This is a genomic window from Rodentibacter sp. Ppn85, from assembly GCF_001999335.1.
Lineage (GTDB): Bacteria > Pseudomonadota > Gammaproteobacteria > Enterobacterales > Pasteurellaceae > Rodentibacter.
The window spans coordinates 1-57103 of sequence record NZ_MLHS01000035.1 but is presented as its reverse complement, the minus strand read 5'-3'; the positions used below and the strand labels follow the sequence as shown (position 1 = coordinate 57103).

Here is a 57103-nt window from a genome sequence, read left to right as displayed (position 1 = left end):
ATTGCTCCGTATCTGTTTTAATCAGTAAACTGTGATTAACTAAATTAGCAATTACTGCCGGTGATACCGATAAAAGCCCTGCCAGTTTGCGTTGAGAAATATGTTTTTCCTCTAATACCTGTTTTAGCTTTAGCATTGTTATGCTCCTTTTTTCTAAGCGGCAATTAATCGTAATGGTGATTTGGTCGGTATAGGCGCAATAAATTCTGCCTTGAAGTCATCGAAGCTAAGATTTAAAAGTCGTTCTGCTTCCTCACTCGGCACACCTTGCGGATATCTACCGTTTACCCATTGATAACACTCTGCCGTCCATAAATCGCCCCATTGTGCTTTACCGGATTTAGCAAATTCCACAACCGACATTGGCAATAACTCTACGCGGCGGGCGTTGATAGTCAGTTCGTGTTCTTGACCTTTTCTTGGTATAAACCAATTTAAATCCGTTTCTTCAATATGTTTGTAAGGGTTGATTTCGCCACTAAATAATGGTGTATTTGCTTTTTTTGCGCGTTTCAGGTCATCTTCATTGGTTACGCCGTAAGCCAGCTGTTCTGCCTGCTCTTTATGGATTTCAAACTCGGTTTTCTTATGAGCCTTGTATTCTTGGCCAATCATTGCAGCATCGACACGGAAACCGTATTCATTGATTTCGACAGGCTCCAGTATCACCCAGTAAGGTTTCAGGCTTTCTTTACCCTCTTTATCAACCTCACGTTCAAAACATTGCACTTGTACGCATTCAGGGCGATAAGGATTTTTGCCTACCGTAATTTTTTCACCGATTTTTACATCAGGCACATCTCGTACATCATAACGACGGCTTTCGAAGTTAATTTCCAATTTGTCGCTAACTACACGCTCAGAAAGTGCGGTAATCATCAACTCTTGGCAAATTTCACGGCTCGGTGGCACAATCAACTGCTCGGGGCGGATAAATTGCCACATTTGATAACGTGTCCGCCCGTGGCGTGAATGCACCATTTTGCCATTGAAATATCGCATCCATTGGTGGGCAAGTTGATTTAACTCGTCCAGCCCAGACACATTCATAAACCGCAATCCACTTTCAAATTGTCGTTCTACAATGTCATTGCCTTTCTCCACTTGCCCCTTGGCTCGGGCGTTGTGCGCTTTTGGCACTTCAATTTTCACATCTAATTGATTCAGTAAGTGCGTGAACATTTGCGAAGTATTGGCACTGCCTCGGTCAAACATCAAGATTTTCGGTACGCCAAAAAATGGCTCCGCAGGGCTCTCTTTTTTCTGAATAGCGTTAATAAAGGTTTCACTAATGTTTTCCGCTGTTTCGCCGCCATAAACATATTCCACATAAATTACACCGCTTGCGTGGTCGGTAATCACATAACGCCACACCCGTTGTGGCTCTACCTTCGCTACATTAGCGGGTTTATTTTTATAGAACTGTTCCGCCTCCATCACACACAGCCCATTGCCTTTGCCTGCTTCCTTAAGGTAGTACAATACACATAAAGACGGGTCTATTTGCCAAACATGGTTAGGATGTTGACTTTGTAGCTGTACGACAGGTGCAGGACGTAGTAGCTGGTCAGGATGTAAACAGGCATTTCTTAACGCTCTATCCACCGAGCTTGTTGAATAGGGTCGAATCTCACCAGTACTTTTATCTACAAATTCCGCCTTAATTTTGTTATTGGTTCTCAACACGGTCAGTACGCGTTCTAATGTCATCATTGATTTGTTATTTTTACGGCGCGTATAAAGCCAGGCAGCACTAATCAATTTCAATTCATCCAACTCCAACTGGTTTACCCCTTTATCACGTCGTACCTTGCGCCCATTCCGGGGGCGAAAAGGTTTTATCTGCCGTAAAAATGTCGATCGCGTTAAACCTGTTTTTTCGCAACCTGCAGCAATCTCTTTCTCTGTTTCGCCAAACTTTGCCGTCTCTACACGGTTTGCCCAGTAGGACAGTACACTCGGTAAAATTGCCATTGCATCGCCTCTCACTCCACAATATCAGCATCGCTTATTTCATCTAAGAGAGCGGTTAGGTTGTTATCAATATCGTTTTTATCTTCATCACCCGTATAACCTTTTCTTGCCCATTCCGGTAAGTCTTCACCGCTCGGTACATCATCAATACCGAAATGCGATTTCAACTCCGATAAAATCAACTGATACTCGGCGAGTATTCCGCTCATAAATTGCTTGTGATCAATACCCGTCTCTTCTGTATGCGCCTGCAGGGTTTCAAAGGCTTTAAATACCTGTCCGCGCAAAATGGCTTCCGCACTGTAACTGATTGCCGTAGTTTCCTGCCGTAACAACGCGCCTTTACTGTCCGGCGTTTGGGTTTCAATCGCTTTGGTTTTCTTCGCTAATTCCGTATCTAAACGGTCAATCTGATCGTTTTTATTCGCCAGCACCTTAGCTTGCGCCTCATAGTTATCCTTTGCCGTTTTAAGTTGTGCCTGCAGGCTTTCTTTTTCCTTGGCGTGTTTCACGCTTAATTCTTCGATTTTCTCAATCAAATCTTCTTTATCTGCGGTTTCGGAATAATCTGCTTCGACGATTTCGGCGCGGGCCTCTTCCGGCAACTGGCGAAGTTTACGCATTTCGCGGTAGCCTAAGCCGAGGCGTTGACTAGTCTCTAGAAAGTCTTCGCCAAGAACGTTTAGATTCTGCAAATCTTGATTGACTTTCTCATAGCTCATGCCTAAACATTCACAAAATTGCGTGAATGTTGTAACCGTTACAGCTTCTCCTGTAGGGGTGATTAGCTCTAAACCCTTGTATTTCTTAGCTTCTTTAATTTCTTGTAAAATCTTAATTTCTGTAACTGTTACAAGTTTTTTTGCAAAACCAAAAGCCTTAATCATCCCAACCAATTCATAAGCCTGTGCTTTATCTTGTGTGATGGCTTTTGCTGCCAATGCAACCGCATTTTGTGATTGTTCAATAGTTAATTCCGTCATGTTTTATTCCTTAATTAAGTGCGCCGGCGGCAATACGTTGGTTTAATTGATGTACCCGGTCGATAGCCGAATTACATTCGTTTGAGTGTGCAGTGGCAATTTGTAGCACCTGAATACTTAACGCAAAGCGACCGTTATCCAGTTTGATGGCAAACCCCTCATCAATCAGTACCGCTAATGCGCGGGTGATGTTGACCGGGCTTTCATGTAACCGTTCGGCAATCTCGGTATTGCTTAACCCGCCAAGCGAATAACCTTTTAACGCTCGGATAACATTTAATACCCGTCGCGTGGCTTTGTTATCTGTACCTTTTAATTCGGTCATATTCACACCTCATTAATTAACTTTGGCTTGTAAACGTTTAACTTGATTAACCGGAATATTGTGTTTATCGGCGATTTGTTGTGTGTTTTGCTCACGGAACTTATTCAAAATCGCTTGGTTTTTAATGTCTTTGCGTTCGCGTCGTCTGTATTCGCGCGCCAAATACCAAGTGCAGAATTTAATCAGTAATCTTCTCATGTTTGCTCCTATGCGGCTTTTAAGCCGAGTTTAATCGCAATTTCTAAGGTTTTTCCCCGTTGTGCTTTGCTGGCGCCATTAAGCACCCGACTGACTACAACGTGGTTATATCCGTTATCTTTTGCCCATTGAGCAAAAGTTATTCCCTGCTTATAAAACTCCATGCGGACCTGATCAGGGGTTTTTGTTTCGGTAGTCATTTTTTTTGCTCCTGTTGTTAGATATAATTTATCTTAAGTTGCGTCAATATTATATTCAATTGGGAACAATTACAAGGAAAATTTATTCATATGAATATAAAAAATAGGCTTAAAGAAGCTTTCCTATCTAAGTCATTGAAAATAGTAGAAGTTTCTAGAATGTCAGATATACCATATAGCTCGCTTCAGAACTATTTAAGAGGAGAAAGAGAGCCTAACGTAGATACTTTAGTTAAGTTATCTATTCATTTGGGTATAAATTTGAATTGGTTACTTACTGGGAAGGGAACTATGTTTGTTGAAATGTCGAATAGCCCTGTTACCGCTCAGAATAAACAAGAAGCTGAATTATTAGAGGATTATCGCGAAAGCAATGAACAAGGAAAAGATGCTATTGAACGGACTGCCAAGGCGTTGGCGAACGCGGCGGCACTTGAGAATCTTAAAGTAGGCTAATCAACGGAGAACATCATGCAAACCTTAACCGACCAAGAACAGTTATTAATTGATGTGGCATCCGAGGCGTTATTACTTGATATTTTCGCTCAAGCACTGGCATTTTCCACACTCCCTGTCGAAACCCGCCACGAAAAAATGCAGCAAATCCGCGCTATGCCTTTTGCCGAAAGATGCGGGTATTTAACCGACCTGTTAAAAGATGTCTATTCAATGGGGTTTGATACAGCAAGAATGGGAAAATGTAATTGAAACAACTAAATAAAAATCAGTAAATAGGAGAAAATAATGTTGGGTATATTAAATAAAATGAAAGAAGATTTTTATGTTCGAAAGCAAGATGGTTCTACGAAAGGCCCCTATCAGGCATCTTTTACTGGGACTGTTATTATTGTTTCAGATATTAAAGCGGATATACAGGAAGGTGACGTTATCATTCGTAAGTTACCTAACGGCAACGATGATCGCTATTATATTACAGAGGTAACTTGTTACTCTCAACAGTTTGGAAGTATTCCGCCACATTATCAAGTGAAATTTACTAAAACACCTCCTTCACCGCAACCAGAAAGAAGTATACAGAATATAAGTTTTCATGGCTCCCAATCAGTTCAGATTGGTGATCATAATGTTCAGCATATTACAAATACGTTTAATGAATTGATCCAAAAGATAAATTCATCATCAGCTTCTGAATCAGAAAAGCAAGAAGCTAAATCCTTGCTTAATCAATTTTTAACACATCCGTTAGTTGTGTCTATTTTAGGATCGGCTGTTGGTGCAGGTATTGGTTTGTTATAAAAATTTAAGTATTCGGAGAAAATATGTTTAAAGAAACGATAGAAACTGCCAAAACTATCAAAGAGGCATGGGATAAAACTAAGCAGCTAGAAGACAATTTAAACCATTTGCGGGAATTAAACGAAACCAGCGCTAAAACGTTGGAAATAGCCAAGATGACTATTGAGCTTCAACAACTGGTTACATCGTTACAGCTCGATTTACGAACGTTGAAATTCAATCATCGAGACTTGGAAGAGAAAATTCGACAATATGAAAAGTTTGAAATGGAGAAAGACAAGTATTCGCCATATCAATTTTCCAGTGGTGCTGTGGTTTATCGCCCAAACCAACCCGTAGATAATTCGGATGGGAATGCGCTTAACTATTATTTATGTGCTCATTGTTATGAGCAAAGCAAGAGGTCGATACTTCAACCTGCCGGAATAACAAATGGGCACCATTCAATGAAATGTAACAATTGTTCATCAATTGTGTTATATAAACCAGTTAAATCAAGTTATTGGTCTATTTAATGCTCAGTAATAGATTAATTATGTTTATTAAGAAGGAGAAACTCATGGTAGACCTAGAAGAAATTATTATTACAGAAATGGAAAAACACTATCCAAATGCTGTATCAGTCCAAGAATTTTGGGCGAAACTTGAGGAAACCTATGGTGAGTTTGAGTTAAATAATGTGGTGATGGGGTTGTATAAGCGCGGCGTGATTGGGTTTATGCCGTACCACAAAAAAAGCTCACCGACAGAGCCGCCGGTAAGCCCTTATAAAATCGTTCATCGTGCGATGACGCTTAGAAAACGCTAAAATCATTCTTCTCGCCCGGTAAGGCACGCATAGGTCTCCGCTTGCTGGGCAAACACACCTTGTAACATCACATCGACACCAACCAATCTGCCGGCATTCCAGAAATGGAGAAAGGCGGCGGAATCCCAGTAAACACTTTCCGGCATAGCGACGATCCACTCCTCTTCGATTTCACATGCCGCAATTTCTTCAGCGCTCGTCGCATAAATAAACTCGCCATCAATAGGCTGTTCTTTGGCTTTTCGTGCGTAAATATAACGGTCACCGCTTTGTTGTAGCGGAATCAGGAAAGCGTCGCCGTAATCTTCGGCTGTTACCAAACAATAGCCTGTTGGTGTAATAATAACCTTAGCGATGTTGATTGATTTAAGCTTCATTATTTCTCCCTGTTTTTCGATATTCGGTAATGGCGGCAGGTCGTAGGACTTGCCGCATCGTGCAAATCATAACCAAACCCTACCGCACTTTATTCTAGCCGCGTCCAAAATACTTACCCACAGATAATAGCTACACTCAAAAAAGCCTGAATCAACCAATTAATTTTTAACGAAGGAGTATGTTATGAAAGGCTTTTTTAACGCATTAAAACAAGGTCGCCTGTTATCTTGGGTCGTTTCCGCACTGGTTTTACTGATCATTATTGGTTTAACCTCGCCACAACAGGTGCCGGTGGTACTGTATAAGCTTTCCCTGGTATCCATTGCTGCCATTATTGGCTACCACCTCGACCGTGCACTATTTCCTTATGCCAGCCCGGGCAGTTATTTGCAAATTAATTGGAAACAATACCTGAAAAATCAAAATCAATCGGAACATGCCGGACCGGAATATCCTGTTCACAAAGGCTACGAACTCATTTTTGCGCTCGTGGTGCTGCGCCGCGCGCTCATTGTCGGTGCAGTCATGTTGGGTGTGACATTGGGGCTTTAAATTATGCGATTTATCCATCGTTTATTCGTTGCCATTACGTTGCTTTGTCCGCTTGCAGTGCAATCCATACCGCAGGCTGCCAAACCTTATCAGCGTGAGTTGATCCGCAACAGTCATGCCGTTTGGGGCCTGAAAGCCCCAATAGCCCTGTTTGCCGCACAAATTCACCAAGAGTCTCAATGGGATATTCGGGCCGTCTCGCCCGTTGGTGCGCGGGGATTGGCGCAGTTTATGCCGTCAACTGCCCGTTGGATAAGTGGACTTTATCCCGAACTTGCGGATAACCAACCTTACAATCCCAGCTGGGCGTTGCGTGCCTTAGTGCGCTACGACTACTGGCTTTATCAGCGTGTTTCTGCGCATACTGAGTGTAGTCGTGTGGCGTTTATGTTGTCGGCTTATAACGGCGGATTGGGTTGGGTACAAAAGGATAAACGCAAAGCCAGAACGCAAGGGATTGACCCGTTGACCTATTGGAAGGGGGTAGAACTCGTCAATAGCGGGCGCAGTCGCGCCAATTTCACCGAAAATCGTGGTTATCCGAAACGGATTATTTACCACTGGCAGCCACTTTATCAAACCTGGGGACCATCGGTATGTTTATAAAATATTTAACCGGCCTGTTTGGTAAAGAGATTGGTAAAACCCTGATTAACGGACTGCTTATTGCCGCAATTTCTATCTGGGGCTATTACCGGGCGTATCACAGCGGTTACCAATCTGCCAAGCTTGAGTTTGAAATCATCAAAAACCAAGTGGTACAAGCACAATTACTTGAGCTGGACAAACAAATTAAGCAAGCAAACCAAGCGAATTTAACCCTGACGGAAAATTTGAGGTACTACCAACAACTGGGAGACAAAACCACTGATGAATTACAAAAAATTCTGGCAAAAACAAGCGCTTTGCGTGCTACTTGCCGTTTTGATACTGACAGCATGCACAGCCTCAACACAGCCCGTCAACGTGCGACAACCTCCGCTACCGGCGGTATTACAGACCGCGTGTCCACCGCCGGTAAGCCTTCCGGCCAATAACGCAGAGGCAGTATTTATCGCACTCAAACAAATGTATGACTTATATGGCGAATGTGCGGGTAAACATATTGAATTAATTAAAACAATAAGTAAGGAAAATTTATGATTGAAATCAGCGGGTGGCAGGTTGTCACTTATTTTGTGGGGTTGATCATTACCATTATTGGTATGCTGATAGGCTTCGGTAAAATTTTACTGGCGCAGTTTGAATCAAAACTCAACGAAAAATTCAAATTCAGCGAAGAGCGTTACCGTCGATTACATGACGACATTAAAGCCGCCAAAGAGTTATCCGAAGCCGCCAATAAAACCGTGACGGAGCTTAAAATCAGTATGCCGAACGATTATCAGCGACGCGAAGATGCTATCCGCAGCGAAACCGTCAATTCAGCACGTTTTGACGCAATTAACGCCAAGTTAGATCAGGTGATCTTGATGAACGGGAAGTAACACTATGATTAATTTTGAACAAAATAAAAAAGAACATATTCGCTGGTTGATTTTACTCACGCTCGACCACGCCCGCCCTATCGGTGCGCCGGAAAGTCTGCTGTTATCCACTATCCAAACCGTACCGATTCAACTGACAATGATTGAGTTACGTCGAGAGTTGGATTATTTACAGGATAAGGGATTGGTTGAAATCAAGGGACGTGATACCGCCCGTTGGCATGCAAAACTCACCAGCGCCGGTGTAGATATCGTGGAATATACCACACCTGTCGGTCAAGGTATCGCCCGTCCGGAAAAATACTGGTAGGGAGTTATTATGCCAAAACGTTCAACTGTCAAACAATTGCCAAAAGCGGTTAAAGATTGGCTGGATGCGGCATTGGTCGAAAGTAATTTTAGCGGCTATCGTGAATTAGAAGAAGCGCTGAAAAAACGTGGGTATGATATTTCAAAAAGTGCGGTGCATCGCTATGGTCAAAAGTTAGAGCAACGTCTTGCTTCGATTAAAGCCAGTACGGAAGCTGCTAAAGTGATTTCTGAAAACATCAGTAACGAGAAAGGTGCGCAAAGCGATGCGATTTTAGAGATGATCCAAAGCGAAGTGTTCCAGGCGTTAATGAGTTTGGAAGAAATCAAGGAAGAGGACGACCCGATGAAACGCCTTACCGCGTTATCGTTTGTGGGGAAAAACATCAGCCCACTTATTGGTGCCAGTATTAATCTGAAAAAATATCAAGCTGAAATCAAAGCCCGTGCCGAAGCCGCCGCGAAGGAAGTGGAAACCTTGGTTAAGAAAGGCGGTTTAAGTGCGGATACGGCAGACCAAATACGTCAACAAATTTTGGGGATCACCGCGTAATGGAAAATACCACTGAAACTGCCCGCACGCCCGCCGTATTGTTACCGTATCAGCAAAAGTGGTGCGCTGATACGACCGCCGTTAAAGTCTGCGAAAAATCCCGTCGTATCGGTCTATCCTGGGGCGAAGCTGCCGACACCGCACTATTGGCGGCGTCTCAACAAGGCATGGACTCATGGTATATCGGCTATAACAAAGAAATGGCATTAGAGTTTATCCGCGACTGCGGCAACTGGGCGAAAGCCTACGGTTTGGCAGCGGGCGAAATCGAAGAAACCGAGGAAATTTTTAAAGAAGGCGACGAAGAAAAAGCCATTCTGGCTTACATCATCCGTTTTGCCAGTGGTTGGCGAATTACTGCACTGTCTTCCAGACCTTCAAACTTGCGCGGTAAACAAGGGCGCGTCATCATTGATGAAGCCGCGTTCCACGACGACCTAGAGGAGTTGATGAAAGCCGCAATGGCGCTCTTAATGTGGGGTGGTCAGGTGCATATTATCAGCACCCACAACGGTGTCGATAATCCGTTTAACGAGTTGATAAGCGACGTCAAAGCGGGGAAAAAACCTTATAGCCTACACACCATTCCTTTCGATAAAGCTATCCAAGATGGGCTTTATCAGCGCATTTGTTTACGTTTAGGACGTGAATGGACGAAAGCAAGCGAAGATGCCTGGGTAGCTGAAATCCGTGCTTCTTACGGTGACGCCGCCTCCGAAGAGTTGGATTGTATCCCGCGCAACTCGGGCGGTGCATGGCTTACCCGCGCGCTCATTGAAAGCCGCATGAGCAAAGATACGCCGCTTATCCGCTTAACCAAAAAAGACGAATTCAGCCTTGTTGACGAACCCGTGCGCTATGCTGAAATCGAAGCATGGTGCGAAGAGAACCTGTTGCCGGTGTTGCAGGCATTGCCGAACGGGCAACGCAGCTATATCGGCGAGGACTTTGCGCGCAGCGGAGACTTATCGGTGATTTGCGTAGGACAGGAACAGCTCGATTTAACACTGAAAGAAGTGTTGGTGCTGGAAATGTCAAAAATCCCGTTTAAGCAACAAGAACAGATTTATTACTACATCGCCGACCGCCTACCACGCTTTTCCAAAGCCGCGAATGATGGACGGGGCAATGGGCAATTCTTATCGGAAGCGGCATTTGACCGTTATGGACAGGTCGTGGAATCGGTGATGTTAAGCGAATCATGGTACGCCCAACATGCGCCACCGTTTAAAGCGGCACTCGAAGACGGTACTTTTCACTGTATTCCGCATCACGCCGATATGCTGGACGACTTGCGCGCATTCCAGGTGGTAAAAGGCGTGCCACGAATTCCGGATAAACGAACTCAAGGTAATAATGGCACCCAACGACACGGCGATGCAGGCATAGCCAAACTCCTGCTCTATTACGCCTATCGCACCGACGAAGGTTTTGAAATTGATTTTAAAGCCGGGCAGCGTCGTACTACGGCAGATTTATTCGGGACAAGTAGCTCATTTTCCACACGTGGCTTTGGCACGGTACGCGGACATAATAATTTTAGAGGATTTTAATGATGGGGTTTAAAGATTGGTTCAAAAGCAAAAATAAAAAACCGGAAACCAACCGTGAAATCGCCACAACCGGCGACGGACAGGATATTACCAAAGGTTATGTTGGGGCATTGGCGCAACCGGAAGATGGCGTATTACGCGGACGCGGTAACGGTGACCTGTCGCTGTATGGGAATGTATTAAGCGATGAAGAAGTTAAACGCACCCTTACTCAACGCCAAGATGCATTGATTGCCCGCGAATGGACGGTAGAGCCTGCAAGCGACGAACCGCAGGATGTAGAAGCAGCGGACTTTATCCGCGATTGGGTGGCTGAAATTGGTTTTGACCGCATTACTAAACTCATGCACTACGGTATTTTTTACGGCTATGCAGTGGCAGAATTAATTTATCGAGTGAATGATAACGGCAAGTATGTCGCAGATATCAAAGTGCGCAACCGTCGCCGTTTCCGCTTTACGCCAAAGGGCGAATTGCGCTTACTTACCCGTACAAACCAAACCGAGGGGATTGAATGCCCGGCACCGTATTTTTGGTGTTTTTGCACTGGTGCCGACCATGACGACGAACCCTATGGTATTGGTCTTGCTCATTGGTTGTATTGGTTAAGTTATTTTAAGCGTAACGGCGTGAAATTTTGGCTGATTTTTTTGGAGAAATTTGGTATGCCGACGGTGTTGGGTCGCTACGGCAAGAATGCCAGCGAAGCCGACCAAAAAAGACTGTTGGAGGCGGTAGAATCTATCCAATCCGACAGCGGCATTGTGATACCGTTAGATATGCCCATTGAGCTGTTAAGTCAGGGGCGCACCGGTAACGGCTCCTACAAAGAGTTGTTTGATACGATGAATGAAGGTATCCAGCGCGTGGTGCTCGGGCAAACCTCCTCATCAGGTGGCACGGCAGGACGTTTAGGAAATGATGATTTACAGGAAAAAGTGCTGGAATCTATCATCAAAGCGGACTCTGACGTGATTTGTGAATCTTTTAACCGCGGTCCGGTGACATGGTTGACTCAAATGAATTTTGCCAATGCACGCCCACCCCGCGTGTTTAGAGTGTTTGATGAGGCGGAGGACTTAACGCAAAAAGCCAACCGCGACAAAGTCATTTTTGAAACCACTGGCTATCGCCCGACCTTGGGACAAATTCAGGCATCTTACGGTGGTGACTGGGAGAAAGCGGAAGGGTCGAATAATGATGATCCGGCACCCAATAAGCCGGTCACGAAAACGGCGGACTTTGCGGACACGGTGGAAAAAGACATCCCTGCGCACATGGTTGACCAGCTCGACGGCAATCTTGCCCCGGTAATTGATGACTGGGTGGGCAAAGTGCGCGCGTTGGCCGAACGTGTAGAATCGCTTGAACAATTGCGCGATGAATTGCTGACAATCCTGCCGGAGATGAGCCTTGAACAATATTCCGCTGCCATGGCGATTGCACTTAATGCGGCCAATTTAAGCGGACGTGAATCGGTCGTAAGCGAGGCGGGCAATGAGTAAAGTGGCGTATGGGCGTGTGCCGTTTAATGAGCAGATTGAGTTCTATAAGCGCAAAATTCCGACCCCTACTGCCACATGGACGGATATTTACAACGCCGAGCATGATTACGCGGCAGTCGTTGCCGGTGCCAATCGGCGCGAAATCATCGAAGATTTTGCAAACAGTATTCAGGATTTTATTAAAAATGGCAAAACCCTGGAAGATTTTCGCAAGGATTTTGACAATATCGTCGCGAAACACGGCTGGGATTATCACGGCGGGCGCAACTGGCGCAGTCGTATTATTTACGAAACCAATCTGCGCTCCAGTTATCAGGCGGGCAGATATACCCAATTGCAGGAGCTCAAAGAGGTCATGCCGTACTGGGAATACGTCCACAGCGACGCCGTCAGCCACCCGCGCATTGAGCACCTGCACTGGGACGGCTTGATTTTACGCCATGACGACCCGTGGTGGCAAACCCACTTCCCGATCAACGCTTGGGGTTGTCAATGTACCGTTATCGGACGCAGTCAAGAATACATGGACCGCAACGGACTCAAAGTAGATAAAGCGCCGAATATCGAATGGGAAGAACGTCTTATCGGCGCGCGCGGGTTGAATCCGCGCATTGTGCAAGTGCCAAAAGGTATCGACCCCGGCTTTGAGCACATACCGGGCGCATCACGCTTAAACAGTCAAACCCTACCGCCGTTAGACGACGGCGGACAACCGCGCCGCGTAGCGTTTTATCCGCACCGTAGTGATACGCCAATTCCAATGCCGTCGCCGCGCAAAGTCTCCGCCGGGTTATTGTTGCCGGAAGGTAAAGAGGACGGATTTTATATCAATGCATTTTTATCCGAATTCGGCGCCACCGCAGAAAAACCCGCGATATTTAAAGACGTGCTGGGTGAAAGCCTGGTAATTAGTGATGCCCTGTTTACCTCGCGCAGTGGTCACTCCAAACTTAAAAAGCGCGGGCGCGAGGTGTATTTGAAGATTTTAGCTATGGCGCTGAAGTCGCCCGATGAAATCTGGACGCGTGCCGAATATCATCACTACTTGAAACTGCTAACCGTGCGCCGTCGTTATATCGCCCGCTTTGAATTAGACAGCGACGGACATAATGTGCCGGCATTGGCGGTGTTTGATGTTGGGCGTGACGGCTGGGAAGGAACGACGATATTTGCGCCGGACAAAGAAGAATACTTAGAGCAGGTGCGCACCGGTGTGATGTTATATTACCGGGATGATGAAGGCTAAAAAACTCACCCGCCGCCACAGGTGAGTTCTCGCCGGGTGTGGGATTGGAGGTCCTGGCGGGGACTGCCCACCCGATGCGTTGAAATCAATATAGGACAAAATATGACCGCAGTCAACATCGAATTAGATATTAAAACGCTTAGTCGCATACTGGATAAAGCGGTGGCACGCTTAAGTCGCCCCAAGCTGATGTTTGCCGAAATGGGCGAAGAATTACTGGCGATCCATTTTGCCCGCTTTACCGCCCAACAAGCCCCCGATGGTACGCCGTGGACACCACTTAAAGATTGGTATCGCGAGAGCAAAAAGAAAAACGCTGACAAAATTTTAACCCTCGACGGGCATTTGAGCGGTACACTGCGCTACCAGGCAAGCGATACTGGAGTGGTCTTCGGCAGCGACCGACCTTATGCCGCCATCCATCAATTCGGTGGAACGGTCACTGCAAAAAATGCCAAGGCATTAAACGTACAGGGACGCCCGGTAAAAAGTGTCACTATCCCGGCACGCCCATGGCTCGGTTTGTCGGCAGACGATGAACAGCGATTACTGGAAATTGCCCGTAAACACCTGAAAAACGAATTTAACGCCTAAAGGCGCACCCTGGCATTTTTATCTGTTTTTCGATACATTGTTGCTTAAATAGTTTTTTGGGTGTTTATAAACGTTTATAAACGCCTAAAATGCGCAAAATAAGATATTATCCCATCGCATTTTATCCACTTCTTTACTTAACACATTCTAGACGCGTCCAAAATACATTTTTTTTCCTACTCGTCATACTGGCTCCATTGAATTAACCGGAGCAACATTTCAACATGACATTAACCAAAATGCCGATTATGAAATTAGGCACTCATACGGCGATGGACGGGCGTGATATCTCCTTTACGGCGGACATGCTCAATGATATTGCCGACAGTTACGACCCGCAATTAGCCGAATCACCGATTGTTATCGGTCACCCAAGTCTTACCGCCCCGGCTTACGGTTGGGTGAAACAAACCAGCGTGGAGGACGGCACACTTTACGTCCACGTGGGACAGGTTGATGCAGCCTTTGCCGAGGCGGTAAACAGCGGACGCTATAAAAAGCGCAGTGCATCCATTTTTTTGCCGGAAACGCCCGGCAATCCGAAACCCGGTCATTATTATTTACGTCATGTCGGCTTTTTGGGCGCCGTACCGCCCGCCGTGAAAGGCTTGGCAGACGTAAACTTTGCCGAAAGCCAAGGCGGTGAAAATGCGTTTGCCGACTTTGCTTTTGACGAATCCGACTCTGATCACCCCAAACCACAGGAGAAAACCATGACAGAAGCAGAACAACAAGCCGCGATTGAAGCCGCCGCCGCAAAACTGGCAGCCGACGAAGTGGCGAAGAAAGAAGCTGATTTTGCCGCACGTGAAGCCGCTATTGCCGACCGCGAGAGCAAAGTCAAAGCTGCCGAGGAAGAAAAAGCCAAAGCGGAAGCCGAAAAGCAGAAAAAAGAAGCCACCGATTTTGCCGACAGCCTTGTAAAAGCGGGTAAATTATTGCCGGCACATAAAGCAGGATTAGTTGAAGTGATGGTGCAACTGGGCAATGCCCCAGTGTCGTTTTCCGACGGCTCACAAACCGTCTCCAAATCGTCTATTGACGTATTAAAAGACGTACTTAACACCAAACCGGTCGATTTTTCGGAAAAATCCGGCGAAGAAGGTGAAAAAGACAAAGACGCGGTGGATTTTGCCGATGGTGCGTCTATCGCTAAAGCGGCGACCGCCTATCAAGCGGAACAAGCGAAAGCGGGCGTTGAAATCTCAATGACCGATGCCGTCAATCATATTATGCAAGGAGCGAAAAAATAACCCAAACCCCTGAATTAACCGTTGCTTACATTACCGAAGGCAAAATCGAAGGTTATCACATTGTCTGCCACGGTGAAGAAAAAGAAGGCGCTAAACAGGCCACTGCTGCGACGGATAAATTATTAGGCATCGCGACTCGCGTGCCGAAAGAGCCTGGCGAACATGTTGATGTTGTGCGCTCCGGCTTATATCCGGTGATGTACGGTGCCGACATTAAGCGCGGTGATTGCTTAACCGCCGATGCACAAGGTCGTGCAGTAAAAGCCACGGCTAAACAAGCCTACATCGGTTTTGCGGAAGAAGATGGCGGTGAAGGCGATTTAGGCTCGCTTTTCATCGTACCGGGTTTTGCCGCTGAATAAGGCGTTAATGAAACTTAAGCGAAAACTGTAATTAATTTTCACCTATTGAAAAAAGGATCAAAAATGAGTAAAGCAAATTTCCCTGTCAATCCGGCACTAACCGCGATTGCGATTGCATATCGTAACCGCCGCATGATTGCCGACGAAGTGTTACCACGTACTACCGTGGCAAAACAGGAGTTTAAATATCTAAAACATGATTTAGGCGAAGGTTTTACCGTGCCTAAAACCATTGTCGGTCGTACATCCCGCCCGAACCAGGTGGAATTCAGTGCCACCGAATTGACCGCGTCCACCGAAGACCATGCATTAGACGCACCGGTGCCGTTGGTTGATGTTAAAAATGCACCGCCAAATTATGACCCGGACGGTCGTGCAGTGGAACAAACCATCAATTTGATTGATTTGGCGCGAGAAGTGCGCACAGCGGGCCTGGTGTTTAACAAAAAATCCTACGCCAGCGGTTTAAGCAAAACTTTAAGCGGCAATGACCAATGGACACATGATGATTCTGATCCGATTAAGCAATTATTGGAAGCACTGGATACGCCGATTATGCGTCCGAATATCATGATTTTGGGACAAAAAGCGGCTACGGCATTACGCACCAACAAAAAAATCATCAAAGCCTACAACGGTACCTTGGGCGATAGTGGTTTAGTGCCGTTAGCGTTCCTACGTGAGTTATTTGAGTTGGATAATATCTTGGTTGGTCAGACCTTGGTGAATACCGTCAACCAAGCCAAGAAACCTGTGCTTGCCAAAGCCTGGGGCGGTCACTGCTCATTGATTTATCGTGACGTATTAGCCGATACCCAACACGGCACTACATTCGGTTTAACCGCCCAATTCGGTACCCGTGAAGTGCGCACAATCTTCGACGAAGACATTGGCTATCGTGGCGGCAACCGTCACCGCGTGGGCGAATCTGTCAAAGAGTTGATTACTGCACAAGACCTCGGTTTCTTCTTAGAAAACGTTATCGCATAAGGTCGTCACATGTATATCAGCCTGCAACAATTAAGTGAAAAACCTGGCGTGATGGAACTGGCGCAAGTTACTGCGCAGGTGGGGCAACCCCCTGCCGACTGGCGTGTTATCGACAAAATCATTGACGGTGAGGATACTTCCGGCGTGCAACCGGAAACCCTCGAAAAAGCACAGCAGGCAATCGCCCGCATCGAAGAAGTGATTGCAGACGCCTCGGCGTTAATTGACGGTTATTTACGTCAGCGCGGCTATAAGCTGCCGTTTAAGCAAACACCGCGTATTTTGACGACTTGGGCGCGTGCAATTGTTCGCTACTCTCTTCATCAACATTTGATATCCGAAGAGAAAAATAGTCCGATTGTACGTGACTATCGCGATGCCTTGAAATTGTTGCAACTGGTTGCTGAAGGTAAATTTTCTTTAGGAATGGAAGATGAGCTTGTACCTGCTTCCGGCTTTCCGAAATTTACCAAGCGCGACCGCGTGTTTACCGCCGAAACTTTGAAGGATTACTAATGCAATACGGTCCCTTTGACTTAAAGCATGTGATTGAACAGCTCAAACCACTACAACCGGAATACATTCATACGTTGGGTTCGACCGCGGAATATCGATCAATCACGGAATTAAGCCTTGCCGGTTTACCGACACCGGCAGTATTTGTGGTACCTAATGGCGAAATCGGAACGCTTAATGATATTTCGGTACGTCAGATGGTCACCGTGAGCTTTTCGGTCATCGTAATTGTTCAGTCATATCAGTACAACATCGAAACACCGCATTTGAACGTGAGTAATCCGGTTATCGGCAAAATCCGGGAACAGCTGATGGGCTGGCGTCCACCGCTACCGGGCGCAAAAGAAACCTTTTTTGTACGCGGTGATGTAGTGGATTACAGCAACGCTTACCTGGTCTGGATGGAGACCTATCAAACCAAAATTATCATGGGGAGAAACCGATGAAGCAAATTAAATTAAACCAATCGCACGTCCACGCAGGTGTCGGCTACTCGGCGGGTGATGTGATTGACGTAACCGACGCCGACGCGGCGTATCTCATCCGGCATCAAATCGGCACGGCAGTTAAAAGTGCGGATGAAAATACTGGCAAAACCGGCATAGCGGAACAACAACCGCCCACAGCCGAACAAACCGAAAACTCCGGCATCAATGCCGACACAGTGCCGTTAAACGGCGAAACTAACGAATCCGAACAAGGAGAACAATAAATGGCACACGTTGAAACATATTCTTACGGTCAGGGCAAGCTTTATCTTGCTGTGCGTGACGCAATGGGCAACATCGGCGCGCAACGCTGGGTAGGTGATGTGTCCGAGCTATCCATTTCATTAAGTGTGGAAAGTTTTGAACACACCGAATCCTATTCCGGCGCGCGTCAAAAAGTGCGCAAAATTATCACTGGGAAATCTGGCGAAATATCCGCTAAATTTCACGAATTAAGCGTTGAAAATTTGAGTTTGACCCTGTTGGGTAGCGCCTCAAAAAAAGAAGCGGCGAGCGTCTCCGGCGAGGCGCTACCGAAAGAAATCAAAGCGGGTGATCGTATCACTTTGGCACATCAAGATGTGAGCGAAGTCAAAATCGGGTCTCTGGTTGAGGGTACGGATTACAGCGTTGATCCAATTTTCGGTGCAGTGGAATTTTTGAAAGACATTCAGAATAACACCGACACAGTGGCATACAAGCACGGCGCTTCAGAAAGTGTGGCAATGCTTACCGAAAATCCACAGGATCTTTTCTTGCGTTTTGAAGGGATGAACTTAGCGGAGCTGAACGAATGGACGGTTGTTGAGCTTTATAAAGTTAATTTTAACCCGACGGAAGCCCTAAATCTGATTAATAACGATAACTCATTAGATGCGTTATCTACTAAAGCCCAGGTGCTTGCTGACACTACTAAGGTCGGTGATAAAGCGCTCGGCCGCTTTGGTCGCGTGATTAAAATCCGCAAATAAATTCATTCCCTAGGGAATACCTGGGGAATTCCACGCAAAAGTAAAATTAAGGCATAAAAATGAACACTCCGGCTCCTTCTGAACTTGACATTCTCTACCCTAATCGCGACATCACCGTCGGTGGTGAAACGGTGACCGTGAAAGAATACACGCTCCTTCAGCAAATGCAACACCATGCAAAATTCACGCCGTTTGTTGCCGGTCTGCGGGCAATTCTTGGGGACGGGTCACCAGATGACATCAAGTTTGAACAGATTATGCAAGCGTTAAGCGACAACTACCACGACATCATTGAGCTGGTCGCCATATCAACAGGTAAAACCCCGGCGTTCATTGCCAATCTTGAGGCAAAAGAGGGCGAAGATTTGATTTTGTTGTGGTGGGCGGTCAACAGTGATTTTTTTACCCGAAAAGCGGTACAACCGCTCATCGAAAAACTGGCAAAGACCAATGCAGAGAAACTGATTGGGGCGAACTTATAGAGCATCTTATCGCAAACGGTCATCAATTTAGCGAACTGGGACATTATACCGCCCGACAGCTTATTCTTTTTTACGAAAAATCCTTGTTGCGTGCCCGCCGTGAACGTGCCGCCCGTGCGACCGATTGTGCGGTCGGTTTTAGTGGCGGGAGCGACTTAACAAATTATATCAAGGATCTGACCGACTAGCAGTACGGTCTTTTTGAGGTGAATTTATGGCAGAGACTTTAACGCTTGCGATGCGCATTAAAGCCGACGTGGATTCGGCATTGCGTAATTTAAAACAAATTAAAGCCGAGCTTTCCGGCACCGGTGCGGCAAGTGACCGTTTGGGGGTGCAAGGTAAAGCCGGTGCGCAAGGGTTAAATACGCTTGATAAGGCGACGGTGTTGCTTAATAAAAACCTCAAACAAACAAAATCCGACATTACCCACGTTACCCAACAACTCAACAGCTTTAAATCCCAATTACTGGGCTTTGCCGCCATTACCGGGGTGTCATTAGGCGTTAAAAGTATCTTATTAGATGCCGATGCCATGAACAGCTATCAGGCACGCATCCGTTTAGTTTCCCGTTCTAATAATGAGGCAAAAGGCACATTTCGTGAACTCATGGATATTTCAAATGAGACGGGAAATGCCTTCGCCTCCACTGCCGAACTTTATACCCGCGTATTTCGCGCGTTAGGTAATAAAGCCAACAGCGCGGAACTTTTACAATTTACGCGTACGTTACAACAAATGGTCGTGGTATCCGGTGCCCTCCCGCAAGAAGCGCAAGCCGCGATTATCCAATTATCGCAAGGGTTAGCCTCCGGTACATTGCGTGGTGAGGAATTTAACTCGGTTGCCGAACAAATGCCGATTTTTTTAGAAGTGTTGCAAAAATCCCTCGGTAAAACCCGTGGTGAGTTACGCAAAATGGCAGAAGCGGGAGAACTTACGCCGCAACTTATCTTAGGGGCAACCAAAGAAGCGGCAGCGGAAATCCAAAAGCAATACGAATCCATGCCACTGACTATCGGGCGGGCGGCAAATCAATTAAAAAACAGTTGGAGCGATTGGATTAATCAAACCAATAATGCCGTTTCAGTCACCGGTGCCGTTGCCGGGGCGCTTTCCGGATTGGCATCAAATCTGAATGCGCTCGGCAATATTGGGCTGGTTGTTGCGGTGGCAATGGCATCCCGTTTCACGGCAGGTATGGTACAAAGTGCCGCCGCAATGGTGCGCAATTCTGCCGTCACCGCCGTTGCCAATAACACGCTTGTCGCCCGCGCAGCAATTGAAGTTAAAGCCGCACAGTCGGCGGTCGCAATGGCAGCCTCGACAGAGAAAGCGACACTGGCAACAGAACGCCTTGCATTGGCAAACCGTCATCTTGCGTTAGCTATGCGAACGGCGACATTTAGCGGCTTGGGTCAAAGTTTGCTGGCACTTGCCGGCGGTCCGATTGGGCTGGCGATTACGGCGATTTTCGGACTTTATGCTGCGTATGAATACATCAAGGGCAAAGAAGCAGAACTTGATACGGCATATCAACAAACGGCAAATAGTATCCAATCCAACATCGAAAAAACCGAAGCACTTATTGAAGCGCGGACTAAACTCGGTGAAATCGGTGGGTTTAGCGAACGTATCAGTCAGGTTGATATTAATAATAAAGCGATTGAAGAGGCTAAATCACAGCTTGATGCATTGATTCAACGTCGCAATGAATTACTGAATACTAACCGCACAAGTGTCATGGGCGGACTCATTAATGCCGACGAAATCAATGACATCAATACAAAAATTAAGGTGTTACAAGCGACCATCAATGACTTGTCCGATGCTACCGGTATGCTGGCGGATTTAAACCAACAGCAACTTACCGCCGCATTTAACGAGGCGATTGCCGCCGGTGGCGAGTTGGCGCAGAAGTTAAAAGACATCGGCGACCCGAGTGCCCCGGAAGCCATTAAACTCATCACCGACGAAATCAAAAAAGTGGAAGCGCAAATGAATACGTCGGTGGGTGAGCTTGATAAGTTTGAGAAGAAAATCCGCAACGAACTTGTCGGTACGACAATGAGTGCGACCCAACAACTTGAAGCGATGCGTGATGAGTTTCGCGCATTGGGCGCACGTGCCGGTAAAACGGCTGCCGAATTAGATCCGATTATTGAGCGCTTTAACATGGTGATTGGCTTGCAAAAACAACTTGAGCAAGCCAAACAGCAAAAAGAAACCGGGAATTATCTTGATAGCCTACAAAACCAACTCACCGGCAAAACTAAAGGGACGGCGGCACGGATTAAAGAGCAAAGCCGACAAAAAGGATTGACCGGTGATGATCTCGCTAAAGCCGATGCACTCGCTGAACAAATTGAAGCGGCAGAAAAAGCCAAAAAACATGCCCGCTCATCAAAAAAAGCAACATACGATCCGACCGATAAAAACCTGGCGTTGAACGTGCAGTATTTGCGCTTAACCGGGCAAGAAGTGAAAGCCAATTTAACGGATATTGAAGGGCGTTATAACAAGCTCTTAGCCGAGTTCCAAAAACACTCAAATGTTGATGGAATTAATCTTATTAAAAAAATCCTGCCGTTGGAGCAAGCTAAAGTCCAAATCAACGGCGTACAAGCAGAGCTTAACAAAATTTATCAAAATCAAAGCGCCCAAGAGCAAAAAATTCAAGCACAAGTGCAAGTCGGTATTCTTACTCATCTTGAGGGGCAACAGCAGCTTAAACAAGTCTATGCCAACACCGTTGCGGAAATTGAAAAGCAAATTCCGTTACTTGAGAAACTCGCCCAAATGCCGGGTGCGCAAGGCGAGCAAGCCCGCACCATGCTCGACAATATGAAAATGAAGATTGAAGAGTTAAAAAGCGCCGGCAATGAGATGGAAAAAGCCTTTAAAGACGGCTTAACACAGGGGATTCAATCCGCTCTGATGGGGCTGGCAAAAGGGACGATGTCGTTGCGTGATGCGGTAAAAAATCTCGCTTTAACGGTAGTAAATGCGATGGCGCAAATCGCCGCCCAACAACTGGCGATGCAAACCAGTAGTGCGGTCGGCGGTTGGTTAGGATTTGCGGGTAGTGCTGCCGGGGCGGTGAGTGCGGCAACCGGTGGTTATATACGTGGTGCCGGCACAAGCACATCGGATTCTATTCCCGCACGACTTTCCAACGGCGAATATGTCGTCCGGGCGGCAGCCGTATCACGCTACGGTGTCGATTTTTTACATGCCATTAATCGTGGGCAACTGCGTCAATACGCAAGCGGTGGTGTGGTATCAAGCCCGAGTATGCCGACCTATCGCGAGCCGGGGTTAAGTGATTCGCTACGCGAGGGGCATAGAGATTCGCAAGTCGTAGCATCTCCTGTCAATATTCAACAAACCCTCGCGGTGGATAGCGCAGAACTCTTTACTGCCGGACTTAATTCGGTAGATGGCGGGCGTGCGGTGATGACATTTCTCGTCGCAAACAAAGAGACACTTAAACAAGCATTAAATTAGAGGTTAAAAATGGCTTATAAGACAGGCACAGCACAAAATGAGCGTGATTTGCTTGATATTTTAAACAAATTTCTGACAACCGATCCGACGTTAGTCGCTAACGGGCAAAACTGGACGGTATTGTTTGACCGCACAATCCCCGCCACGACAACACAAAAAGAAATTCGCCAAATCGCGTGGAAATCAACCGGCACGGGCATTGAGCAGGATATTTATATTTGTGCTTCAACGGATAACTTGGTCGTTGATGATACGTACAACTTAAATTTTTGGGGCGGTACGTTTTATAACAAAGAATTGGTCAAAAATAACAATATCAGCACCGGCATGCTTAACTGTTCGCCGGGTGTGGCACTGTTTGCCGACAACCGTCCGATTGAATATCACATCGTTGCAAGCGGGCGTTGTTGCAAGATTGTTACGCGTATCTCGCAAGTGTGCTCAAGTGCATATTTAGGCTTTATTTTACCCACCGTACCGCCGACCGAATACCCTTATCCGCTTTGTATTGCCGGCAGTGCCCCTTTAATTAGTGATATTAAAAGTGCGGTACGGATTCGTTATTCACAGGCTGATCAGTTTAATTCGTCGATTGTCAATCCACTTTACGGCAATTGTTGGTTAATTACACCGGACCAATCGTGGCGTGATTTTTACGGTGAGAATAATAAAAACCTTACCGGAGATTCCGGGGGGCAATATTTGTTTCCAATGGGGAATTACAACATCTACAACCGATATAAACAACCGCAAATTTTAAGTGCGCTGGGTGCCTCGCCGGGCGGTAGTTTTCCACTTATCCCGGTCGAGTTTTTTAGCAATGGAAAATCCAGTCAGGGTGGTAATCGGTGGGGTGCGATGGAGGGGATTTACTGGATACCCGGTATCCAACGTGCGGCGGGTGATAAAGTGACCTTTGACACCACAAGAACCGGCATTGTTTTTAATGGCGGCTTTAGAGTGAATACGAAAGATTATTTTGTCATGGAAACATCGGAGGCATAAATGGCATATCAAACAGGTACGGCAAAAACACTCAATGAGCTACTGATTAAATTAGGGGAATTCGCCACGCAACAAGGTTGGATAATTGATAAAACCGAAAATAATGCACTTTATTTACATGGTAAAGAGGGCTTTTGGACACTTTATTTAAGTTCAAATAATAAAAATTTGTTGATCTGTGCAAACACCGGATTTGACAAAAATAAAAAACCGTATGAGCAACCGGGGGCGTCAAGACTCAATGCTTATCGCGAAATCAACACGACCACGACACAAATTAATAACGGTGATTATGTCTCATACGATTTTTTCGGTACGGCTAAGTACCTGCATGTTGTCGTGCAAATTGAAACGGAAAAATTTCGCCACTTCGGTTTTGGTACACTTGATAAAGAAGGCGATTATATTGGTGGTCAGTATGCTTACGGCACATTTATTACAGACAGTTATGGACATTATCAAAATGTTGATCACACTTACGGGTTTTCAAATGGGGCAACCGGCAATCAAGCGGTGGTTAGAGCCGACGGTATTAGCGGTGATAAACGCTCACCGTGGTATTTTGCCCCGGCAAGCGTTAATGATTTTTCCAACTTAGGTAAAGCCGAGTGCGGACGGTATGTATTATCTCTGGGTCGGGCATCGATGTTTGAGGATAACTATACTTATCACCCGGATAGATTGTTAATCCTGTTTAGTCAATCCAAGTTTGGTCAGGCGTTAATACCGTGTCCGCATAGTTTGATTGCTCATGGCATAGATGGGGTGTTTCGACGGCTTGGTACCTTGCCGGACCGCTATGAATGCACGATGACCGGTATTCAGCCGCGTCAAATTTTAGAGATTAATGGCGAGCGTTGGATGATTATCCCGAGTGCACAGTATGACGCTCGAAATGAAAGCCGAATTGAAGAAGGTAAAAATAATTCCGGAACCCAAGGCGTAGCTTATCGCATCATTGAGTAGATTTTATGGCTGATATTACCGCATTTAAAGTAAAAACAGGGGCAACGGCACAACTTAAAGATACGGGGTATCTTGACCGCTTGTTTACACACCGCGGGGCAAATCAACGCCTATTACGCCCGCCTGCCCGTTTGCAAACCGGCAAACTTACGCCGGGCTTACAGCCGGATTTAACACAGCCAACCCAAGCCCATATCGTGGCGAACTATTACGCGGATTTATATAAGCGCATTATTGTTATTCCGCACACGGTCAATTTGGGGGCAATTTCAACCGAGCAAGTGTTTAATGTTCAGGTCTGGAACGCCAACAGAAGTGCGGTAAAACTGCTCTCGGTCTCTGTTACCGGTGGTGAAGGCATTGAGCTTATCGGGATAAAAAGCGGCACGTTTAACGCGCTTTCGCTTAAAAAATGGCAAGTCAATGTCGGTATGAACGGTTCTGCGGTGATTGATTGCGTTGTGACATTTAATTTTTTGGGTAAGCCCCCCGTAACATTGCACATTATCGGTTCGCGTTCGACCGATTGGCAATTTTTCCCGGACTGGTCTGACGGTCTAACCGAAAACCTTGAGTTTTTAACCCGCGTGCATCAATCGGTAACCGGTGCCGAGCAACGTATTGCCCGCCGTTTATCACCGCGCAGAACCTTTGAGTTTAAAGTCGCATTTAGCAATATTGAACGCCAACGCTTTGAAAATGCGCTCTATGCGTATGGTTCACGGGTTTGGTCTATGCCGATATTTACCGACTGTGCTTATTTATTAGATGATATCAAACAAGGGCAGAGCGAGATAAATATCAAGACGGCGGGCTATGATTTTTCAGTGGGCGGTCGTGCTATTTTGATGACCGAAAAAAGAAAAGAGATGGTCGAAATCAGCGCCCTGAAGGCAAATAAAATTACGATAAAACGCCCGATTGTCGGTAGTTTTGACCGCACACAAACCCAAGTTTATCCGCTTCGCTCGGCGGTATTGACGGACATGCCACAAGTCCGTCGGCTAAGTGATAACGTCTCTACGGCACAAATCCGCCTGCAGCTCCATGAGCATAATTCGTGGTCTGATGATGTCGGTTATTTGCCGCGTTATCGCCATCACCCGGTGTTAGAGCCGACCTCGGCGTGGTCGGAAGATATCACGGTACAATATGCACGGCTTATTCAAACGCTTGATAACGAGACGGGCTTGCCGCATTACCTGGACACTGCCAATAAAGCGATGCAAATTACGGCACACCGTTTTATTGCAACGGGGCGGGAAGAACAACGCAAACTGCGTAATCTGTTTTATTTTCTACGGGGTCGCCAACGGGTAATTTGGGTGGCAACATCAAGCACGGATGTCACACCGACAAGCGATATTCTCGGCAAAACCTTAGATATTGTCTCTATCAATTACACCGGCGCACTGCAAAAGCAAACCGGACGACAGGATATACGCATTGAGTGCACCGGCGGGCGCATTTTTTACCGACGAATACGTTCGTCAAATGTTGTCGATAGTCAAACCGAGCGGTTGGCACTTGATGGAGATGCCATCAACATCAAGCAAAATGAGATTTTAAAAATTTCGTTTCTCACCCTCTCTCGACTTGAGAGTGACACCGTCAGCTGGGTGCATCATACCGATGCCGACGGGACGGCAACGGTGACGGTGAGTTTTCGCGGGTTGCGTGATGAGCTTGAAACATCGCTTTAAAGTAGGTTTAAACGGTATTTAAACAGGATTTAAAAAGATGAGTTATTTAGATAAAACCCATTCTATTGCTGATGGGCAGCCGGTGAATCTTTATCAGTTTGTGCGCGGCGATAATGAGAAAATCTGGCGCTTTTGTGATGCCGACAAAGACTTAGAAATTAATGGTGAAAAATGGCTTGCCACCGCAATTGGCGACGAAGGACGACGCACAGGCGAGAATGTAACGGTCACGTTACCAAGTAATAATCCCGTTGCCCGACTCTATCGCGGCATTGCGCCAAGTCAAACGGTCACACTCACTATCATGCGCCTTAATTGGATGGACACCGAAATTCGGGTAGTGTGGATTGGTACTATTATTGAAGCCAAACGCCCGGATATTGCCAAAACCCAACTTATTTCGGCAGGTTTATCGGCAACAATGGAAAGCGCCGGCTTGCGGCTGACCTGGGGGCGCAACTGCCCTTATACGTTATACGACGGGGACTGTAAAGTGAAACCTGGCAATTTTGTGGTTGCGGGATTGATAATTAGTGCGATGGATGGCGCATCAATTACGGTGAATCTTCCCGATAATCTGCCGCAAGGTTGGTTTAATGCGGGGTTTATTGAATGGCAAGATGACGGCGTGCGCGAGGTGCGGGCGGTGACAATACATGAGCACAATAAATTGACATTAATGGGTGGAACACAAAAGCTCTCGGTCGGCACCGTTATTAAAGTTTATCCCGGTTGTGACGGGCGAGCGGAAACGTGTCTTAAAAAATTCGGAAATATGCTTAATTTCGGCGGCATACCACATATGCCGACTAAATCGCCGTATGACGGCTCAAGAGTATTTTAAGGAGGTAAAGGATGTGGGCAGCAGTCGGTTGGGCTATTGTTAAAGCGGTAGCGTGGATTGCGGTAAGTTATTTAGTCAATCAAGCACTGGCAAAGAAATCAAACACAAATAACCCGGATGCCGTCAATGCGAAGGATTGGAATTTTCCACAAATTGACGAAGGTACACCGCAATGCGTGTTTTTTGGAGATTGCTGGACGGAAGATTGGCAGGTGCTTGCGTATGGTAATTACCGCACTTCGGAAATTAAAAAAGGATAAACAATGGCTAAACTCATTATTACTATGCAGGACATGCGACGGGTCGATTTTTGCGCTTCCGGTGTCGAAGCCTTTTTCAAACGTGAAGGACTAGATTTTGAGGATTTTTTACAAAATGGGATTGATGCTGACACTTTTTTGGCGACCGGCAGCGTGTTTGCGCGTAAATGTGTGAATGCGGCAATCGCGGCGAAGGAGACTAAATAATGGGTGGCAAACGCAAAGGCAGTTCGGTTACGGTCGGTTACCGCTACTACTGGGATATTCATTCGGGGCTTGGACGTGGTCCGGTAGATGAAATTGTTGAGCTACGCGTTGATGATAAGACCGCTTATGTCGGCAAACCGGGCGAGCTGACCCATTCACAGGCGATTTATATTGATAAACCTAATTTATTCGGCGGTGAAGATACGGGGGGCGAAGGCGGCATACAAGGACGAATGGAAATCTTAATGGGTGAGCCGGACCAAAAACCGACACAAATGCTCATCAATTTGCTAAAAGGGGTGTTAAATCCCGCTTTACAAAATCATTCAAATTCGCTTAGTCGCAAACGCAATAAGAAAAAAGGCAAAAATAGCCAAGACAATTTTTTTACCCCTGACACTATTCAGCCGGGTCAGTCCGGTGCCGATGAGATGATTCCGGGCTTTCGCGGTATTGTGACGACAGTCTTTTCCGGACTTATCAGCTGCTATAACGCCTATCCGAAAAAGCACAGTTATCGCCTACGTCGCAGCCATAAAGGCTGGCAGGATCGTGCCGTGTGGTATCCCGAAAAAGCCAAAATTCTGCTACGTAATGACAACCTCAAAATAAAAGGGTTGACATCGGAGCAGGAAGAAAACGTGCGCCAAATTCATGCGATGAATCCCGCGCATATCTTGGTTGAGTGTGCGACAAATAAAAGCTGGGGCGGTAAAAAAGCCCTTTCCGAGCTGGATTTAGCAAGCTACCAAAAAGCGGCGGATACGTTATATGACGAAGGATTCGGGATGTGTATCCGTTATAACCGACAAACCTCAATTAAAGAATTTATTCAACAAGTAGTCGATCATATCGGTGCAGCGCAATATGACAATGTAGAAACCGGTAAGCAAGCCTTAAAACTTATCCGCCATGATTACAAGCCCGAAGATTTGCCGTTATTTACTTATGATAACGGTATTTTACGGGTACAGGACGACGACAGCGGCGCGACAGATAAACAAGCTAATCAGGTTGTCGTTAAATATCGCGATCCGGTAACAAACCGCGAAGATCAGGTTATTGCGAATAATATTGCGGCAATTCAAATGCATGGCGTGATTAGTAAAACCGTCGAATATAAAGGCGTACCCACATTTGACTTGGCGGCAAGATTGGCACAGCGCGATTTAGAGCTTGTCGCCAGCGGACTTACCCGCTTAAAAGTGGTGTTTGATATGCGAGGCAGTGAGTTTAAGCCCGGTGATGTCTTTCGGGTGAATCTGCCTGACCGTGATATTGAGGATGTCGTATTCCGGGTGGGGAAACTTGAAAATGGTAATGAGGGTGAAATTATTGTGACCTGCTTACAAGATGTGTTCGGTTTACCGCAAGCCAACTACTCGACACAAAAAGGCGAATCCCTTTACATTCCGCCGGATTATACCGCCAAGCCTATTGAGCAGGCGCGCTTATTTGAAGTGCCGTATCATGTGTTACCGTTAGTGTTAAGTGATGCCGAGCTTGCTTTTGTCAAGCCGACGGATTGTTTTGTGTGGAGTTTAGGGGCGCAACCGACCTCGCTTTCTATCGGGTATGATATGTTGGTTGATGTGGGCGCCGGATACAGTCAAACCGCGACAGGGTCGTTTACACCATTTGTTAGACTGGCAGAAGATGCGACACCATATCAGACCAATCTGAAATTTAAACTTGAGGGTGATTATACCGCCCTTGAGAATGCCGAGGCGGTGATGATTGATGATGAAATCATCAAAATTGAATCGGTGGATTTTAAAGCCGGCACATTGACCGTCGGGCGTGGTTGTGCCGATACCATTCCACAAGCACATAAAGCGAACTCCGTAATGTGGTGCTATCTGCTTGCCGCCGGCACGGATGAAACGAAATACACCGCTGGCGAAAAAATCAACGCTAAATTGCTGACCCGTACCGCACAGCAAACGCTAAGTGAGGATAACGCCGTCGCATTAGCAATTACAACGCAACAGCGACAAGCCCGCCCTTATCCGCCGGGCAAGGTGTAAGTAAATGGTGTTTATACGAATAAAATTGCCAATAAATCGGCATTTACGCTGACGTGGGCACATCGTGACCGGGATATTCAAGCAGACAAACTGATTGCTCATACCGAGGATAGTACAGCATTGGGCGAAGGCGTCAGTTACCGGATAGATTTAATTCATAACAACCGTGTTGTGCGGTCAGTAACGACAACCGAAACAACATTTAAGTATCCGGATATCGCTCACAATGAGGGGAAAACCGAGGTATTTGACAAGGTTACGCTATCTAGCATCAAAGGGGGCTTATTAAGCCTACAAAGTTATCAATTTTTAATTAATCCATAAGGAGCATAATAAGCGAGAGAATTAAATGATTAAAGACGGCGACATTACTTGTGCGGACACACAAATAATGCCAGCTACGCAGAAACACCCTGCATATAGCCATCTGCCGCCTGCCTCGCGAGGCGAGCGGATTTTAACAAAACCATTAAAAATGGGAAATGCTGATATGCAAAAACTGAAAGAAATCCGGTGCAAGTGCTGTAAAAAACTACTGGCACGCGCAGAAAACATACAACATTTAGAAATTAAATGTGTTCGTTGTAAAACTTTAAATCAATTTAACAAGTAAGAGTATCGGAGCACCCGGAGTGCCGGAATGCCATAGGAGAAAACTATGGCAAATCGAACAATTTTTAAACAAGCCCCTCTACCTTTCGTCGGTCAAAAACGACAATTTTTAAAACATTTTGAGCAAGTCTTAAATGATAATATCCCCGGTAACGGAGATGGTTGGATAATTATTGATGCGTTTGGCGGGTCAGGCTTGCTAAGTCATACAGCAAAACAACTAAAACCTGAAGCACGGGTCATTTATAATGATTTTGACGGCTATGCTGAAAGACTAGCGCATATTGACGACATCAATGCCTTACGTACTCAACTTTATGCAGCCGTCGATAACGCTACGCAAAAAAATAAACGAATGACGAAGGAATGTAAGGCAGAATGCGTCAGAATCATTCAAGAATTTGATGGCTATAAAGACTTAAACAGCTTGGCGAGCTGGTTGCTATTTAGCGGTAATCAAGTCAGCACGCTTGATGAGTTATTTAGTAAAGACTTTTGGCACTGCATTCGGCAAAGTGATTATCCAAAGGCTAACGGCTATTTAGAGGGCGTAGAGGTAATACAAGAATCATTTCACACGCTACTTCCAAGGCACTCAGATAATCCGAAAGCGTTGTTTGTGTTAGATCCACCGTATTTATGTACGAAACAAGAAAGTTATAAACAAGCGACATATTTTGATTTGATTGATTTTCTTAGATTGATACATTTAACGAGACCGCCGTATCTTTTCTTTAGTAGTACCAAGTCTGAATTTATTCGGTTTATTGACGCAATGATTGAAGATAAATGGGATAATTGGCAGGTGTTTGAAGGCTATCAACGCATTACATTGCAGACAAATGCAAATTACAACGGTCGATACGAAGATAATTTAGTCTATAAGTTTTAGAGAGAAGAAAGGCTTAGTTGTTCGCTAAGCCTTATTCATTATTCTTCTTCATCTAATTCGGATAATAGGCAATAAAACGGTGGGGCAAAAGGGGCAAGTGTCGAGATAAATTTTACCACGCTGTCTTTACGACCATCTTCAACAAATCGAATATCTAAAAAAGCTATATCATAAATAAAGGTTTGTCCACGTCCGTTAGGTAGTGAATATTGTGAACCGTCCGCGATAAAATCAATCTGTTCTTTTACGGCAATCAGAGCTAATTCTTGCATCATTTCTTGTTCTGTTCTCATTTTAAATGTGGTCATTTTGTTGTTTCCTGTTTTGCTTAATATGTGTACAGGATTGCTCTGTTTGATAGGCATAGCAAGTCTTGATTGAGAAATAACAACTGACTGCGGTTAATTTAAACTGGGGAGGGATGGATGTCTGGAATGAGTTTATATTTTGAAAACCTTTTACAAAATATGAAAAAATTATTTTTCTGATTTATCGCACTTTTTATGGATGATTTATCGCGCGTGGCATTAGGTTGAGGTTTTGGATTTACCGACAATCTGTTTTAATTCCCTTACCCAACAAACAGAAGAAGTGCCGAGCAGACGAACAATCAAGGAAAATGTAGATTGCATTTACACGGGAAATTTTCATCAAAATCGGATTAGCGATCGTCAGTTTAATCGCTGTATTATCCTTGAGCATCATAATGCGAGCGAATTAGTGCTATGGAATCCGTGGCATAAAGCCACGAGTGCAATGCAGGAGGCGGATTATCAAAAAATGATTTGTTTGGAAACCGCTCGAATCAGCAAGCCTTTAAATTTTGGTGAAACCGTTGGGGTAGATATTTTTACAGATAAATATTTATCTCGTTAATCCCATATCAAAAATACAACCAAAATTGTAGGATTATGTAGCATTTCACAAGTGCTAAATTACTGCTCATATATAGGGAAACCATATACTGGCATTCAATAACATATTGTGGAATATTTATTTTTGTACGTGTATTACATTCTATTGATAGGATTAAAAAGAGCGGCTAAATTGACCGCTCTTTTACTTTTTAGTCGAGAACTAGGCGTTTTTATCGTCAATTAAAATACTTTCTAACGCAATTTCAATCATTTCGTTGAAGGTTAATTGGCGCTCTTCCGCACTGGCTTGTTCGTGGGTGCGGATATGGTCGGAAACCGTACAGATGGTTAATGCGCGGGCGCCATATTCAGCCGCTACACCGTAGATGCCTGCCGCTTCCATTTCCACACCCAAAATGCCGTATTTTTCCATCACATCAAACATTTCAACATCCGGTGTGTAGAATAAGTCTGCAGAGAATAAGTTACCCACTCTCACTGCAATGCCTTTTTCTTTTGCCGCTGAGACGGCCGCACTGGTTAAGCCGAAATCGGCAATGGCGGCAAAATCGTTGTCTTTAAAACGAATACGATTGACTTTAGAATCGGTACAGGCACCTAATCCGATCACCACATCGCGCAATTTCACATCCATTCTCACCGCACCGCAAGAACCCACACGGATGATTTTTTTCACGCCGTATTCGGTAATTAATTCTTTGGCATAGATTGAACAGGATGGAATGCCCATTCCGTGTCCCATCACTGAAATCTTACGACCTTTATAGGTGCCGGTAAAACCCAGCATATTGCGCACGTTAGTTACTTCTTTTACATCTTCTAAAAATGTTTCAGCAATATATTTTGCACGAAGCGGATCGCCCGGCATTAATACGGCATCGGCGAATGCACCTTCCGGTGCGTTGATATGTGGAGTCATTATATTTACCTCTTTTTGATAATGATAAAAAGAAACGCACCACGCTAATTGTGGTGCAAAACATATTAGAAATCTGACCGCACTTTATAGCACTGCGCCACTTAATCCGATAAAAAGCCCTGCAATGGTTGCACTCATTAAGTTTGCAAGTGTACCTGCAACGATAGCTTTTAAGCCTAGACGGGCGATATCACTACGACGATTCGGTGCTATTCCGCCCAAACCGCCGATTAAAATAGCAATAGAGCTGAAGTTTGCAAAGCCACAGAGAGCGAAAGTAATAATAGCTTTGGTTTTTTCAGTTAATACAACAGGCGTATCCGGCTGTAAATATTTTGTGAATTCAAGGTAGCCGACGAATTCATTCACGGCTAATTTCATCCCGATCATTTGTCCGGCAATGCTTGATTCTTCCCAAGACACACCGATTAAGTAGGCAAGCGGTTTAAAAATCCAACCGAAGATAGTTTGTAAAGTTAAATCGCCATGACCAAACCAGCCGCCGACACCGCCTAAAATACCGTTAATAAGTGCGATTAATGCCACAAACGCAATCAACATTGCTCCTACGTTTAAGGCTAATTGCATACCGGCACTTGCACCGCTAGCCATAGCTTCCAGCACATTGGACGGTTTTTCACTATCGTCGGCTCCCGGTTGGGAATCGATGAACTGTTGGGTTTGCGGATAAAGAATTTTTGCAAATAATAACCCTGCCGGGGCCGCCATAAAGGACGCTGCGATCAAATAATTAAGCGGTACGCCCATACCTGCGTAGCCTGCCATTACCGAACCGGCGATGGAAGCCAATCCTCCCACCATAATGGCAAATAATTCGGATTCCGTCATTTGGCTGATATAAGGTTTCACCACCAATGGCGCTTCTGTTTGTCCGACAAAAATATTGGCGGCGGCAGACATTGATTCTGCTTTTGATGTACCTAATACTTTTTGTAATGCTCCGCCAATGATTCTAATCACCACTTGCATAATGCCTAAGTAATAAAGCACGGAAATTAAACCGGAGAAGAAAACGATAATCGGCAATACTTTTACCGCAAAAATAAAGCCTGCGTTACTTGTATCTGCCAATCCGCCAAAGACGAAGTTAATCCCTTCATTACCGTAAGCAATAACATTCGCCACTGCATCGGCGGTTGCTCCCAATGCTTTTTGACCTGCCGGCACATATAAAATAAGGGCGGCAAATCCAATTTGGATTAGAAACGCCCCTACTACGGTTCGCCAATTAATCGCCCGACGATTATTTGAGAATAACAACGCGATGGCAATTAATACCACCATACCAAGAATGCTCATTAAAACGTCCATACACACCTCAAAATCATCAAAGATAAAAACTTGCGCTATTCTACTGTTTTTTTGCCAAATCGTGTGAATTTTTTCCCGAAAAAATAATGTAATTATCTAATAAATTATCAATCTGTGATCGATACCGCATTTTTGCCTTGAAGCTTTATTGATATGTATTCGGGATAAGCCAAAATTCTTTATAAAAAATGACCGCACTTTCCTACTCTATTGTGTACAAAATTAACCGATTTTTGAAATATTACGGATTCCGATTTTATGTCATCAAAGTGTCATAATGCTTTTTTAGAATGCCTTCGTTCAATTCATACAATAGGAGAAAAAAATGAAATTGAAATCAATAGGAAAACAAGCATTATTGGGTTTATCCTTGAATGCTTTCATGTTATCAGTGAATGCGGTTGAACCGACTACCGCTAATAATGACATTTCCCAACTAGGCGGAGCCAAGCGTTTAGTAGAAAGTAAAAAATCGGTATTAAGCGAGTTGTTGGGAAAAAATAAGGTTAAAAATGTTATTTTATTAATTGGCGACGGAATGGGCGATTCTGAAATTACTATCGCTCGAAATTATGCGGAAGGTGCGGCTGGTGCGTTTAAAGGAATTGATGCTTTGCCTTTTTCCGGTCATATTACCACTTATGCTCTTGATAAAGATACAAAACTTGTCGAACAGGTGACGGATTCTGCGGCTTCGGCAACAGCTTGGACATCAGGTATTAAAACCTACAACGGTGCGATAGGTGTAGATGTTTATGGAAAGCCTGTAATAAATTTGGCGGAAATTGCTAAAAAATTAGGGAAAGGTACGGGGAATGTCACCACCGCTGAAATTCAAGATGCAACTCCTGCCTCACTTTTAGCTCATATTAGCCACCGAAAATGTTATGGTCCGACTGCGACAGCAGAACGCTGTCCGGAAAGTGCTTTAGAAAACGGTGGTTTAGGTTCTATTACAGAGCAATTTTTATCTAATCCTCCGGATGTTGTTTTTGGCGGCGGACGTAAAACCTTTGATGAAAAGCCTAATGCAGGAGAATTTAAAGACCGTACATTATGGCAGCAAGCGGTTGACAAAGGGTTTAGTTTAGTGGATAACCTTGAGGGATTAAGTAAACTGGATAAAAACAATAAGTTTCCTATTCTAGGTTTGTTTTCCGCCGGAAATATGCCCGTTCGTTGGTTAGGCGGACAAGCTACGTTTGAGGGAAATCATGCTAATCCGATAGAGTGTAAAGCGAATCCGGAACGTAATGCAACAATTCCAAATTTAGCTCAAATGACAGAAAAAGCTATTGAGTTGTTACAAGAAAATCCGAATGGCTTTTTCTTACAAGTTGAAGGCGCGTCTATTGATAAGCAAAATCATAAAGCGAACCCTTGCGGACAAATTGGCGAAACCGTTGATTTGGATGAAGCGGTACAATCAGCCTTGGAATTCGCCCGCAAAGACGGCCAAACTTTAGTGATTGTTACAGCAGATCACGCTCACACCAGCCAATTAGTACCGAATAAGGCGAAACCGACAGGTTTAACCCAAACGCTTAAAGCAAAAGATAATTCAATTATGACGATTAGTTATGGTACGGGAAAAGAGGCTGGTGATCAACAGCACACTGGAAGCCAACTTCGTATTGCCGCATACGGTCCGAAAGCTTATGAATTTTCAGGATTGCTGGATCAAACGGATATTTTCTTTATCATTAAGCAGGCATTACAAGGTAAATAATTTATTAATTACCGCTTAAAGTTGTAACCAAAGGGGAGCATAGGGATCTGCCCCCTCATTTTTTATGGGCGTTAATCGTTATTTAAGGTGAAAGGCGTTCACGGATCCAAATATTATTTTCGAGACGATATTGAATACGATCGTGTAAACGACTTGGACGACCCTGCCAGAATTCTACGCAATTCGGCATAACTAAGTAGCCGCCCCAATGTTTAGGACGCGGTACGTTAATAGGGTATTTGGCGGCAATAAGTGCAGCTTTTGCCAATAAAGATTTATAGCCGGAAATGACCGCACTTTGTTTGCTTGCCCAAGCACCGATTCGGCTTGTATAAGGTCGGCTGGCAAAATATTCATCGGATTGTTTATCTGAAATTTTAACGGCTTTACCTTCAATACGGACTTGGCGTTCCAGCTCGGGCCAAAAGAAAGTCAAGGCAACATAAGGATTATGCTCAACTGCTCGTCCTTTTTTACTATGATAGTTAGTGAAAAAGACAAAACCCTGTTGATTGACTTCTTTGAGCAATACGATACGACTACTTGGTTTGTTGTTTTCATCCACCGTTGCAACATTCATCGCTGTTGGTTCATTGACTTGGCTCGTGATGGCTTCGTTCATCCATAATTCAAATTGTGAAATCGGATTTTCGTTACAATCATGTTGGGATAGCACTCGTTTACGGTACTCTGCTCGAATATTATGCAAATCCATTTTTGTCTCCTTTTGCAAGAAAAAGCCCCAGTGAAAATACTGGGGCTAGGATAAATCTTGCAAAAACATTCGTCAATTAAGATTGATTAGAGGTCGCTTTTTCGTGTGGGTTGCCTTTAACACCAATGTGTGAAATTTCCCCGTTTGGAGTGATTGAATAGGCTTGACCAAAACCACGTACAAAACGCCCGGAACCAAAAGTTAATTCAATAAGATCAAAATCCGTAAAGTTCCTAATAGTTTTAATACCGCCAATGTCATTCATGGTTTCAGCTAATTTATCAAGGGCTTTTTCTACGATAGGATCTTCTCTTGGTATGAATCTGGCTGTGGCTTTGTAACGAAGGCGGGTACGTACAATAATTGATTTGGCTTGGCCTTCATCTTCTAAAAACATGACTTCAACTTGATTTGGATTTCGTTTCAGATTGTCGTAATGTTCCGCAATGGCACTGATATAAATATAGTTTTTACCATCAAGAGAAATGATGGGGGCGTAAGAGGCAATCGGTGCGCCTTCAGCATCAAGTGTTGAAAGTATACAGCTTTTCACACTTTGACGAAATTCATCAATTTTTGCCTTGATTCGACCATAGTTTTCTACAGGTTTATTTTCTACGCAGAGCGTAATGATGGCTTGTTTGATTGAATTTTCATCTGTAGGTTGAGGGAATTCTATGCGTAGTTTTTTGCCATTATTGTATTCAAAATCCAAGCCGCCGAAATCAACATTAATCAGTTTGATTTCAGTGATGTCCTTTTCTCCGGCAAATTTTTTACAAAGGGCGAGCATATCATCTTGATGATGATCATTCATGTGAGTGATAATTCGACCGAAATCCATTTGAGCTCCTATTTTTTGTAAGTGATTTTTTTAATCATTTCACGATGTGATAAATAAAAGAAATAGCGAATTTATTATACGGAAGAAAAAAAGATTTCATAGTCAATTTGCAAAATATAATTATTCTTATTTGAAGGCCCTTGTGGGGACATAAGGGCCGGATAAAAATGAGCGTCAGCAGTTATTTACCGTCTACGCTCACACCATAGAAGGCATCATAACCGAACGGGCTTTGAACATAGCCTTTCACACGCGGGCTTAATGGAGCAAACCCAACAGAGTGCGCCACAGGGATCCAGGGGGCTTGTTCGTGAACGATAACCTGAGCTTGTTTATAAAGTGCCGCACGCTCTTCTTTATTGGTTAAGCCGAGAGCTTTGTCCAATAAGGTATCAAATTCAGGGTTTTTGAAACGGGCATAATTTGAGTTTCCGGCATTAGCACCGGCTAATAATGGCGATAAGAAATTATCCGGATCACCGTTATCGCCTGACCAACCGAAAATACCGACAGTTAATTCTCCGGCTTTTGCTCGTTTTTGATAGTCAGCCCATTCATAGGTAACAGGATTGGCTTTTACTCCCACTTTTGCCCAATCCGCCATAATCAGTTCAGCCATACGTTTGGGGTTCGGGTTAGAAGCACGAACCACCGGTTGAATCCAAAAATCCGTTTCAAAGCCATTCGGATAGCCCGCTTCAGCTAAGAGTTGTTTTGCTTTTTCCGGATCGTACGGATAATCTTGAACCTCATCGTTATAGCCCCAAATGGTTGGTGGTAACGGATTCTTGGCCTGTGTACCGGCACCTTGATATACCGCAGCAATAATAGCTTTTTTATCCACAGCGTAATTCAATGCCTGGCGAACTTTTACGTTATCGAACGGGGCTTTTTCCGTATTGAATGCGATATATGCTACGTTCAACCCTTTTTGTTCTAAGAGTTGTACTTTCGGATCGGTTTTCATTTTTGTTAAATCAGCCACATTCGGGAATAAAATTAGATCACAAGTTCCGGCTTGCAGTTTTGCATAACGGGTAGTGGCATCCGGCACGATACTGATGACTAAGCGATCGAGAGGCGTACGTCCTTTCCAATAATTTTCATTTGCCACATATTGTGCCGCCTGATCAATTTTATAATCGACAAATACAAACGGACCGGTTCCCACAGGACGATTATCAATAGTTTCTGGCTTACCGGCTTTCATCATTGCATTCGCATATTCGGCGGAATAAATAGAAATAAAGTCCATACCCAGGCTTGCTAGGAAGGTCGCATCTTTTTTGTTTAACTTGATACGAACGGTATTGTCATCCAATTTTTCCACAGATTTTAATAAACTAGGAAATTTCATTGCCTTGAAGTATGGGTAGGTTCCTTTTGAGACATTGTGGTAAGGATGATTTTGATCTAACTGACGTTGGAATGAAAAGATGACATCATCTGCATTAAAATCACGGCTTGGTGTAAATTCTTTGGTAGTGTGGAATTTCACACCTTTGCGTAAATGGAAAGTATAGGTTAAACCGTCATCGCTGATATCCCAGCTTTCTGCCAAAGCAGGCTCAATATCGGTCGAGCCTTTTTTGAATTCCACTAAGCGATTATACACTTGTTGTGAACTTGCATTATACGATGTTCCTTCCATCACCAATGCCGGACTAAATCCTAATGGTGGTTTTGCCGTACAATAAACGAAGGTATTATTTGATGTGTTTGGGGTTGCAGTTTGCGTATTTTTATTTGCGGAATCAGATTGATCACAAGCTGCTAAAAGTAGTGAAGCAGCCACAAATGTTAGGCCTGTTTTTAATTTCATAGTTGTATCCTCATTTTAAATTAGAGCGGCAGAAAACATCGTTCTTGATGAGAAGCTCATAAATAACAATTTATAATTAAGTTTAGCAACAGTGAATACCAAATTTTCGTAAAATAACAGCATTATCGTTTACAGATTATAAAATGAGCGTACAAAGTACGCTCATTATTTATATCAAATTTAGTGTAGCCAAAACAAATATTACAAAAAAACACTGTTGGTTTTGACCGCACTTTTTAGGTTAATTAGAACTTCCAACCAACCGCTGCACCACCGGCATAATCGCCCGAGTTGTTTGCGCTACCCCCGATTTTGATAATAACGCGACCGTTGTCGGTCACTCTGGAGTAGCCCATTGCGATTGCCGATGCACCACGGTAAGTACCGCCACCAACACTCACAATACTTTCACCCGCACGATAAGATTGCGGTAGTAAGCTCATTGCAACGGCGGAAGCAATACCACTGCGTAAGCGGCGATCAACTCGATTAATACGATTATGCACATCGCGCATATTTAGCGACAATTTCTTGTCAAAATAACCGAGATTTACCGCGTCGCTGGCGTCTTTAGGATCAGCGACATTCGTTACCCGTACAGGTTTGTCCGAACCGCTATTGAGTCTTACAACGTCTGTTCGACGTTGAACGTCTTTACCCGATTCAGGATCAACATAAACTAATGGGCCTTCCATTTGCAATTGTGTCAATGCTCGACTGAGCGTCTTTTTACCAGAGTCCCCATAAATATTAAAGTTACCTTCAATATCTGAATTGCCTAAATCAATTTTAGCATTATCTGCAAGAGTTAAAGACTGATGAATGGTGACATCTTGTAAGATTGTCTGTCCTTCAACTCTCAGATCTTTGTCAACGGTTAAATTTCCTGAAACTGTTGAGTTGCCTTTTACTAAGCTGTCACCATTAACGGTTGCGTTACCTTTGGTGAGGGTGTCTTTCTCGAAGGTAGCATTACCTTTAACGGTAGAGCTACCTTTCACCGTCAAATCTTTTTCGATATTAGCGTTATTGGTTACATTCAAGTCTTTGATTATTGCGCTATCTGTCACATTCAAATCTTTAGTCGTTGTCGTGCCATTTACGCTTAAATCGCCACCGACTGTCGCATTGCCCATTGCATTTAAGTTACGGAAAGTTGGATCTTTCGCCATCACGATCTCTATTGCGCCCGTTGTAGCATTTGAAATAGTACGAATGTTGCTGCTGTCTGCCTTTTTATCTGCTGCTAAGCTGCCTTGAACCGTGAGTGTTTCACCCAATTTACGCATAATAATTTCACCATTATTTCCCGTAAAATTCATTCCTTGATTGGTCAGGCTATTCGTGATATTCTGAATTGTCGTGTGTAACTGACCTCCTGTTATCGCATCTTTACTGCCTGCGGAGATATTTCCGTCAGTGATATTGCTGATAACATTGCCACCCATATCCAATTTGGTGCCATTCGCAACCGTAAAGGTTTTCCCTTCACCGCCTACGTTGGTATTACCCGACAGAATCGTATTCCCTGTAGATACCAAGCTATTGCTAAATGTACCGTTGGTTGAATTCAAGTTGGTGATCGTGCCGTTAGTTGCAGTCAAGTTGGTTGTAGTAACATTTGTAAAACTCGGTGAATCGTTAACAGATAATATAATATCTTTACCACTTTGAGTGATATTAAGATTTTTTCCGGCAATGACATTTACCGTATCACCCATCTGAACGTTAGTCGAATCATTACCTACTACATTACCACCCTCAACCTTGCCAGTATTGATATTCCAGCCTTGGTTGATTTTATCTAATGCAGTATTCGCTGTTTCGTTAGCTGCTTTTGCGGTGTTATTGGCGTTTATTGCTGTTGTATTCGCTGCATTCGCCGCGTTGTTAGCCGTAGTTGCAATCATGTTTACCGCATCAAGTTGGCTTTTATTCACCGCATCTTTTGGGGCAGTACCATTTGCTACATTGGTGATCTTATTATTGCCCATATCTACGGAGGAACTTCCTTGGAAAGTAATTGTTTTCCCTTCCCCTCCAAGTAGAATATTGCCGCGTAAATTTGATGTGCCTGATACTGTCAATGATCCACCGGCGGCAACATTTAATTTATTGCTTACATCGACTTGAGTAAATTTGGGATTATCAACGGTCTTAACTGTAATTGTACTACCGTTACGCTCTATATTAATATTCTTACCTTGGGTAATATTAATGGAACCATTTCGGGTGATCTTCTCACCGGTATCATCATTAGCTTTAAGCAAGAAACTAGAATTGTTGAGTGCATTATTAATCGCATCTGATACGGTTTTAGCGGTAGTTAAACCTGATGTACCTGAAACGCTGGTCACACCTTTCGCATCAGTAGAAATATTTTGTGTTACCACATTCACTTTAACCGATGCACTATTCTCCCCATCAGTAATCTCAGAGGTAGTATAGTTTCCATCGATAAAATTGACTAAACCATCATTATTAATTCTGGATTTGGTTGTGCCGTTTTGTTGGATATTAAAACCCGTGTGTTTCATCGCCTGATAAAGTTGGCTACCATTAATTGCATCAGTTGACCCTTCTGATACTCTCCCGGCAGCAACATTAATAATTTGACGTTTTGTTGTTTCGTTACCAACAGATACCACTTTTGTTCTGTTATTATATGCTGGATCTCCTCCCACAGAAACCCCAGCAAAATTGGTAGAGTTTATATTTTGACCTAAATCGTCCTTGACACTTAAATTCTGTGAAAATTTCGCTTGTTCCGTTTCAGATCCATAACCTAATGCAACCCCATCTTGATGGTTCGCTTTAGACTTCGCACCCAATGCAACACCGTGGTCTTGCCATTGACCTCCTGCAAATGAATTTGCACCTAAAGCTACAGTTTCACCTCTTTCTGAAATAGCATTTGTACCAATCGCCGTTCCCAATTCACCATTTGCAGTAGCGCCTGCTCCAACTGCTACACTAGCTTTATCGGTATGACCATTTGATGCAGAGGCATTTCGACCAATCGCAATACCAGTTCCTGCGCTAGTATTCATACCAATGGCTGTACCACCCGCTGCTGTTGCTTTAGATAAAAAGCCAACTGCCGTTGTACCTTCACCACTTGCTGTGGTTTTTGCCCCTAAGGCGGCCGCCCCTTTAGCGGTTGCATTGGCATTTCCACCCACTGCTGTAGCAGTTTCGCCGTTAGCAGTAGATGTAGTACCTAATGCAATAGAACCAGTACCGCCAGAAACACTTGTGCCATAACCTAATGCAACACCTGTCCTTGACTTAACAATAGACCTTGTTCCAATAGAAATAGCTCCCGGTGCCAGGGCTTTAGCATTATGATCTGTGACGGATAAGTCGCTTGCTCGTCCTATTGCAATAGAATTAGTATCACCATTTGCCTCCCCCCCTGCAATTGCAGTACCTTGGAATTTTTCCCATTTAATTTCTTGACTGCCGGCAGTAACAGCAAAAGCATTTGGAGTAATAGCCATCATCATAGCCGATGTTATTGCTATAGTTTTTATGTTTGAAGCAATCCTCTCTTCTGTCCGAAAATTCAAGGTATTATTGGAAGAAGATCTACAATACCCTTTCGCTAACTCTGATACAGCGATCCAAGTTTGAGTGACGTGATTAAAAATAACCCTAAAAACTTTATTCATAAATATCCTTTAAACTATTAGACATCGTTTCAAGTCATCAAGACATAGGCTCAAGAAAGCCCCCTTTGGTTACGTAAAACCTTGCGGATGATAGCTTATTTTTAACATTGAATATAGAAAAAATAACCATAAATCAAAGATTATCAAGTTTAACCAATCTAAGATGATTTACGCAAATGATCGCCGTCTGTTTTACGTAGCTTGGCTAATATCCAGACTAATGCAATAGAGAAGATTGATAAGGTCAAAAATGTATAGCTGAAAGCTTGTTGCAATAATTCCTTTTCATTACCAAAAAGTTGACGATAAAAATTTAAAATAATGGATGAGACAGCAATACCAAAACCGATGCCTACTTGTTGGATAATGCTGAGTACCGTTGATCCTGCACCGGCTTGTGCTTGAGAAAGATCACTTACAGCTAATGTATTCACGGCAGTGAAAATCATAGACATACAAGCGCCATACCACATTAAATTGCAGACAATCCAGCCAAGAGAGGTTTGATTATTGAGCCATGCCATTGAAATGATTCCCACCGCCATGAGAAGTGCGGACGAAATTAGCGTCGTTTTATAGCCAAACTGATTAAGAATATGCCCGATGACAGTTTTAAATATCACTGACATTAATGCAATGGGGGCAAGCAACCAACCTGACATTTCAGCGCTATAACCAAAGGAAAGTTGAAACATTAACGGTAATAAAAATGGCACACCCGAAGCGGATAAACGAATAAATAGATTAGCCAGTATGCCTAGACTAAAGGTTCGTGTGTGAAATAGGGAAAGCGGTAGAATTGCCCGTTCGTTTCCTTTTGCATAAGTCACATAAATTGCCAACAAGCCGATACCGAGAACAAGCGCACTATAAGTGATAAGCAAATTTTGCCGACTTTCACCCAGTAAATCCAAACCGAGCGTTAATCCTACTAAGCCAAAGGCGAATAATAAAAAGCCTGCCCAATCCAGCTTTTCTTCATCGCCTTTAATATTGTCCATCACCCTACCGGAAGCCCAAATACCTAATACGCCAATGGGAATATTAATTAAAAAAATCCAGTGCCAAGTTGCATGAATCACCAACCAGCCTCCTAGGATTGGCCCTAAAATCGGCCCGATTAAACCGGCGGTTGCCATTAAATTCCAAGCATTGAGGAGTTGATATTTAGGAACGGATTGAATAATCGCTAAACGGGCGACCGGCATCATAAATGCCCCGCCAATACCTTGAATAATCCGCGCAAGAATGAGGCTGTCCAAATTAGGCGCAGCAGCACAAGCTACCGAGCCCAATACAAATATAAAGACGGCACTGCGAAACACTGTAAGCGTACCGAATTTTGCCGCAGCCCATGCGGTGAGGGGAATAAACAAGGCAACGGCTAAGGAATAAGCAATGATCGCCATTTGCATTTCAAACGCTGGCTCATGTAAATCAGCAGAAATTGCCGGTAAGGCGGTATTTAAGATAGTCGCATCAAGGCTTTGCATAAAAAGCGCCATTGCAGCCACCCAAGCCAAACCCCGATAAGTTCTCTCATTCTTCATTTTTATCCTATGAGCGGAGCCAAGTTTCAATAAAATCGGCAATCTGTGGAATTCTATTAATATCTAACAAAGTGCGGTCGGTTTCAAGGGAATAATCGGTGGCAAGGGCAAGGACATAGCCGTCTATTTCCGGTAAGGATTTCGCCATTTCTTGTCGATGTAAAAGAATTTTCGGGATCGGTTCTTGTTTAAATCCTTCCACGAGAATTAAATCCGCTAATGTTCCATCAAACTGTTGGGCAAGATAATCCAGCGATAAGGGCACCGAGGTTTCCGTCATCATCGCCCAACGGCTATCGCAAGCCATCATGACTTGGGCGGAGCCGGCTTCTTTCATTCGCCAACTGTCTTTCCCTGCTTTATCCACCTGCGCATTATGATGGCTATGTTTAATCACGGAAACACGGATTCCGCGAGCGATTAATTCTGGAATGAGTTTTTCTAATAATGTGGTTTTACCACTGCCGCTATAACCGGTGATACCGAGAAGAGGAATTTTAGTTATCATAAAAATAGCCTTAAAAACAACCGCACTTTTTTACGTTTAATAAAATGAAAACCCCGAAAGCTCGGGGTTGATTAATATTTTATTGAGAATTTTTTGCTAGATAGTTTGCAAAAATAAGTCCTGCGATACCAATCAGTGCAACAATACCAAGACCAATTGTGAGCCACATATTATTTATCCTCCGATAATTTACGGAACACACGCCCCATCGCTAAAAAGACATAAGCTATGATACACAAAAAACTAATATTCATCCCTTTAAAAACAAGGGAATGCTCGCCGTAGAGTATAACAGGCATAGCCAGAATAGCAACTTTTGCAATATTATCCGTTAATTTTGACCAAGCTGATAATGAGCTTTTCTCAATGGGTACTCGGAATAAATTAAACATTGTTTTCTCCGTTTTTAAGAAAAACGGAATTTTGCTTAATCTTATGTTTTTTTACTTTACCAAGTATTTAAATTTGCGAGGAGCGTCGCAGAAAAAATTAAAAGTGCGGTTAAATTTTTCTACATTTTCAAGAAAGTACACGTAATAAGACCGGTTGAAATTCTGTTTGTCTCCCTAGTTTTTTTGTATAGCGCTTAATGAGAACAAAAGAAAGGGCGGTAAAAAGAAGAATAACGAGGGCTCGGATCAATTCATTTTCGCTGATGTAATCGGATAATACCGTTGCCACAAGCAAAGCAACAAGCGGTACGATGTACATGAATAATGCGGAAAACAACATTGATTTTTCCTCTAAGCCAATTTCCACCACTTGCCCTTCGCGTAACGGCATCATGGTTTCCACATTAAAAATATGTTCCCCTCGTTTGCCATTGAGCTCGGAAAGGCTGGAAGTGCCGCAGTTGTTTTTTGCCGCACACTGTCCGCAGGCACTTTGGGATTGACATTTTACTTTTGCCACTCCGTTTTCATAGCTGATGACAACCGCACTTTCTTTTAGCATAGTGCTTCTCCCAAATAAATATCAAAGCGGTGATTTTTCGTTTCACGACAAAAGTGCGGTTGTTTTTTGGTGAGAAATTCCGCATAGTCAGGACGTTTTACCACCACACGTTTTCGGGCTAATTGTAACGCAGGGGCAAGCAGCTCGTCCGCATCCAAATCCGCTCCTACTAAATGCTGAAACACACGCATTTCTTTTTTCACCAAAGCGGATTTTTGTTTGTGCGGATACATCGGATCAAGATATACCACATCGGCAAAATCCGTTTCGGGATTTAATTCATTAATATGACGAACATTTAATAAACGCAAATTTTGTCGCAACATTTCACCGATCTCTTGATCCTGATAGGCTCGCTTTAGGCCGTCTTGCAATAACAAATAGACAACGGGGTGACGTTCTACTAAACGCACTTGGCAGCCGATGGCGGCTAAGACGAAGGCATCACGCCCCAATCCTGCGGTGGCATCAATTACTGTAGGGAATTCATTCCCTTTGATTCCCACCGCTTTTGCTACCGCCTCGCCGCGCCCGCCGCCAAATTTTCGCCGATGTGTCATTGTACTGCCCACAAAATCCACATACACCGCACCAAGCTTGGGTTCGTCTAATTTGCGTAACTCCAAACGTTCATCCGTTTGGACTAGGGCAAGCGGGCTTTGATCATCATGGATAATGCTCATTGCGCCACAAAGTGCGGTTAAATTTTCGAGCGTTTTTTCCGTAGATTCGGAAATTATCCGAATCTTTACTTGCGAATCAGCCATACGCCGCTTTCCATGTGATCAGTGTAAGGGAATTGATCGAACAACGCCGCTTTTTCAATACGATGCGTTTTTGACAGTTCTTGCAAATTATCACATAAAGTATGAGGGTTGCATGAAATATATAAAATACGATCATAACCTTGTACTAATTTTACGGTATTAGGATCAAGTCCGGCACGAGGAGGATCGACAAAAATGGTATGACATTCGTAAGCGGTTAAATCAATGTCTTTTAATCGATTAAAGGTTCGCACACCATTTATCGCTTGGGTAAATTCTTCCGCTGACATACGAATAATCTGCAAATTATTGACGTTATTTTTTGCGATATTAAACTGTGCGGCTGCCACTGACGGTTTTGCTATTTCCGTGGCAAGGACCTTGCGGAAATTTTGTGCCAAGGCAATGGAGAAATTACCATTGCCACAATAAAGTTCGAGCAAATCGCCCTCACTCCCTTTTGTACAATCTATCGCCCATTCCAGCATTTTGCAATTTACCACGGCGTTAGGCTGGGTAAAACTGTTTTCCACTTGGCGATACACATAGTTTTGCCCTGCAATAGGTAGCTCTTCATCGATATAATCTTGCGACAAACAAATTTTTTGTTTGCTTGCTCTGCCAATCAATTGAACATCAAAGCCTTGCTCAATAAGCTGTTCTCTTAATTTTGCCGCTGATTGTTGCCATTCTTCCGTAAGCGGTTTGTGATATAAAAGACTGACGATAATTTTATTGCTTAAAGTGCTGAGATAATCAATTTGGAACAGTTTTTTGTGCAAAACCGCTTGTTGTTTCAGCAAGGAAGGCAAGGTTTGCATCACTTGATTAATCAGCCGGCTAGCAATGGGAAATTCGTCCACACGGTAAGGTTTGCGGGTGGTTTGATCAAACATAATATGATAAAAATCATCCTGTTCGTGCCAAATACGAAATTCCGTCCGCATACGATAATGGCAGGTCGGTGAATCAAACACTTGAATTGTTGGTGCGTTAAACGGGCGCAAAAGTGCGGTCAGTTTTTCTTGTTTTTTTTGTAGTAATTCGGTGTATTGAGAAACGGGGAGTTGCATTCGTTGAGTCCAACTGTATGGGGTTAAAGCAATTTATAAAATAAACAAAAGGCAGACTTCCGCCTGCCTTGTCTCGTTAATTTTATTCGCCGGAATAATCATCACCGCCGGAAGCGGCTTCACTCACATCACCGGAGAGGGTATAAACACGTTTGGTGGTGTTTATGCGGGTGCGGTATTTATGCCATGTTTTTTCAAAGAAAGTTTCCGGTGCATGTTCTCCGCGACAGAATGCAACAAACTCTTTTTCTTCTTTTGTTGCCGGTTCACGCTCACCTAAATCCAATGCTTTGAATGCTTGTCCGTATTGCTCAAGCACTTGTGATTCTTTGATGGTGTAATCACCGTGACGCGAAAATCCGCGCGGATAGTTTTTGTCGTCAAAAAAACGACGGGTAACGCTAAAACTTGCAGCCATGATCATCTCTCTTTCTTTGATTGCTTAAAAAGGGCTGGCATTAAACCAATTTTTCGCTATTTTTGCAATAAACCTTTTACGGTTTCCACGTAATCCTTAACGAAATTATCGTAATTTAATCCTTCAGGGTTAATTCGGAATTTACCGTTTACATAAAAATCCGGCACGCCACGTACACCGAATTGCTGGGCTGCATTGGTTTGTTTGTTCACTAAGCCGTTTACCGCAAAACTATTGATTCCTCCATCAAATTGTTCCGCTGTAATGCCATTATCTAAGAAGATCGCGCGAATATCGTCCATTGATTTTAAACGATCTTTTTGCGCCGCTTCAAATAAAGGTATTTTGACTTTATTTTCTACACCCAATGCCATTGCCAGCGCCCAAGCACGGGTTAGGTTTTCAGACTGACGTCCTAAAAAACTCACATGATATTGTTTAAATGCGACACCTTCAGGCAATTCGTCTTTGATTTGTTGAGGAATTTTATATTCCATTTCAAAGGAATAGCAATGAGGACAATAAAAAGAGAAAAATTCAATCACTTCTTTTTGCATTGCCGGTTGTTGGCTTACCTGGATATATTGTTTACCTTCTTGTAAATCGGTGGCGAAGGCATTGACAGAAATTAACGCGCCTAATGCGAGTAAAAATTTTTTCATTTGTTTTTTCCTTATTTAATAATGCCGCGGGCTTTTAACAGCGCGGTTTTAAAATCTTCTTCATAATCTTTTTTGATGCCGGGAATGGGCTCGTCCTTATTCATTCCATCCATTTTGAGCTGATAAATAATGACTTCATCGGTCAACTCATTTAGCGGTTTTTGGAAACCGGATTCATCGGCGATTTTTTGTAAGATTTCCATCAAACTCAAATCTGGGGCTTTAGACCAATAAGGTTGTAAAAGTTCCAAAACTTCATTTAAACGCTTACATTTCATTGCTATTTTCTTTTTAATCGTAAAAAATAGGCGCATGATACTGCAAATTTTCACAGAATAAAATATGTCAACGATAAGTGCGGTGATTTTAGCGGGTGGAAAAGCTCGCAGAATGGAAGGGCGCGACAAGGGTTTACAGGTTTTGTACGGTAAGCCTTTGATCGAATATATGATTGAACGCTTACGACCACAAATTACGAATATTTCCATTAATGCCAATCGAAACCAAGCCGCATACGCAAAATTCGGTTTTCCTGTTTTTGCCGATGAATTAGCTGATTTTCAGGGCCCGCTAAGCGGTATGTTAAGCGGGCTTGAAAAAGCCAAGGCGGATTTTGTTTTGTTCACACCTTGCGATAGTCCTTTTTTCCCTAAAAATTTACTCGAAAAACTCAAAAGTGCGTTGGAAAATGACCGCACTTTGATTGCTTATGCTTGCGATGAAGAAAGGGAACATCCCACATTTTGTTTGATGTCGGTCGAATTAAAAAAGGCATTACGGACTTACCTTGCCTCCGGTGAACGGCGGTTGTTGCAATTTATGCGGGAAAATAAAGGGATCCCGGTGAAGTTTACAACAAATGAAGGGCGATTTACGAATGTTAATTCCTTGGAAGATTTACGATAATCATTTTTTACTGTACTGAGAGTTGATTAAGAGACGTATTATTTTTATGAAAAATTCTGATTTATCTGGTTATTTTACACCGTTACACATTATTACCGCGATCTGCGTTATTGTGTATTTATTACAACAGCTCGGCTTTGAAGAAAGTATTATGGAAATCTTTCATTATCCTGTTTATTTTGACCAGGATTGGGAACTTTGGCGTTATATCACACATACTTTCGTGCATTTGTCAGGTATTCACATTATTGCAAATTTATCATGGTTTTGGTTATTTGGTCGTGTGATTGAACGCTATTTTAGCGGTGGAAAGCTTTTTCTTATTTTTTTAGTTTCTGCCATTGTGAGCGGTATTGTACAAAATTATTTTTCAGGTGCGGACTTTTTTGGATTATCGGGTGTGGTGTATGCGGTATTGGGTTATGTCTTTGTAGTGGATAAACTGAATGCTAATATTTTCAATTTGCCGAAGGGTTTTTTTACAATGTTACTCGTGGGGCTTATCTTTGGCTTTATTAGCCCTTTATTTGGTGTTTATATTGGTAATGCCGCCCATATTTCAGGTTTTATAGTTGGATTATTTTGGGGATTTATTGATAGTAAAATTTATTTGAATCGGGTAGAGTAACAGCGCTATTTATTTAAGGGACACGATATGAAACAATCCATTCGCCATCAAAAAATTATGGAGCTTGTCAATCAGCATGGTTATTTGAGTACGGAAGATTTAGTCATCCGACTGGATGTAAGTCCGCAAACAATCCGGCGAGATTTGAATGTTCTTGCAGAATTGAATTTTATTCGCCGTCATCATGGTGGCGCAGCCTCTCCTTCTTCCGCAGAAAATTCCGATTATATTGAACGCAAACACTTCTTTTCTTCACAAAAAAATTGCATTGCCCAAGAAGTTGCAAAACTTATTCCGAATGGCGCTTCGTTGTTTATTGATATCGGCACGACACCGGAAGCGGTAGCAAACGCATTGCTTGATCACAAATCTTTGCGTATTGTTACGAATAATTTGAATGCAGCCCATTTGCTCCGCCAAAATGAAAGTTTTGATATTACTATGGCGAGCGGTTCGCTACGGACAGACGGGGGAATTATTGGTGAAGCTACAGTGAATTTTATTTCCCAGTTTCGTTTAGATTTCGGTATTCTTGGTATCAGTGCTATTGATGAAGACGGCTCTTTATTGGACTATGATTATCACGAAGTGCAAGTAAAACGTGCGATTATGGAAAGTTCACGCCAAACATTGTTGGTGACCGATCATTCAAAATTTACCCGACAAGCAATCGTCCGCTTAGGGGAATTGGGGGATGTGGAATATCTGTTTACAGATGAAGTGCCGTTTCCTATCTGTCAATATTTACAAAATGCTAAAACGAAGTTAGTGATATGTCAGTAAGAAAGTGCGGTTATTTCTAACCGCACTTTTGTTTTTTTAACATCCATGTAAAACCACTAATGCAGTTAAGACCAATTAAAAAAATAAAACAGGATTAAATTAGAATTTATAAACAGAAGAGGAGACTCGAGATGCCAAGAAGTGTAAGACTTGATATTCCAAGAAACACGCTGATCTCCCTCTCAAATCTTGCGTGCGATTATAGTATAAATAAAGGTAAAGAGAAAGAAAAAAATTAAAATTTGTGGAATGTGCAGCAATTTTAGTTTCGGTTTTAATTTTCAACAAAACTAAGCGCTGTTTCAATAACTTCAATCCCTGCTCCTTGTTTGAATGCGTTTTCACTTAAATAACGGCGCCATTGGCGAGCTCCTTTACAATGCTGAAATACACCTAGCATATGACGGATAATATGATTGAGATATACACCTTGGCTGAGTTGTTTTTCAATATAAGGCAGCATTGCCAGCACCGCTTCTCGTGGGGTAACGATTGGCATACCGGGATCAAATAAGGCTTGATCGATAATGCCGAGTAAACTTGGGTTTTGATAAGCCTCACGTCCCACCATTACACCATCGACAAATTGCAAATGTTGTTTCATTTCTTCTATGGTTTTGATACCGCCGTTAATCACGATAGTCAAATGCGGAAAGTCGCGTTTTAACCGATATACGCGTTCGTAATCAAGTGGTGGAATTTCACGATTTTCTTTCGGACTTAAACCGGAAAGCCAAGCTTTGCGTGCGTGGATAATAAATTCCTGACAGCCTTTATTCCGAACTTTTTCGATAAAATCACATAAAAATTCATAACTATCGAGATCGTCAATACCAATACGGGTTTTTACCGTGACAGGAATCTTAACTACGCTTTGCATTTGTGCGATGCATTCTGCAACCAAATCGGCTTTTGCCATTAAGCAAGCACCAAACATTCCGTTTTGTACGCGATCGGAAGGACAGCCTACATTAAGATTAATTTCATGATAACCGCGCTGTTCCGCCAGTTTTGCGCAATGTTTGAGTTGCTCGGGATCGCTTCCGCCTAATTGTAGCGCGAGCGGATTCTCACAGGGATCAAAATCCAACAGATCATATTTGGCATGAATAATTGCTGAAGTCGTTACCATTTCCGTATAAAGCAAGGCGTGTTGAGAAAATTGACGGTGAAAATAACGGCAATGACGTGTTGTCCAATCAAGCATTGGAGCAACAGAAAAGCGACCACGATAAAAGTGCGGTTGATTTTGAGGCATTTTATTTCTCTGGTTTATTGATCCTGATTCAGTAAAGGATATTTGTGTAAATCGACGTGGGATTATGGCGATAATCACGCAGGAAATCAATCATCAAAAAATTCGAGTAAAATTTACCTTCCAAATCTTTCTAATTATCCAATAAAAAGTCGGATTCTTATCTTTTTCACTCCACTCCGGGTAACATTAAAATATTAGTGTGGGATGTTTAAGAAACTTTCGGCAACGAAGAGAGCATTTTAGCAACTTCTTAAAGGGCGCTCCTCGTCAAGGATCTTTCAGGGATCCTATTTCCGTTTAATGATTGACAATAGCCAACAAAATCATTAGAATTCAGCGTCTATTTCTGTATTGAAGTAGATTTTTTGAACAACATTCTATTATTGAATAACATTTAAACTGGAGCTTTTTTAATGGCAACTATCAACCAGCTAGTACGCAAACCGCGTGTGAAAAAGGTTGTAAAAAGCAACGTTCCTGCATTAGAGGCTTGCCCGCAGAAACGTGGTGTATGTACTCGTGTATATACTACAACTCCGAAAAAACCGAACTCAGCGTTACGTAAAGTATGTCGTATCCGCTTAACAAACGGTTTTGAAGTGACGTCTTATATCGGTGGTGAGGGTCATAACCTTCAAGAGCACAGTGTTGTGCTTATCCGTGGTGGTCGTGTTAAAGATTTACCGGGTGTGCGTTATCACACCGTACGTGGTGCATTAGACTGTGCCGGCGTTAAAGATCGTAAACAAGGTCGTTCTAAATACGGCGTTAAACGTCCTAAAGCTTAATGGTTCTCCGTTAAGTAAGGCCAAACGTCTAAATTAGCAAAACAATTTAAACCATAAACTCCAGTCAATAAAGCGCTTTGCGCTGCAAAGTTTCTCAATGAGAAATATTGCTGATGGGTTTTGGATATCCTGAAGATTAAAATACGGAGAAATTCGCAATGCCACGTCGTCGTAGTATTGAACCTCGCAAGATTCTTCCAGATCCGAAGTTCGGTTCAGAATTACTTGCAAAATTTATTAATGTAATCATGGTTGACGGTAAAAAATCCGTCGCTGAATCAATCGTTTACGGTGCGTTAGAAACTTTAGCCGAGCGTACAGGTAAAGAACCTTTAGAAGCGTTTGAAATTGCACTTGAAAATGTGCGTCCAACCGTTGAGGTTAAATCTCGTCGTGTTGGTGGTTCTACTTACCAAGTGCCGGTTGAAGTGCGCCCGGTTCGTCGTAATGCATTAGGTATGCGTTGGATTGTTGAAGCTGCACGTAAACGCGGTGATAAATCAATGGCTTTACGTCTTGCAAACGAATTATCGGATGCTTCTGATAACAAAGGCGCAGCAGTGAAAAAACGTGAAGACGTTCACCGTATGGCTGAAGCTAACAAAGCATTTGCTCACTATCGTTGGTAATAAGCTTTTGAATTTAAAGGGCTTCATCATTGATGAAGCCTTACCCTTATATAAACATATATTAAACTAAACAAGGTTATAATAATGGCACGTACAACTCCTATTGAAAGATATCGCAATATTGGTATTAGTGCGCATATTGATGCAGGTAAAACAACTACTACTGAACGTATCTTATTCTATACAGGTGTGAGCCACAAAATCGGTGAAGTACACGATGGTGCGGCAACAATGGACTGGATGGAACAAGAGCAGGAGCGCGGTATTACCATCACCTCTGCGGCAACTACAGCCTTCTGGTCTGGTATGTCTCAACAATTTCCACAACACCGTATCAACGTTATCGACACTCCGGGACACGTAGACTTTACTGTTGAAGTAGAGCGTTCTATGCGTGTTCTTGACGGTGCCGTAATGGTTTACTGTGCGGTGGGCGGTGTTCAGCCTCAGTCTGAAACCGTATGGCGTCAAGCTAATAAATACGAAGTTCCACGTATCGCGTTCGTTAACAAAATGGACCGTACCGGTGCAAATTTCTTGCGTGTGGTTGACCAACTAAAAACTCGTTTAGGTGCGAATGCCGTGCCTCTTCAACTTCCAATCGGTTCTGAAGAGAACTTTACCGGTGTTGTTGATTTAGTCAAAATGAAAGCGATCAACTGGAATGAAGCTGATCAAGGTATGACTTTCACCTATGAAGACATTCCTGCAAGTATGGTTGCTGATTGTGAAGAATGGCGTCAAAACCTTGTTGAAGCGGCAGCTGAAGCCTCTGAAGAGTTAATGGAAAAATACCTTGGTGGTGAAGAATTAAACGAAGAAGAAATTAAAGTCGGTCTTCGTCAACGCGTATTGGCGAATGAAATCATCTTGGTAACCTGTGGTTCTGCGTTTAAAAACAAAGGTGTTCAAGCAATGCTTGATGCGGTTGTTGAATATTTACCGGCACCAACGGATATTCCTGCAATTAAAGGTATTAATCCTGATGAAACTGAAGGTGAACGTCATGCTAGCGATGAAGAGCCGTTCTCTTCATTGGCGTTCAAAATTGCGACCGACCCATTCGTAGGAAACTTAACTTTCTTCCGCGTGTATTCAGGCGTAATTAATTCCGGTGATACGGTATTGAACTCCGTACGTCAAAAACGTGAACGTTTCGGTCGTATCGTTCAAATGCACGCAAACAAACGTGAAGAAATTAAAGAAGTTCGCGCAGGTGATATTGCTGCGGCTATCGGTTTAAAAGATGTAACAACCGGTGATACATTGTGTGCAATTGATGCACCAATTATTCTTGAGCGTATGGAATTCCCTGAACCGGTAATTTCTGTTGCGGTAGAACCGAAAACTAAAGCAGACCAAGAAAAAATGGGTATTGCATTAGGTCGTTTAGCACAAGAAGACCCTTCATTCCGTGTACACACAGATGAAGAGTCCGGTGAAACCATCATTTCCGGTATGGGTGAGTTACACTTAGATATCATCGTTGACCGTATGAAACGTGAGTTCAAAGTGGAAGCTAACATTGGTAAACCTCAAGTATCTTACCGTGAAACTATCCGTACCCGTGTGAATGATGTTGAAGGTAAACACGCGAAACAATCCGGTGGTCGCGGTCAATACGGTCATGTTGTTATCGACTTGTATCCGTTAGAACCGGAAGGTCCGGGTTATGAATTTGTCAATGAAATCAAAGGTGGTGTTATTCCTGGTGAATACATCCCGGCTGTTGACAAAGGTATCCAAGAACAACTTAAATCCGGTCCATTAGCGGGTTATCCGGTAGTTGACCTTGGTGTTCGTTTACACTTCGGTTCATACCATGATGTGGACTCATCCGAACTGGCGTTTAAACTTGCTGCATCTTTAGCGTTTAAAGCTGCATTCGCAAAAGCAAACCCGGTTCTACTAGAGCCAATCATGAAAGTAGAAGTTGAAACGCCACCTGAGTATGTGGGTGATGTAATCGGTGATTTAAGCCGTCGTCGTGCTATGGTTAACGGTCAAGAAGCGAACGAATTTGTTGTGAAAATCGATGCAGAAGTGCCACTTTCTGAAATGTTCGGTTATGCAACGGACTTACGTTCACAAACTCAAGGTCGTGCATCATACTCAATGGAACCGTTAAAATATGCTGAAGCGCCAACAAGTGTTGCAGCTGCAGTCATTGAAGCGCGTAAAAAATAATATTTTTGTAACATAATAGCGGTATAAAGTTCTTAGTTTTTATACCGCACTTTTAGGAAACATTAGCAATGTCTAAAGAAAAATTTGAACGTACAAAACCGCACGTAAACGTGGGTACAATCGGCCACGTTGACCACGGTAAAACAACTTTAACAGCAGCAATCACTACAGTATTAGCAAAACACTACGGTGGTGCGGCTCGTGCATTTGACCAAATTGATAACGCGCCGGAAGAAAAAGCGCGCGGTATTACCATCAATACTTCACACGTTGAATATGATACGCCAAGCCGTCACTACGCACACGTTGACTGTCCGGGACACGCCGACTATGTTAAAAACATGATTACCGGTGCGGCACAAATGGACGGTGCAATCTTAGTGGTTGCGGCAACCGACGGTCCGATGCCACAAACTCGTGAGCACATCTTATTAGGTCGCCAAGTAGGCGTACCTTACATCATCGTATTCTTAAACAAATGCGACATGGTGGATGACGAAGAGTTATTAGAATTAGTTGAAATGGAAGTGCGCGAACTTCTTTCTCAATATGACTTCCCGGGCGATGATACGCCAATCGTACGCGGTTCTGCGTTAAAAGCGTTAGAAGGCGATGCGGCATGGGAAGAAAAAATCCTTGAGTTAGCCAACCACTTAGATACTTACATCCCTGAGCCTGAGCGTGCAATTGACCAACCGTTCCTTCTTCCTATTGAAGACGTGTTCTCAATTTCCGGTCGTGGTACGGTAGTAACCGGTCGTGTAGAGCGTGGTATTATCCGTACGGGTGACGAAGTTGAAATCGTGGGTATCAAAGATACTGCGAAAACGACCGTAACCGGTGTTGAAATGTTCCGTAAATTACTTGACGAAGGTCGTGCGGGTGAAAACATTGGTGCGTTATTACGTGGTACCAAACGTGAAGAGATTGAACGTGGTCAAGTATTAGCGAAACCGGGTTCAATCACGCCACACACCGATTTCGAATCAGAAGTTTATGTATTATCAAAAGATGAAGGTGGGCGTCATACGCCATTCTTCAAAGGTTACCGTCCACAATTCTATTTCCGTACAA

Annotated in this window: 66 protein-coding genes and 1 pseudogene (1 of these 67 cut by a window edge); 42 read left to right on the top strand and 25 right to left on the bottom strand. The window is 43.6% G+C overall.

Going from position 1 to position 57103, the window contains the following annotated elements; translation table 11 throughout:
* The 6 genes in view from BKL51_RS06340 to BKL51_RS06315 are tightly spaced (at most 17 nt apart) and all read right to left on the bottom strand, a layout consistent with a single transcriptional unit that may run on beyond the window.
* Positions 1-136 carry the 5' end (the start) of an AAA family ATPase gene (locus BKL51_RS06340; protein WP_077465889.1) on the bottom strand. It extends 1043 nt beyond the left edge of the window, so 136 of the gene's 1179 nt are visible here — the first part of the coding sequence; its start codon is at positions 134-136; its stop codon lies beyond the left edge, outside the window.
* Positions 137-153: 17 nt separating this feature from the next.
* Positions 154-1974, bottom strand: coding sequence for a DDE-type integrase/transposase/recombinase (locus tag BKL51_RS06335; RefSeq protein WP_077465888.1), 1821 nt, complete (start codon positions 1972-1974; stop codon positions 154-156).
* An 11-nt stretch (positions 1975-1985) separates the two neighbouring features.
* Positions 1986-2957, bottom strand: coding sequence for a hypothetical protein (locus BKL51_RS06330; protein ID WP_077465887.1), 972 nt, complete (start codon positions 2955-2957; stop codon positions 1986-1988).
* 10 nt (positions 2958-2967) lie between these two features.
* Positions 2968-3282 (bottom strand): IclR family transcriptional regulator, encoded by a 315-nt coding sequence (locus tag BKL51_RS06325; protein ID WP_077465886.1) that lies wholly within the window; start codon positions 3280-3282, stop codon positions 2968-2970.
* A gap of 12 nt (positions 3283-3294) precedes the next feature.
* A complete protein-coding gene (locus BKL51_RS06320) occupies positions 3295-3480 on the bottom strand; it encodes a hypothetical protein (RefSeq protein ID WP_077465885.1) in 186 nt (61 codons plus the stop codon).
* Positions 3481-3488: 8 nt separating this feature from the next.
* Positions 3489-3680, bottom strand: coding sequence for a DNA-binding protein (locus BKL51_RS06315; protein WP_077465884.1), 192 nt, complete (start codon positions 3678-3680; stop codon positions 3489-3491).
* 90 nt (positions 3681-3770) lie between these two features.
* On the opposite strand from BKL51_RS06315, the gene BKL51_RS06310 reads away from it, so the two are divergent.
* Genes BKL51_RS06310 through BKL51_RS06290 form a run of 5 tightly spaced genes read left to right on the top strand, consistent with a single transcriptional unit; the run spans position 3771 to position 5745 of the window.
* Positions 3771-4136 carry a helix-turn-helix domain-containing protein gene (locus BKL51_RS06310; protein ID WP_077465883.1) on the top strand — a complete coding sequence of 122 codons (366 nt, stop codon included), beginning with the start codon at positions 3771-3773 and terminating at the stop codon, positions 4134-4136.
* Positions 4137-4151: 15 nt separating this feature from the next.
* A complete protein-coding gene (locus tag BKL51_RS06305; RefSeq protein ID WP_077465882.1) occupies positions 4152-4388 on the top strand; it encodes a hypothetical protein in 237 nt (78 codons plus the stop codon).
* 36 nt (positions 4389-4424) lie between these two features.
* Positions 4425-4937: an RIP homotypic interaction motif-containing protein gene (locus BKL51_RS06300; protein ID WP_077465881.1), complete on the top strand. Its 513-nt coding sequence runs from the start codon at positions 4425-4427 to the stop codon at positions 4935-4937.
* Positions 4938-4960: 23 nt separating this feature from the next.
* A complete protein-coding gene (locus BKL51_RS06295) occupies positions 4961-5452 on the top strand; it encodes a hypothetical protein (RefSeq protein WP_077465880.1) in 492 nt (163 codons plus the stop codon).
* Positions 5453-5496: 44 nt separating this feature from the next.
* Entirely contained in the window at positions 5497-5745 is a 249-nt protein-coding gene (locus BKL51_RS06290; RefSeq protein WP_077465879.1) for a hypothetical protein, read from the top strand.
* A 2-nt stretch (positions 5746-5747) separates the two neighbouring features.
* On the opposite strand, the gene BKL51_RS06285 is transcribed toward BKL51_RS06290, so the two are convergent.
* Positions 5748-6122, bottom strand: coding sequence for a hypothetical protein (locus BKL51_RS06285; protein ID WP_077465878.1), 375 nt, complete (start codon positions 6120-6122; stop codon positions 5748-5750).
* A gap of 184 nt (positions 6123-6306) precedes the next feature.
* Between BKL51_RS06285 and BKL51_RS06280 the strand changes: the two genes are divergently transcribed.
* The 28 genes from BKL51_RS06280 (at position 6307) to BKL51_RS06140 (ending at position 31008) form a co-directional block, all read left to right on the top strand.
* Positions 6307-6675 (top strand): putative holin, encoded by a 369-nt coding sequence (locus BKL51_RS06280; protein ID WP_077465877.1) that lies wholly within the window; start codon positions 6307-6309, stop codon positions 6673-6675.
* Positions 6676-6678: 3 nt separating this feature from the next.
* On the top strand, positions 6679-7281 hold the full coding sequence (locus tag BKL51_RS06275; protein WP_077465876.1) for a transglycosylase SLT domain-containing protein: 603 nt from the start codon (positions 6679-6681) through the stop codon (positions 7279-7281).
* Positions 7272-7712 carry a hypothetical protein gene (locus BKL51_RS11950; protein ID WP_198930114.1) on the top strand — a complete coding sequence of 147 codons (441 nt, stop codon included), beginning with the start codon at positions 7272-7274 and terminating at the stop codon, positions 7710-7712. Before BKL51_RS06275 ends, BKL51_RS11950 begins: the two co-directional genes overlap by 10 nt.
* A gap of 102 nt (positions 7713-7814) precedes the next feature.
* On the top strand, positions 7815-8162 hold the full coding sequence (locus tag BKL51_RS06265; protein WP_077465875.1) for a hypothetical protein: 348 nt from the start codon (positions 7815-7817) through the stop codon (positions 8160-8162).
* Positions 8163-8166: 4 nt separating this feature from the next.
* Entirely contained in the window at positions 8167-8472 is a 306-nt protein-coding gene (locus tag BKL51_RS06260; protein ID WP_077465874.1) for a hypothetical protein, read from the top strand.
* Between the two features lie 9 nt (positions 8473-8481).
* Positions 8482-9024, top strand: a complete 543-nt coding sequence (locus BKL51_RS06255) for a DUF3486 family protein (protein ID WP_077465873.1) — start codon at positions 8482-8484, stop codon at positions 9022-9024.
* A complete protein-coding gene (locus BKL51_RS06250) occupies positions 9024-10577 on the top strand; it encodes a terminase large subunit domain-containing protein (protein WP_077465872.1) in 1554 nt (517 codons plus the stop codon). Before BKL51_RS06255 ends, BKL51_RS06250 begins: the two co-directional genes overlap by 1 nt.
* Before the next feature lie 2 nt (positions 10578-10579).
* Positions 10580-12082 (top strand): DUF935 domain-containing protein, encoded by a 1503-nt coding sequence (locus BKL51_RS06245; RefSeq protein WP_077465871.1) that lies wholly within the window; start codon positions 10580-10582, stop codon positions 12080-12082.
* Positions 12075-13328 (top strand): PBECR2 nuclease fold domain-containing protein, encoded by a 1254-nt coding sequence (locus BKL51_RS06240; RefSeq protein ID WP_077465870.1) that lies wholly within the window; start codon positions 12075-12077, stop codon positions 13326-13328. Before BKL51_RS06245 ends, BKL51_RS06240 begins: the two co-directional genes overlap by 8 nt.
* Positions 13329-13430: 102 nt before the next feature.
* On the top strand, positions 13431-13922 hold the full coding sequence (locus BKL51_RS06235; protein WP_077465869.1) for a phage virion morphogenesis protein: 492 nt from the start codon (positions 13431-13433) through the stop codon (positions 13920-13922).
* 224 nt (positions 13923-14146) lie between these two features.
* Positions 14147-15175 carry a peptidase gene (locus tag BKL51_RS06230; protein WP_077465868.1) on the top strand — a complete coding sequence of 343 codons (1029 nt, stop codon included), beginning with the start codon at positions 14147-14149 and terminating at the stop codon, positions 15173-15175.
* The gene (locus BKL51_RS12075; RefSeq protein WP_077465867.1) at positions 15172-15537 is read left to right on the top strand and encodes a capsid cement protein; all 366 of its coding nucleotides are present in this window, start codon (positions 15172-15174) and stop codon (positions 15535-15537) included. The genes BKL51_RS06230 and BKL51_RS12075 overlap by 4 nt, the downstream gene beginning before the upstream one ends.
* Positions 15538-15600: 63 nt before the next feature.
* Complete coding sequence (locus tag BKL51_RS06220) at positions 15601-16527, top strand: phage capsid protein (RefSeq protein WP_077465866.1); 927 nt, start codon at positions 15601-15603, stop codon at positions 16525-16527.
* Positions 16528-16536: 9 nt separating this feature from the next.
* On the top strand, positions 16537-17043 hold the full coding sequence (locus tag BKL51_RS06215; protein WP_077465865.1) for a gp436 family protein: 507 nt from the start codon (positions 16537-16539) through the stop codon (positions 17041-17043).
* A complete protein-coding gene (locus BKL51_RS06210) occupies positions 17043-17489 on the top strand; it encodes a hypothetical protein (RefSeq protein ID WP_077465864.1) in 447 nt (148 codons plus the stop codon). Before BKL51_RS06215 ends, BKL51_RS06210 begins: the two co-directional genes overlap by 1 nt.
* The gene (locus BKL51_RS06205; protein WP_077465863.1) at positions 17486-17755 is read left to right on the top strand and encodes a hypothetical protein; all 270 of its coding nucleotides are present in this window, start codon (positions 17486-17488) and stop codon (positions 17753-17755) included. The genes BKL51_RS06210 and BKL51_RS06205 overlap by 4 nt, the downstream gene beginning before the upstream one ends.
* Entirely contained in the window at positions 17756-18502 is a 747-nt protein-coding gene (locus BKL51_RS06200) for a hypothetical protein (RefSeq protein ID WP_077465862.1), read from the top strand.
* A gap of 59 nt (positions 18503-18561) precedes the next feature.
* A complete protein-coding gene (locus BKL51_RS06195) occupies positions 18562-18984 on the top strand; it encodes a DUF6631 family protein (protein WP_077465861.1) in 423 nt (140 codons plus the stop codon).
* Between the two features lie 214 nt (positions 18985-19198).
* A complete protein-coding gene (locus BKL51_RS06185) occupies positions 19199-22492 on the top strand; it encodes a tape measure protein (protein WP_077465859.1) in 3294 nt (1097 codons plus the stop codon).
* A 9-nt stretch (positions 22493-22501) separates the two neighbouring features.
* Positions 22502-23497 carry a hypothetical protein gene (locus BKL51_RS06180; protein WP_077465858.1) on the top strand — a complete coding sequence of 332 codons (996 nt, stop codon included), beginning with the start codon at positions 22502-22504 and terminating at the stop codon, positions 23495-23497.
* On the top strand, positions 23498-24463 hold the full coding sequence (locus BKL51_RS06175) for a hypothetical protein (protein ID WP_077465857.1): 966 nt from the start codon (positions 23498-23500) through the stop codon (positions 24461-24463).
* Positions 24464-24468: 5 nt separating this feature from the next.
* Positions 24469-26166: a phage tail protein gene (locus tag BKL51_RS06170; protein ID WP_077465856.1), complete on the top strand. Its 1698-nt coding sequence runs from the start codon at positions 24469-24471 to the stop codon at positions 26164-26166.
* A 37-nt stretch (positions 26167-26203) separates the two neighbouring features.
* Complete coding sequence (locus BKL51_RS06165) at positions 26204-27010, top strand: phage BR0599 family protein (protein WP_077465855.1); 807 nt, start codon at positions 26204-26206, stop codon at positions 27008-27010.
* Between the two features lie 11 nt (positions 27011-27021).
* Positions 27022-27270, top strand: a complete 249-nt coding sequence (locus tag BKL51_RS06160; RefSeq protein ID WP_077465854.1) for a hypothetical protein — start codon at positions 27022-27024, stop codon at positions 27268-27270.
* A gap of 3 nt (positions 27271-27273) precedes the next feature.
* Positions 27274-27477: a hypothetical protein gene (locus tag BKL51_RS06155; RefSeq protein ID WP_077465853.1), complete on the top strand. Its 204-nt coding sequence runs from the start codon at positions 27274-27276 to the stop codon at positions 27475-27477.
* Positions 27477-29504 (top strand): phage tail protein, encoded by a 2028-nt coding sequence (locus BKL51_RS06150; RefSeq protein WP_369801910.1) that lies wholly within the window; start codon positions 27477-27479, stop codon positions 29502-29504. The genes BKL51_RS06155 and BKL51_RS06150 overlap by 1 nt, the downstream gene beginning before the upstream one ends.
* A gap of 349 nt (positions 29505-29853) precedes the next feature.
* Positions 29854-30117 carry a Com family DNA-binding transcriptional regulator gene (locus BKL51_RS12070; protein ID WP_233127089.1) on the top strand — a complete coding sequence of 88 codons (264 nt, stop codon included), beginning with the start codon at positions 29854-29856 and terminating at the stop codon, positions 30115-30117.
* 45 nt (positions 30118-30162) lie between these two features.
* Entirely contained in the window at positions 30163-31008 is an 846-nt protein-coding gene (locus BKL51_RS06140) for a hypothetical protein (protein ID WP_077465852.1), read from the top strand.
* Positions 31009-31046: 38 nt separating this feature from the next.
* On the opposite strand, the gene BKL51_RS06135 is transcribed toward BKL51_RS06140, so the two are convergent.
* Positions 31047-31316: a hypothetical protein gene (locus tag BKL51_RS06135; RefSeq protein WP_077465851.1), complete on the bottom strand. Its 270-nt coding sequence runs from the start codon at positions 31314-31316 to the stop codon at positions 31047-31049.
* A 232-nt stretch (positions 31317-31548) separates the two neighbouring features.
* Between BKL51_RS06135 and BKL51_RS06130 the strand changes: the two genes are divergently transcribed.
* Positions 31549-31884, top strand: coding sequence for a hypothetical protein (locus tag BKL51_RS06130; RefSeq protein ID WP_077465850.1), 336 nt, complete (start codon positions 31549-31551; stop codon positions 31882-31884).
* Between the two features lie 201 nt (positions 31885-32085).
* On the opposite strand, the gene deoD is transcribed toward BKL51_RS06130, so the two are convergent.
* On the bottom strand, positions 32086-32805 hold the full coding sequence (gene deoD, locus BKL51_RS06125; RefSeq protein ID WP_077465849.1) for a purine-nucleoside phosphorylase: 720 nt from the start codon (positions 32803-32805) through the stop codon (positions 32086-32088).
* A gap of 84 nt (positions 32806-32889) precedes the next feature.
* The gene (locus tag BKL51_RS06120; RefSeq protein ID WP_077465848.1) at positions 32890-34137 is read right to left on the bottom strand and encodes a NupC/NupG family nucleoside CNT transporter; all 1248 of its coding nucleotides are present in this window, start codon (positions 34135-34137) and stop codon (positions 32890-32892) included.
* 325 nt (positions 34138-34462) lie between these two features.
* Here BKL51_RS06120 and phoA point away from each other — a divergent pair, with 325 nt between their 5' ends.
* Positions 34463-35866: an alkaline phosphatase gene (phoA, locus tag BKL51_RS06115; RefSeq protein ID WP_077465847.1), complete on the top strand. Its 1404-nt coding sequence runs from the start codon at positions 34463-34465 to the stop codon at positions 35864-35866.
* An 82-nt stretch (positions 35867-35948) separates the two neighbouring features.
* On the opposite strand, the gene pdxH is transcribed toward phoA, so the two are convergent.
* From pdxH to BKL51_RS06050, 14 genes and pseudogenes are all read right to left on the bottom strand, one after another.
* Positions 35949-36581 carry a pyridoxamine 5'-phosphate oxidase gene (gene pdxH / locus BKL51_RS06110; RefSeq protein WP_077465846.1) on the bottom strand — a complete coding sequence of 211 codons (633 nt, stop codon included), beginning with the start codon at positions 36579-36581 and terminating at the stop codon, positions 35949-35951.
* A 76-nt stretch (positions 36582-36657) separates the two neighbouring features.
* Positions 36658-37425: a HugZ family heme oxygenase gene (locus tag BKL51_RS06105; RefSeq protein WP_077465845.1), complete on the bottom strand. Its 768-nt coding sequence runs from the start codon at positions 37423-37425 to the stop codon at positions 36658-36660.
* A gap of 181 nt (positions 37426-37606) precedes the next feature.
* Positions 37607-39247: an ABC transporter substrate-binding protein gene (locus tag BKL51_RS06100; RefSeq protein WP_077465844.1), complete on the bottom strand. Its 1641-nt coding sequence runs from the start codon at positions 39245-39247 to the stop codon at positions 37607-37609.
* A 245-nt stretch (positions 39248-39492) separates the two neighbouring features.
* Positions 39493-42753 (bottom strand): YadA-like family protein, encoded by a 3261-nt coding sequence (locus tag BKL51_RS06095; protein WP_233127088.1) that lies wholly within the window; start codon positions 42751-42753, stop codon positions 39493-39495.
* Between the two features lie 75 nt (positions 42754-42828).
* Positions 42829-42918 (bottom strand): annotated as a pseudogene (locus tag BKL51_RS12325) (ESPR domain-containing protein); the annotation flags it as partial.
* A 158-nt stretch (positions 42919-43076) separates the two neighbouring features.
* A complete protein-coding gene (locus BKL51_RS06090; protein WP_077465842.1) occupies positions 43077-44468 on the bottom strand; it encodes an MDR family MFS transporter in 1392 nt (463 codons plus the stop codon).
* 7 nt (positions 44469-44475) lie between these two features.
* Positions 44476-44976, bottom strand: a complete 501-nt coding sequence (gene mobB, locus BKL51_RS06085) for a molybdopterin-guanine dinucleotide biosynthesis protein MobB (protein WP_077465841.1) — start codon at positions 44974-44976, stop codon at positions 44476-44478.
* 170 nt (positions 44977-45146) lie between these two features.
* Positions 45147-45368 (bottom strand): hypothetical protein, encoded by a 222-nt coding sequence (locus BKL51_RS06080; RefSeq protein WP_077465840.1) that lies wholly within the window; start codon positions 45366-45368, stop codon positions 45147-45149.
* Positions 45369-45495: 127 nt separating this feature from the next.
* Entirely contained in the window at positions 45496-45930 is a 435-nt protein-coding gene (locus BKL51_RS06075; protein WP_077465839.1) for a SoxR reducing system RseC family protein, read from the bottom strand.
* Positions 45924-46697 (bottom strand): class I SAM-dependent methyltransferase, encoded by a 774-nt coding sequence (locus BKL51_RS06070; protein WP_077465908.1) that lies wholly within the window; start codon positions 46695-46697, stop codon positions 45924-45926. Before BKL51_RS06070 ends, BKL51_RS06075 begins: the two co-directional genes overlap by 7 nt.
* Positions 46679-47770, bottom strand: a complete 1092-nt coding sequence (trmA, locus tag BKL51_RS06065; protein WP_077465838.1) for a tRNA (uridine(54)-C5)-methyltransferase TrmA — start codon at positions 47768-47770, stop codon at positions 46679-46681. The genes BKL51_RS06070 and trmA overlap by 19 nt, the downstream gene beginning before the upstream one ends.
* Before the next feature lie 82 nt (positions 47771-47852).
* Positions 47853-48188 (bottom strand): DUF413 domain-containing protein, encoded by a 336-nt coding sequence (locus BKL51_RS06060; RefSeq protein ID WP_077465907.1) that lies wholly within the window; start codon positions 48186-48188, stop codon positions 47853-47855.
* Positions 48189-48244: 56 nt separating this feature from the next.
* Complete coding sequence (locus BKL51_RS06055) at positions 48245-48850, bottom strand: DsbA family protein (RefSeq protein ID WP_077465837.1); 606 nt, start codon at positions 48848-48850, stop codon at positions 48245-48247.
* A gap of 11 nt (positions 48851-48861) precedes the next feature.
* Complete coding sequence (locus tag BKL51_RS06050) at positions 48862-49128, bottom strand: YihD family protein (RefSeq protein ID WP_077465836.1); 267 nt, start codon at positions 49126-49128, stop codon at positions 48862-48864.
* A 64-nt stretch (positions 49129-49192) separates the two neighbouring features.
* On the opposite strand from BKL51_RS06050, the gene mobA reads away from it, so the two are divergent.
* From mobA to BKL51_RS06035, 3 genes are read left to right on the top strand one after another with little or no spacing between them, the layout of a single operon-like run.
* Entirely contained in the window at positions 49193-49756 is a 564-nt protein-coding gene (gene mobA / locus BKL51_RS06045) for a molybdenum cofactor guanylyltransferase MobA (RefSeq protein WP_077465835.1), read from the top strand.
* A gap of 46 nt (positions 49757-49802) precedes the next feature.
* The gene (locus BKL51_RS06040) at positions 49803-50384 is read left to right on the top strand and encodes a rhomboid family intramembrane serine protease (RefSeq protein WP_077465834.1); all 582 of its coding nucleotides are present in this window, start codon (positions 49803-49805) and stop codon (positions 50382-50384) included.
* 27 nt (positions 50385-50411) lie between these two features.
* A complete protein-coding gene (locus tag BKL51_RS06035; protein WP_077465833.1) occupies positions 50412-51167 on the top strand; it encodes a DeoR/GlpR family transcriptional regulator in 756 nt (251 codons plus the stop codon).
* A gap of 274 nt (positions 51168-51441) precedes the next feature.
* Here BKL51_RS06035 and dusA read toward each other — a convergent pair whose 3' ends face one another.
* A complete protein-coding gene (dusA, locus tag BKL51_RS06030) occupies positions 51442-52425 on the bottom strand; it encodes a tRNA dihydrouridine(20/20a) synthase DusA (protein ID WP_077465832.1) in 984 nt (327 codons plus the stop codon).
* A gap of 413 nt (positions 52426-52838) precedes the next feature.
* Here dusA and rpsL point away from each other — a divergent pair, with 413 nt between their 5' ends.
* The 4 genes from rpsL to tuf all read left to right on the top strand — a co-directional run.
* A complete protein-coding gene (rpsL, locus tag BKL51_RS06025; RefSeq protein WP_005543325.1) occupies positions 52839-53213 on the top strand; it encodes a 30S ribosomal protein S12 in 375 nt (124 codons plus the stop codon).
* A 158-nt stretch (positions 53214-53371) separates the two neighbouring features.
* Positions 53372-53842: a 30S ribosomal protein S7 gene (gene rpsG, locus BKL51_RS06020; protein WP_077465831.1), complete on the top strand. Its 471-nt coding sequence runs from the start codon at positions 53372-53374 to the stop codon at positions 53840-53842.
* Positions 53843-53926: 84 nt separating this feature from the next.
* Entirely contained in the window at positions 53927-56029 is a 2103-nt protein-coding gene (gene fusA, locus BKL51_RS06015; protein ID WP_077465830.1) for an elongation factor G, read from the top strand.
* 68 nt (positions 56030-56097) lie between these two features.
* The coding region (gene tuf / locus BKL51_RS06010; RefSeq protein ID WP_077465829.1) for an elongation factor Tu at positions 56098-57103 on the top strand (1006 nt) is incomplete at its 3' end.

Coding starts and splice junctions, on each gene's coding strand:
- BKL51_RS06335 (WP_077465888.1), bottom strand. CDS start 1,974: ATGGCAATTTTACCGAGTGTACTGTCCTACTGGGCAAACCGTGTAGAG.
- BKL51_RS06330 (WP_077465887.1), bottom strand. CDS start 2,957: ATGACGGAATTAACTATTGAACAATCACAAAATGCGGTTGCATTGGCA.
- BKL51_RS06325 (WP_077465886.1), bottom strand. CDS start 3,282: ATGACCGAATTAAAAGGTACAGATAACAAAGCCACGCGACGGGTATTA.
- BKL51_RS06320 (WP_077465885.1), bottom strand. CDS start 3,480: ATGAGAAGATTACTGATTAAATTCTGCACTTGGTATTTGGCGCGCGAA.
- BKL51_RS06315 (WP_077465884.1), bottom strand. CDS start 3,680: ATGACTACCGAAACAAAAACCCCTGATCAGGTCCGCATGGAGTTTTAT.
- BKL51_RS06310 (WP_077465883.1), top strand. CDS start 3,771: ATGAATATAAAAAATAGGCTTAAAGAAGCTTTCCTATCTAAGTCATTG.
- BKL51_RS06305 (WP_077465882.1), top strand. CDS start 4,152: ATGCAAACCTTAACCGACCAAGAACAGTTATTAATTGATGTGGCATCC.
- BKL51_RS06300 (WP_077465881.1), top strand. CDS start 4,425: ATGTTGGGTATATTAAATAAAATGAAAGAAGATTTTTATGTTCGAAAG.
- BKL51_RS06295 (WP_077465880.1), top strand. CDS start 4,961: ATGTTTAAAGAAACGATAGAAACTGCCAAAACTATCAAAGAGGCATGG.
- BKL51_RS06290 (WP_077465879.1), top strand. CDS start 5,497: ATGGTAGACCTAGAAGAAATTATTATTACAGAAATGGAAAAACACTAT.
- BKL51_RS06285 (WP_077465878.1), bottom strand. CDS start 6,122: ATGAAGCTTAAATCAATCAACATCGCTAAGGTTATTATTACACCAACA.
- BKL51_RS06280 (WP_077465877.1), top strand. CDS start 6,307: ATGAAAGGCTTTTTTAACGCATTAAAACAAGGTCGCCTGTTATCTTGG.
- BKL51_RS06275 (WP_077465876.1), top strand. CDS start 6,679: ATGCGATTTATCCATCGTTTATTCGTTGCCATTACGTTGCTTTGTCCG.
- BKL51_RS11950 (WP_198930114.1), top strand. CDS start 7,272: ATGTTTATAAAATATTTAACCGGCCTGTTTGGTAAAGAGATTGGTAAA.
- BKL51_RS06265 (WP_077465875.1), top strand. CDS start 7,815: ATGATTGAAATCAGCGGGTGGCAGGTTGTCACTTATTTTGTGGGGTTG.
- BKL51_RS06260 (WP_077465874.1), top strand. CDS start 8,167: ATGATTAATTTTGAACAAAATAAAAAAGAACATATTCGCTGGTTGATT.
- BKL51_RS06255 (WP_077465873.1), top strand. CDS start 8,482: ATGCCAAAACGTTCAACTGTCAAACAATTGCCAAAAGCGGTTAAAGAT.
- BKL51_RS06250 (WP_077465872.1), top strand. CDS start 9,024: ATGGAAAATACCACTGAAACTGCCCGCACGCCCGCCGTATTGTTACCG.
- BKL51_RS06245 (WP_077465871.1), top strand. CDS start 10,580: ATGGGGTTTAAAGATTGGTTCAAAAGCAAAAATAAAAAACCGGAAACC.
- BKL51_RS06240 (WP_077465870.1), top strand. CDS start 12,075: ATGAGTAAAGTGGCGTATGGGCGTGTGCCGTTTAATGAGCAGATTGAG.
- BKL51_RS06235 (WP_077465869.1), top strand. CDS start 13,431: ATGACCGCAGTCAACATCGAATTAGATATTAAAACGCTTAGTCGCATA.
- BKL51_RS06230 (WP_077465868.1), top strand. CDS start 14,147: ATGACATTAACCAAAATGCCGATTATGAAATTAGGCACTCATACGGCG.
- BKL51_RS06220 (WP_077465866.1), top strand. CDS start 15,601: ATGAGTAAAGCAAATTTCCCTGTCAATCCGGCACTAACCGCGATTGCG.
- BKL51_RS06215 (WP_077465865.1), top strand. CDS start 16,537: ATGTATATCAGCCTGCAACAATTAAGTGAAAAACCTGGCGTGATGGAA.
- BKL51_RS06210 (WP_077465864.1), top strand. CDS start 17,043: ATGCAATACGGTCCCTTTGACTTAAAGCATGTGATTGAACAGCTCAAA.
- BKL51_RS06205 (WP_077465863.1), top strand. CDS start 17,486: ATGAAGCAAATTAAATTAAACCAATCGCACGTCCACGCAGGTGTCGGC.
- BKL51_RS06200 (WP_077465862.1), top strand. CDS start 17,756: ATGGCACACGTTGAAACATATTCTTACGGTCAGGGCAAGCTTTATCTT.
- BKL51_RS06195 (WP_077465861.1), top strand. CDS start 18,562: ATGAACACTCCGGCTCCTTCTGAACTTGACATTCTCTACCCTAATCGC.
- BKL51_RS06185 (WP_077465859.1), top strand. CDS start 19,199: ATGGCAGAGACTTTAACGCTTGCGATGCGCATTAAAGCCGACGTGGAT.
- BKL51_RS06180 (WP_077465858.1), top strand. CDS start 22,502: ATGGCTTATAAGACAGGCACAGCACAAAATGAGCGTGATTTGCTTGAT.
- BKL51_RS06175 (WP_077465857.1), top strand. CDS start 23,498: ATGGCATATCAAACAGGTACGGCAAAAACACTCAATGAGCTACTGATT.
- BKL51_RS06170 (WP_077465856.1), top strand. CDS start 24,469: ATGGCTGATATTACCGCATTTAAAGTAAAAACAGGGGCAACGGCACAA.
- BKL51_RS06165 (WP_077465855.1), top strand. CDS start 26,204: ATGAGTTATTTAGATAAAACCCATTCTATTGCTGATGGGCAGCCGGTG.
- BKL51_RS06160 (WP_077465854.1), top strand. CDS start 27,022: ATGTGGGCAGCAGTCGGTTGGGCTATTGTTAAAGCGGTAGCGTGGATT.
- BKL51_RS06155 (WP_077465853.1), top strand. CDS start 27,274: ATGGCTAAACTCATTATTACTATGCAGGACATGCGACGGGTCGATTTT.
- BKL51_RS06150 (WP_369801910.1), top strand. CDS start 27,477: ATGGGTGGCAAACGCAAAGGCAGTTCGGTTACGGTCGGTTACCGCTAC.
- BKL51_RS12070 (WP_233127089.1), top strand. CDS start 29,854: ATGATTAAAGACGGCGACATTACTTGTGCGGACACACAAATAATGCCA.
- BKL51_RS06140 (WP_077465852.1), top strand. CDS start 30,163: ATGGCAAATCGAACAATTTTTAAACAAGCCCCTCTACCTTTCGTCGGT.
- BKL51_RS06135 (WP_077465851.1), bottom strand. CDS start 31,316: ATGACCACATTTAAAATGAGAACAGAACAAGAAATGATGCAAGAATTA.
- deoD (WP_077465849.1), bottom strand. CDS start 32,805: ATGACTCCACATATCAACGCACCGGAAGGTGCATTCGCCGATGCCGTA.
- BKL51_RS06120 (WP_077465848.1), bottom strand. CDS start 34,137: ATGGACGTTTTAATGAGCATTCTTGGTATGGTGGTATTAATTGCCATC.
- phoA (WP_077465847.1), top strand. CDS start 34,463: ATGAAATTGAAATCAATAGGAAAACAAGCATTATTGGGTTTATCCTTG.
- pdxH (WP_077465846.1), bottom strand. CDS start 36,581: ATGGATTTGCATAATATTCGAGCAGAGTACCGTAAACGAGTGCTATCC.
- BKL51_RS06105 (WP_077465845.1), bottom strand. CDS start 37,425: ATGGATTTCGGTCGAATTATCACTCACATGAATGATCATCATCAAGAT.
- BKL51_RS06100 (WP_077465844.1), bottom strand. CDS start 39,247: ATGAAATTAAAAACAGGCCTAACATTTGTGGCTGCTTCACTACTTTTA.
- BKL51_RS06095 (WP_233127088.1), bottom strand. CDS start 42,753: ATGATGATGGCTATTACTCCAAATGCTTTTGCTGTTACTGCCGGCAGT.
- BKL51_RS06090 (WP_077465842.1), bottom strand. CDS start 44,468: ATGAAGAATGAGAGAACTTATCGGGGTTTGGCTTGGGTGGCTGCAATG.
- mobB (WP_077465841.1), bottom strand. CDS start 44,976: ATGATAACTAAAATTCCTCTTCTCGGTATCACCGGTTATAGCGGCAGT.
- BKL51_RS06080 (WP_077465840.1), bottom strand. CDS start 45,368: ATGTTTAATTTATTCCGAGTACCCATTGAGAAAAGCTCATTATCAGCT.
- BKL51_RS06075 (WP_077465839.1), bottom strand. CDS start 45,930: ATGCTAAAAGAAAGTGCGGTTGTCATCAGCTATGAAAACGGAGTGGCA.
- BKL51_RS06070 (WP_077465908.1), bottom strand. CDS start 46,697: ATGGCTGATTCGCAAGTAAAGATTCGGATAATTTCCGAATCTACGGAA.
- trmA (WP_077465838.1), bottom strand. CDS start 47,770: ATGCAACTCCCCGTTTCTCAATACACCGAATTACTACAAAAAAAACAA.
- BKL51_RS06060 (WP_077465907.1), bottom strand. CDS start 48,188: ATGGCTGCAAGTTTTAGCGTTACCCGTCGTTTTTTTGACGACAAAAAC.
- BKL51_RS06055 (WP_077465837.1), bottom strand. CDS start 48,850: ATGAAAAAATTTTTACTCGCATTAGGCGCGTTAATTTCTGTCAATGCC.
- BKL51_RS06050 (WP_077465836.1), bottom strand. CDS start 49,128: ATGAAATGTAAGCGTTTAAATGAAGTTTTGGAACTTTTACAACCTTAT.
- mobA (WP_077465835.1), top strand. CDS start 49,193: ATGTCAACGATAAGTGCGGTGATTTTAGCGGGTGGAAAAGCTCGCAGA.
- BKL51_RS06040 (WP_077465834.1), top strand. CDS start 49,803: ATGAAAAATTCTGATTTATCTGGTTATTTTACACCGTTACACATTATT.
- BKL51_RS06035 (WP_077465833.1), top strand. CDS start 50,412: ATGAAACAATCCATTCGCCATCAAAAAATTATGGAGCTTGTCAATCAG.
- dusA (WP_077465832.1), bottom strand. CDS start 52,425: ATGCCTCAAAATCAACCGCACTTTTATCGTGGTCGCTTTTCTGTTGCT.
- rpsL (WP_005543325.1), top strand. CDS start 52,839: ATGGCAACTATCAACCAGCTAGTACGCAAACCGCGTGTGAAAAAGGTT.
- rpsG (WP_077465831.1), top strand. CDS start 53,372: ATGCCACGTCGTCGTAGTATTGAACCTCGCAAGATTCTTCCAGATCCG.
- fusA (WP_077465830.1), top strand. CDS start 53,927: ATGGCACGTACAACTCCTATTGAAAGATATCGCAATATTGGTATTAGT.